The following is a 57671-nucleotide window of genomic DNA, read 5'->3' as shown; positions in this document are numbered from 1 at the left end:
ATACCGGGTAAGGTCATATTTCAGCAAAACTGCGCCAGCGCCAATCAAGAGAACATCCTTGATAATGAAGCTGTCAATTTTCCCCAGTTGTGGCAGCAGACTCAGAGTCGTTACTCCTGTAGTGATAACAATGAGATCGCCAGATATGCCAACACCAGGTCGGGCGAAGCCAATGATCAACGCAAGAAATGTAATGGTTTCCATAACGCCAAGGAAATAACTTCCCCCGTGGACACCAAAAATCAAATACAGAATATTGAGCCATGTTGATGAAATCAGAGGCTCCAGGGCCATAACTTCAAAATCAAACCATTTATAAGTACCAAACAGCATAAATACACCGATAACGCTCAGGCGAAGAATGACGATATCGTAATCTGAGCGAATAAATCGATTAATGAAATTCTTCATTCATATTCTCCGGGAAGATAATAATGAGATGCCAGCCAGATTTTATCTCAGATGAGAAATATCAGTTCAAAAAAAGCATTCCGATCAATGCCGTTACTTTTAAATGGCAGGTGCATTCCATTTTTTAAGCCGATTTTTTTCTTGATATTGTAAATATGCGAATATACTGTTTTCTTACTTCGACCTCTCACCCTGGCGATTTGCTCTACACTAAAGTGTTTATAGTATAAAAGGAAAGCGATAATTCTTTCATTATGTGTTAATGATTTACCTTGATCATTCAAACAAGATCCATGTTTCATATTGCAAGGCTCTGACTTGCAGGCAAGGTAAAAATCATATCCGTAGAAAAGTATGCTCATGAGTCCGGCGAACTCATTATCACAGATAATAAAATACGTTTCTCTTTCGCTGTTAAAATGTTCAACGCCAAGTGCCTCACACGAATTGAATAATACTTCAGCGCCTTGCTGAAAATAAAAATCATGCGTCGCGACGATAATTTTCATTATTGCTCCCTGAGCAGGGAGTAAAATACCCCCCTGCTGTAAGCTTTAATCAGAACTCCAGACTAATACCCGTGTTCCATGAAACGGAATCTCCACCGGCCGCAACTGCCATTTTACCTGCAACATTGTCTGTAAAGCGGTAGCCGATCCCAACGGCTACTGCCTGCTTATCTGAATATCCTCCCAATGCCGCAGTAGCATTAAATTTACCCACGCTATAAGGCTGGAATAAACCTGCAAGCGCCGCATTCTGAGCTGCACTTTCACGAATTTCTTTGCGGTTGTTAGATATCTGTTTTTGCAGACCATTCATTCTGTCTGTCGCCATTTTTTGCCAGGATTCATGAAGATCTAAACGGCGACTATTCTTACTGGCCGCAGACTGGTTAGCATTGATTTTTCCAGATAAATATTTGCTGGTCTGAGAAAGCTCGCCACGAACAGCTTCCGTATTGTTGTCTATACGCGCGTAAGCATCCCTTTTGACACTGCCGATTTCGCCGCGCAAGGAATCACCCTGCTGCTTAAGCTCGTCACGCACGGCTTTTGCATTACTGTCGGCCCGTGCGTAGGCATCCCTTTTGGCGCTGCCGATTTCACCACGCAGGGAATCACCCTGCTGCTTAAGCTCACCACGCACAACTTTCGCATTATTGTCAGCCTGTGCAATTGCATCAGCTTTGGCCTGGCCGATTTCGCCGCGCAGAACATCCTTTTGTTCATCCAGTTCTTTATTAACCTTCCCAACGCTTACGGTCACGTCCTGTTTCACCGTATTTATTGCGTCCCGCTGTGAAGCCAGCGAGCGATTTTGAGCATTAATTTGTTCATTAATATAATTTTTCGTCGTATTTGCAGCATCATTTACACGCCCATTTACATATCTAACCACCTCGTTTCGATAATTCTCCCCTTTTTGAGAAAGAGATCGGGCTAATTCGATCAGTTCATTATTTAGTTCTCCCCTGGTAATTGTTTTGTTGGGATTGTTCTGATCTTCTGCCCAACTGATATTGCTTAGAGCCCCGAACAAAACCACACCTAACATAGAGGCCATAACATTCTTATGCATGTAAACACCCTTAAATTAAAATTAGGAACAATTTTTATCTATTGCAAAAATAAACAGATTCAACCAGAGAACAACAATCTGGAATTCGCCATCTTTTGCGTAGGAAGTTTTCAATCAACCAGACTTGCCTGATTCCAACTTTTAGATTAATTGCTATCATCTCTCGACTGAAGCCAGAAAGTATTAGTGCAAGAACACTTTTAGACAGCTTCGATAACCTCCCGGAAGAAAGTCGCGCATGTGTTATTTCATTAAGTAAAGGTACTGTATCCGTAAGATATGCTGTATCCTGAACAGATTCTTTCCTTAGTAAAATAGGAGGAAGAAAATAAATTACACGCTGTATTGTTTTATCGTGGTGTTTTACACCGCTTCTCCCTTCAATAGTGAAGTAGTTAAAAAACTCAGCAATGGTCTCATCCACAGGCAAAAAATAGCCATGCTTAAATATCAATGCTGCGCACGGGTAACACTCCCGAACATGCAGCCAGAAACTCAAAAATAAAGACGGCCGCCCATATATTACGACAGTAGCTGAAGGATACCTGTGAAGCTGCTCCAGTAGACTACATGTAGAGCAGGCATTTTCAGTTATTGAAATTGGTTTATTCAATAAGGTTATCTTGCTTACTGTTCCAGGCTTATTCATCGACAGATTCATCGCGTACATTTTTATTCCATTAAAAAGTCGCTACGATACTGCGCGCAGTCATAATAACACCTCCAACTTAACTTCGCCGGATAAGACAGGATTTAACATGCTGTGTTGTTAATAGTATGTATTAAGTTACGGCAATATCACCCCTCCACTCTTGTTTGTATTAAACGTGTTAATAAAAATCACGAGGATTCAAGTTAAAATAACAAAACTAATTTCTTGGTTAAATTATGCTTATTTGGAATCCTTTGACAATCCCTTGATAAACGGGATAACAGGAGCATATCAACGCCTGTTTAAATAAGTGCAAAAAATAAAAGGGAAATTACCGCTGGTCACACCAGACAGGACAATTGGTGAAATTTACAGAAATGTGATAAGCATCACAGCAAATGAAAAAATGCATTAAATTCATCATGGAATGGAGCGATGAGCGGAGCAATTATCAATTTTTGTCAATCAATTGAAGCGATAGGTGATTTCGTATGAAAGTGAGGGTTTGCAGGTTATGTCTGTCGGTTGTTCGACGTTACGAACGTCTGTCAGCCTGATTCGCTACAGAAAGGATACGTCAGTCTGTGGAAGAGTAACTGACCCACTGATAAGGCGTGGGTTCAGAATGACCGAAAGGGAAATATGTGTTAAAGAAAGTTGTTTAATTTTAGTATGATAGGTGCCTTAAGAAGAGATGTTCTAAAATTATTCATTATGTCATGGTCACGCCTATCAATTATTTTTTAAATTTTGTAAGATAATTTTAATTGATTCAATGTTATTCCACCATCGCTGGAGAAAGTCTTATGAAACTCGCTGTTTACAGTACAAAGCAGTACGACAAGAAGTACCTGCAACATGTTAACGAGTCCTTTGGTTTTGAACTTGAATTTTTTGACTTTCTGCTGACTGAAAAAACGGCAAAAACCGCCAACGGTTGCGAGGCGGTATGCATCTTCGTTAACGACGACGGCAGCCGCCCGGTTCTGGAAGAGCTGAAAAAGCACGGCGTAAAATACATTGCGCTGCGTTGCGCTGGCTTCAATAACGTCGATCTGGACGCCGCAAAAGAGCTGGGTCTGCAAGTCGTGCGCGTCCCGGCCTATTCTCCTGAAGCCGTCGCCGAACATGCGATTGGTATGATGATGACGCTGAACCGTCGCATTCATCGCGCTTATCAACGTACCCGTGATGCAAACTTTTCACTGGAAGGTCTGACCGGTTTTACCATGCACGGTAAAACGGCTGGCGTGATCGGGACGGGCAAGATCGGCGTCGCCGCGCTGCGTATTCTGAAAGGTTTTGGTATGCGACTGCTGGCGTTTGATCCTTACCCAAGCGCCGCCGCGCTGGAGCTTGGCGTGGAGTATGTCGATCTGCCGACGCTGTTTGCGGAATCTGATGTCATTTCTCTGCATTGCCCGCTGACAGCTGAAAACTACCATTTGCTTAATCATGCCGCGTTCGATCAGATGAAAAATGGGGTGATGGTGATCAACACCAGTCGTGGGGCGTTGATTGATTCGCAGGCGGCAATTGAAGCGTTGAAAAACCAGAAGATTGGTTCACTGGGGATGGACGTCTATGAAAACGAACGCGATCTGTTCTTTGAGGACAAGTCCAACGATGTGATTCAGGATGACGTATTCCGTCGTCTGTCTGCCTGCCATAACGTGCTATTCACCGGGCACCAGGCTTTCCTGACTGCGGAAGCGTTGACCAGCATCTCGGAAACCACTCTGCAAAATCTGGAACAGCTCTCAAAAGGTGAAACCTGCCCGAACGCCCTGTTCTGACCCTTCTGCTCCCCTGCGTTCAGGGGAGCACTTTCAGATAATCCCCGATGATATACCAGGCTATATCATTACAATTATGAATGATTTCCCGTCAGTAAATGTAGAGAGTTTTAATGAAGAAGATCGTCGCACTGGTTGCACTCAGCATGCTTATGGCAGGCTGCGTCAGCAATGGAAAAGTCTCCGTTAACCGTGATCAGCTACAGCATCACCGTTTTGTTCTGGAGAGTGTAAACGGAAAACCAGTCGCTGCGGGTAAGAACGCCCCGGAGTTAAGCTTCGGTGAAAAAATGACGGTTTCTGGCCGCATGTGCAACCGCTTCAGCGGCCAGGGCAAGCTGTCTGATGGCGAGCTGAAAGTCAAAGACATGGCGATGACGCGTATGATGTGCGCCGACCCGCAGTTAAATGAACTGGATCACACCATTAGCGCGATGCTCAAACAAGGCGCGCAGGTCGACTTAACGGCTAACCAGTTGACGCTGGCGACCGCAGAACAAACGCTGATGTTCCGACTGGCTGATTTAGTGCATTAATAGCTGCCGCAGCTTCCAGCGGCGAGCGACTGTTCACTACAGCGTTTGCCGTTGGGTAATGCGCACATGCCAATCGCCGATCCGTCAAGCTGACGGGCAACAGAGAGCGACCCGCCAATCATGGCGCAGTTAGCTTCCCCGGAACTGGACATTGCCGCCTTTAACCCCGGCGCAACATGCGCTGCCGTCGCCTGCTGAACAGGCTCATTACTACAGGCCGACAATAATAACGCGGCACACCCCACTAAAAACGCTGCGCGCATCTCTCTCCCCTCTGAACGTTAGCCAAAACGACACCGCCATAAATAATAGGCAGGCTGCCCTGCGTCGTCGAGAGGCAAACTGCCCATTTATGCGGTTCATGGACATTTTTTAGCAATTTTTTTGCCCTCTCTTTGATCAAATCATTCATTCCCTCTATTCCAGGGACACAAAAGCGAAAATGGTAGAGATCGGGGTTTGCTAAAATAGAGAGATAACTATCAGGGCCCGCCGATGTTTCGCGAGTCCCTCTTTTTGTGCAATGTAAGGGTGTCATATGATCACTATTGACGGTAATGGCGCGGTTGCTTCGGTCGCATTCCGTACCAGCGAAGTTATCGCCATCTACCCAATTACGCCCAGTTCGACAATGGCTGAGCAGGCGGATGCCTGGGCCGGAAACGGGCTTAAGAACGTCTGGGGCGATACCCCTCGCGTCGTAGAAATGCAGTCGGAAGGCGGCGCCATCGCCACCGTTCACGGGGCATTACAGACCGGCGCGCTCTCGACCTCATTTACCTCATCTCAGGGCCTGCTGCTGATGATCCCAACGTTGTACAAACTGGCGGGACAGCTCACGCCGTTTGTACTCCACGTCGCCGCACGCACCATTGCTACTCATGCCTTGTCTATTTTTGGCGATCACTCTGATGTGATGGCGGTTCGCCAGACCGGCTGCGCCATGCTGAGCGCCGGTAGCGTTCAGGAAGCGCAGGATTTCGCGCTCATTTCGCAGATTGCCACGCTGAAAAGCCGCGTACCATTTATTCATTTCTTTGATGGTTTCCGCACCTCGCATGAAATCAATAAAATTGTGCCGCTGGCGGATGACACCATTCTGAAACTGATGCCGCAGGCTGAAATTGACGCGCACCGCTCCCGCGCGCTCAATCCTGAACATCCGGTGATTCGCGGCACGTCTGCCAACCCGGATACCTACTTCCAGTCCCGTGAAGCCACGAACCCGTGGTACAACGCGGTTTATGACCACGTTGAACAGGCAATGAATGATTTCGCCGGAGCCACCGGTCGCCAGTACAAGCCGTTTGAATACTATGGCCACCCGCAGGCGGAACGCGTCATTATTCTGATGGGTTCCGCAATCGGCACCTGTGAGGAAGTGGTGGACGAGCTGCTGGCGCGCGGCGAAAAAGTGGGCGTACTGAAAGTCCGTCTGTTCCGTCCGTTCTCAGCAAAACATTTATTACAGGCGCTGCCGGAAACCGTACGTACCGTCGCCGTACTGGATCGCACCAAAGAGCCTGGCGCACAGGCCGAACCGCTGTATCTGGATGTGATGACCGCGCTGGCGGAGGCATTCAACAGCGGCGAGAGAGAAACCTTACCACGGGTGATCGGCGGGCGCTATGGTCTCTCCTCAAAAGAGTTTGGCCCCGATTGCGTGCTGGCTGTTTTCAACGAACTGGCGAGCGCCAGACCCAAATCCCGCTTCACGGTTGGCATCTATGATGATGTCACTAATCTGTCTCTGCCCCTGCCGGAAAACACCCTGCCCGGTACAGCGAAACTGGAAGCGCTATTTTACGGTCTGGGCAGCGACGGCAGCGTTTCTGCAACCAAAAACAACATCAAGATTATTGGTAACTCCACGCCGTGGTATGCACAGGGTTACTTCGTCTATGACTCGAAGAAAGCTGGCGGCCTGACGGTCTCTCACCTGCGCGTCAGCGAGCAGCCGATTCGTTCCGCTTATCTGGTGGCGCAGGCTGATTTTGTCGGCTGCCACCAGTTGCAGTTTATTGATAAGTATCAGATGGCAGAACGTCTGAAACCAAGCGGTATTTTCCTGCTCAATACGCCGTACAACGCAGATGAAGTCTGGGCACGTCTGCCGCAGGAAGTTCAGGCGGTGCTGAACCAGAAAAAAGCGCGGTTCTTTGTAATTAACGCGGCTAAAATCGCCCGCGAATGCGGGCTGGCGGCACGTATTAATACCGTGATGCAGATGGCCTTCTTCCACCTGACGCAGATTCTGCCTGGCGATAGCGCGCTGGCGGAATTACAGGGAGCGATAGCGAAAAGCTACAGCAGTAAAGGCCAGGAGCTGGTTGAGCGTAACTGGCAGGCGCTGGCGCTGGCTCGCGAATCGGTAACAGAAGTTCCGTTGCAGGCGGTGGATCCGCACAGCGCAAATCGTCCTCCGGTGGTGTCTGACGCAGCGCCCGATTTCGTTAAAACGGTTACAGCCGCCATGCTCGCCGGGCTTGGTGACGCCCTGCCCGTTTCAGCGTTGCCGCCAGACGGCACCTGGCCGATGGGGACGACCCGTTGGGAAAAACGCAACATCGCCGAAGAGATCCCTATCTGGAAAGAAGAGCTGTGTACCCAGTGTAACCACTGTGTCGCCGCCTGCCCGCATTCGGCGATCCGCGCTAAAGTGGTTTCGCCGGAAGCAATGGAGAACGCCCCGGCCAGTCTGCACTCGCTGGATGTGAAATCACGCGATATGCGTGGTCAGAAATACGTGTTGCAGGTGGCGCCGGAAGACTGCACGGGTTGTAACCTGTGTGTTGAAGTTTGCCCGGCGAAAGACCGCCAGAACCCTGAAATCAAGGCCATCAATATGATGTCCCGCCTTGAACATGTCGAAGAAGAAAAAGTGAATTATGACTTCTTCCTCAATCTGCCGGAAATCGACAAGAGCAAGCTGGAGCGTATTGATATTCGCACCTCTCAGCTGATCACGCCGCTGTTCGAATACTCCGGCGCCTGCTCCGGTTGTGGTGAAACGCCGTATATCAAGCTGCTGACTCAGCTGTATGGCGACCGCATGTTAATTGCCAACGCGACCGGCTGTTCTTCTATTTATGGCGGTAACCTGCCTTCAACGCCTTACACCACCGATGCCAACGGTCGCGGCCCCGCATGGGCGAACTCGCTGTTTGAAGATAACGCCGAATTCGGTCTGGGCTTCCGCCTGACGGTTGATCAACATCGCGTGCGCGTCATGCGTCTGCTGGAACAGTTCGCCGATCGCATCCCAACGGATTTAAACGACGCATTGCACGCCGACGCGACGCCGGAAGTTCGTCGTGAACAGGTCGCCGCATTACGCCAGCATCTGAAAGATGTCGACGGCGCGCATGAACTGTTAACCGATGCCGATGCGCTGATTGAGAAATCAATCTGGCTGATTGGCGGTGACGGCTGGGCCTACGATATTGGCTTTGGCGGTCTGGATCATGTGCTGAGCCTGACCGAGAACGTCAATATTCTGGTTCTGGACACGCAGTGTTATTCCAATACCGGCGGGCAGGCGTCGAAGGCGACGCCGCTTGGCGCGGTCACGAAGTTTGGCGAACACGGCAAGCGCAAAGCGCGTAAGGATCTGGGTGTGAGCATGATGATGTACGGTCATGTGTATGTCGCGCAGATCTCGCTGGGCGCGCAGTTAAACCAGACGGTGAAAGCAATCCAGGAAGCGGAAGCGTATCCGGGGCCATCGCTGATCATTGCCTACAGCCCATGTGAAGAACACGGCTACGACCTGGCGCTGAGCCACGATCAGATGCGTCAGTTAACGGCTACCGGCTTCTGGCCGCTGTACCGCTTTGACCCGCGTCGCGCCGATGAGGGTAAACTGCCGCTGGCGCTGGATTCCCGTCCACCGTCAGACGCGCTGGCAGAGACGCTGCTCAACGAGCAACGCTTCCGCCGCCTGAATGCACAGCAGCCAGACGTTGCTGAACAGCTCTGGAAGGATGCAACGGCGGATCTGCAAAAACGCTATGACTTCCTTGCTCAACTGGCAGGCAAAGCGGAAAAGAGCGGTGCTGAATAATACGGCTGTTTGAGTATTCGTCAGGACGAAAAAAAGCCCGAACCTTGGTTCGGGCTTGTCAATTCATTCGCTGGAAGATCAGTACTTATCGCAATGGCCCAACGAAAAAAGCAAAATGTGACAATAAAGGCATATAACCCGCGCAGAATATCGCAACAAAATTAAATTGTATAATTTTTATTTTATATGTTTCATTAAAAAACATTCATGTCAATTATCATCATTTCTGTAGAATTATTTAATTAAGATTTTACTTAAGACGTAACAATTCATATTTATCTCTTTACGGAACTTCTCCTTTAGCATGATTTCACTTCCCTTATGGGGAGTCACAGGTAAATAAAAAAACTAAAGGGTTATTTCAATGAAAAGAAAAGTACTGGCTCTCGTAATCCCTGCCCTGTTAGCCGCAGGCGCGGCCCACGCCGCTGAAGTTTATAATAAAGACGGCAATAAATTAGATCTCTATGGCAAAGTAGACGGTCTGCATTATTTCTCTGATGACGCAAATTCTGACGGCGATCAAACATACATGCGTATGGGTTTCAAAGGTGAAACTCAGGTTAACGATATGATCACGGGTTACGGCCAGTGGGAATATCAGGTTCAGGCTAACGGTACCGAAGGTGATAAAGGTGACTCCTGGACTCGTCTGGCATTCGCAGGTATTAAAGTCGGTGACTATGGTTCATTCGACTACGGCCGTAACTACGGCGTACTGTACGACGTGGAAGGCTGGACCGATATGCTGCCAGAATTCGGCGGCGACTCTTATACCAAAGCAGACAACTTCATGACCGGTCGTGCTAACGGCGTAGCAACCTACCGTAATACCGACTTCTTCGGTCTGGTGGATGGTCTGAGCTTTGCGCTGCAATATCAGGGTGCGAATGAAAACCAGGTTACCAACGAGCAGGAAGGTACGGGCAACGGCGGCGACCGCGATGTGAAAAACTCCAACGGTGACGGCTTCGGTATCTCCTCAACTTACGATCTGGGTATGGGCGTCAGCTTCGGTGCGGCATATACCACTTCCGACCGAACGAATCAGCAAGCAAATCACTCTACTGCTGGCGGTGATAAAGCAGATGCGTGGACTGCTGGCCTGAAATATGACGCTAACAACATCTATCTGGCGACCATGTATTCTGAAACACGTAACATGACGCCATATGGTGGAAAAGATAGCTGGAGTGATAGCACCATTGCCAACAAAACCCAGAACTTTGAAGTTACAGCGCAGTACCAGTTCGACTTCGGTCTGCGTCCTGCCGTATCTTTCCTGATGTCTAAAGGTAAGGATCTGGCCGGCGGTGAAGATAAAGACCTGGTTAAATATGCTGACGTAGGCGCGACCTACTACTTCAACAAAAACTTCTCCACTTATGTTGATTACAAAATCAACCTGCTGGATGAAGATGACAGCTTCTACACTCGCAACGATATGTCTACTGACGACGTCGTTGCTCTGGGTATGGTTTACCAGTTCTAAGTCCGTCAGCCCGCTGGCAACGGCGGGCTTTTCTCATAACAACAGTGTTTTATCTATACTAAAACAATATATTTGTTGCGCTAAAACTCTCCATTGATAGATGATATATTGCATAAAGATCTGCTGTAGAGGACGCCGGCAATGAACCATCATCCCGTTAAATCATCCCGTATTGCATCCGTCGGCTATGACGAAACCTCCAGCACGCTGGAAATTCGTTTTCATCGAACCGGTACTCTGCAATATCTCGGCGTCCCGTCGCGTATTTTTCGTGATTTTCTTGTCGTGGTTTCTAAAGGCCGCTTTTATGACGGCGTGATCAAAGGGAAATTTCCAGAGCAGAAACCAAACTCACGCTAAAATGTGACTCCTGTCATTGTACATAAAGTGCCATTAAGGGTTAAACTTTAATCGGATACTTAAACAGGAGGTTTTATGAGCAGAACGATTCTTGTGCCCATCGATATTTCAGATTCAGAATTAACTCAACGCGTTATCACCCATGTTGAAGCCGAGGCAAAAATAGATGACGCAGAGGTCCATTTCCTGACCGTTATTCCGTCACTGCCCTATTACGCCTCTTTAGGCCTGGCCTACTCAGCAGAGTTACCGGCTATGGACGATCTGAAAGCCGAAGCAAAATCTCAACTGGAAGAGATTATCAAGAAGTTCAGTATTCCTGCCGACAGAGTACAGATTCATATCGCGGAAGGTTCTCCGAAAGATAAAATTCTGGAAATGGCTAAAAAATTACCGGCAGACATGGTGATTATTGCTTCTCACCGCCCGGACATCACCACGTATCTGCTGGGCTCCAACGCCGCAGCGGTCGTACGCCATGCCGAATGTTCCGTCCTGGTGGTTCGCTAAACGCATCAGCCCGCACGCCGTTGCGGGCTTTCATATCCACTTTTCAACCCTGCACGCGCTTACCTGCAACCTGAGGTATAACGGGTATAAATGTGCTGACATTCTTCTCGCCAATCCGTACCATACACGCCACAGTTTTTATATCAGATTTCTTTTGCCGGTCTTTCCGGCGTGATGCATACTTTTCTGATGCCACACAATGAATTGAGCCTCTATTAAATGTCGCAAAATCAAGATATTAGCAAGAAAGAACAGTACAACCTGAACAAATTACAAAAGCGTCTGCGTCGTAACGTGGGCGAAGCGATTGCTGACTTCAATATGATCGAAGAAGGCGATCGCATCATGGTGTGCCTTTCCGGTGGGAAAGACAGCTATACCATGCTGGAAATTCTGCGTAATTTGCAGCAAAGCGCACCCGTCAACTTTTCACTGGTCGCCGTTAACCTTGACCAGAAGCAACCGGGTTTTCCCGAACACATTCTGCCGGAATATCTTGAGAACCTGGGCGTAGAGTATAAGATCGTTGAAGAAAACACCTATGGGATCGTTAAAGAGAAAATTCCTGAAGGCAAAACGACCTGCTCTCTGTGCTCCCGACTGCGCCGCGGTATTCTCTACCGCACCGCAACAGAACTGGGTGCAACCAAAATTGCGTTAGGCCACCACCGCGACGATATCCTGCAAACGTTATTCCTGAACATGTTCTACGGCGGGAAAATGAAAGGGATGCCGCCGAAGCTGATGAGCGATGACGGCAAACACATCGTTATCCGCCCGCTGGCCTACTGCCGCGAGAAAGATATTGAGCGTTTTTCAGAAGCCAAAGCGTTCCCTATTATTCCGTGCAACCTGTGCGGGTCGCAGCCAAACCTGCAACGCCAGGTCATCGCCGACATGCTGCGCGACTGGGATAAGCGTTATCCAGGGCGTATTGAAACCATGTTCAGCGCGATGCAGAACGTGGTGCCTTCTCATCTGAGCGATATTAATCTTTTTGATTTCAAAGGCATTAATCATGATTCCGATGTAGTGGACGGTGGTGATTTAGCCTTTGACCGCGAAGAGATCCCTCTGCAACCCGCAGGCTGGCAGCCAGAGGAAGACGATAATCAGCTGGATGAACTGCGTCTGAACGTCGTGGAAGTGAAGTAATTTCTGACTCAGCCGGATGGCGACGTAAACATCTTATCCGGCCTACGATGCGCATAAGCACCTGTAGGCCGGAACGGGCATTTATTTCAATAAACGAACCCGACAGTTCTTCCCTTTTATCTTTCCGTTCTGCAATTGCTTCCAGGCTTTCTGCGCCACAGGCTGGCGAACCGCCACATAAACGTGGGCCGGATGTACGGTAATTTTGCCAATATCAGCGCCATCCAGACCAATATCTCCCGTTAACGCTCCCAGCACGTCGCCCGGGCGCATTTTTGCCTTTTTACCGCCATCAATACACAGCGTCGCCATTTCAGCTTCCAGCGGTGCAACCGGAACGTTGCCCGGCGGCGTCAGCCAGTTCAGTTTAAGCTGCAACATTTCAGACAGGATATTGGCGCGCTGCGCCTCTTCCGGCGCGCAAAAACTGATCGCCAGACCGCTGTTGCCTGCACGGGCGGTACGACCAATACGGTGTACGTGAACCTCCGGGTCCCACGCCAGCTCGAAGTTTACGACCAGCTCCAGCGACTTGATATCCAGCCCACGCGCGGCGACGTCCGTCGCTACCAGTACGCGTGCGCTACCGTTAGCAAAACGAACCAGCGTCTGGTCACGATCGCGCTGCTCAAGGTCTCCATGCAGCGATAATGCGCTCTGCCCGACAGAATTGAGCGCATCACAAACTGACTGACAATCTTTTTTGGTATTACAGAAAACAACGCATGACGCAGGCTGATGCTGGCTCAGCAGCTTCTGCAGCAGCGGGATTTTCCCCTGCGAAGATGTTTCAAAAAACTGCTGCTCGATAGATGGCAGCGCATCCACCGAATCAATTTCAATCGTCAGTGGATTTTGCTGAACCCGACCGCTGATCGCCGCGATGGCCTCAGGCCAAGTGGCGGAAAACAGCAGAGTCTGACGGCGTGACGGCGCAAAGCGAATCACCTCGTCAATAGCGTCGCTAAAGCCCATATCCAGCATCCTGTCGGCTTCATCCATCACCAGCGTTTGCAGGGCATCCAGAGAAACGGTGCCTTTTTGCAGATGGTCAAGCAGGCGACCCGGCGTCGCGACAATAATATGCGGCGCATGCTGGAGAGAGTCTCGCTGCGCGCCGAAAGGTTGCCCGCCGCACAACGTCAGGATTTTGGTATTAGGCAGAAAACGCGCCAGACGACGCAATTCCCCTGCCACCTGATCGGCCAGTTCGCGCGTAGGACAAAGCACCAGCGACTGGGTCTGGAACAGACTGGCATCAATATGCTGTAAAAGCCCGAGACCAAATGCAGCCGTTTTTCCGCTGCCGGTTTTTGCCTGCACGCGCACATCTTTTCCGGCCAGGATCGCCGGTAACGCAGCGGCCTGGACAGGCGTCATCTCAAGATAACCCAATTCGTTAAGATTCTCGAGTTGGGCGGCAGGCAGGACATTCAGAGTAGAAAAAGCGGTCACAATTTAATCTCGCGGTAAAAGACACACAGTCAGCAGGCGCGTATCCTCGCAGATCTCTGCTCTTGATGCGACAATTTAATCGGTTCTTCATCCGGCGGCGGATCTGGCATAGGTTGTGGGCGCGGGATAGGATCGGGAATCGGCACCGGATCGGTTGGTACGGAATCCGACTGGCGCGTTTGCATTTGCAACAACGTGAACAGGCTGGTCATATTACCCTCCGGTCATACAGATTGACTCTTTTAGGGTAGACGCTGATATCCCGCAGGCAAAAAAAAGCCGACTAATCTAAGTCGGCGTCGTACGAATCAATTGTGCTATGCAGTAATTCAAAAAAGGAAGTAAGACAATATGGAGCGCAACGCCCATCGCTTGACGTTGCATTCACCTGCGAGAGAGATATTGCCCCGAATGGGTAGATTGTTTATTGACTTCGCTCAAATTATGCGGCGTTTTTCTGCTCAAAGGACGATGAAAAGCGTTGTTGTTACAACCATTTACTACGATGCAACCATAAGGTAACACCACCAATCAGGACAACTAACAGAATACAGAACATAGAAAATCCAAAATGCCATGCGCCACCCGGAATTCCCCCGAGATTCACGCCGAACAATCCGGTTAAAAATGTACTGGGCAGAAAGACCATCGCCATCAGCGACATCGTATAGGTTCTGCGCGCTAAGGACTCCTGCATGACTTGCGCGATTTCATCGGCCATCACGCCCGTGCGCGCAATACACGCGTCGATCTCATCCAGCCCCCTTCCCAGACGATCCGCGATATCCTGCATTCGACGCCGCTGATCATCATTCATCCAGGCCAGACGCTCGCTTGCCAGTCGCGCATAAACATCACGCTGAGGCGCCATGTATCGACGCATCACAATCAGTTGCTTACGCAGTAACGCCAGGAAACCACGCGGCGGGATCTGCTGATCGAGCAGATTGTCTTCCAGGTCGATAATTTTATCGTGTAATTGCTCGATAAATTCGCTGGCGTGATCCGTCAGGGCGTCACACACGTCGACCAGCCAGCCGCCGCAATCGGACGGGCCAGTCCCTTCCTGCAAGTCGCTAACCACCTCATCAAGCGCCAGAACTTTTCGCTGTCGCGTTGAGACGATAAAACGTTCATCCATATATACACGCATCGCCACTAGCTGATCAGGGCGTTCATCGGTACTGCCGTTGATGCAGCGTAAGGTGATCAGCGTGCCTTCCCCCATCCGACTGACGCGTGGGCGCGAACTCTCGCCAGCCAGCGCATCGCGTACAGAATTCGGTAACAAAGGCGTCGACGCCAGCCACTGCGCGCTGTCAGGGTGGGTGTAATTGAGATGCAACCAGCAGGGATGCTGGCTGTCGATAATATCGTCATTTTCAAGCGGTTTAATGCCGCCGCGACCATCCAGTAGCCAGGCAAAAACGGCATCCGGCACATTGACTTCCGATCCCTTGATGGCTTCCACAACGCCTCCACATTCATTCAACGCTTTTTCGTTAGTCTAGCCTTCGGCGTATGTTAAGCAATACCTCATTATCCCATTGCGCTGAAATGATTCAGAAAAGTACGGTATGGCAGGAAAGGCGCCGGCATCACCGGCGCAAATGTGTTGTGCGAGACAATATGGAGTGTTCGACGGATGATAATTTACTTAATCGAAATTTATGAATTTTAGTCTGTAGATCGATAACCTTGCGTTGCATCATCGGCTTTAATATGTCGTACGGGAAAGGGTTAACCTCTTTCAGAATGATTAGCCTGAGTAATGTTTATATAAGTCGCCATCAACCTTTCTTCCTTTTTACTCGTTCACACTTATATCGACCATTGAAAAAAAACTTATCATTCGTGGATTTGTCCTGGTTCCCTGCTAGATTTATCTGCACGTCTATTGTTGTCTCCCGATTTGTGAAAAAACGCTCCATATCACTGTAAGCTGTTAATAAAAAAGCCATTCACCAATAAACCGGCAACACAGCATGTGAAGATAACGGGATTATCGATGATTGCTCACGAACTCAATGCTCTGGATTTATTAAGTTTTCCTGTCTGGATTGTTTTACCACACACAGAAGAGTTAGTTTTCGCTAATACCGCCGCACGCGAACTGACACAGGAACAGACTTTCAGCCGTCTCAGAAAGGGGATATTTTCAACTTATGCGCAAAATGAACTGCGCATGTACGTTGCTGATTTACACCACCATCACGATATTGTTGAAATTCTGACGGTCTGTCGTGATGGTAAAGAAATCGCCTTAACCTGCCGCCTCTCGGTTAAAACCCTGTCGACGCAGGGGGACGTTATTATTTTTGAAGGCATAGAGACACCCACGGCACAAGGTCTCAAGGCCAGCCGTTCGGCAAACTATCAGCGTAAAAAACAAGGGTTTTACGCCCGTTTTTTCCTGACGAACTCCGCGCCGATGCTGTTGATAGACCCTTCGCGGGACGGTTTGATCGTCGATGCCAATCTGGCCGCACTCAATTTCTATGGCTACAGCCATGAAGCGATGTGCCAGAAACATACATGGGAAATCAACGTATTAGGCCGCCAGATCTTACCTGTTATGCATGAGATTGCCCGTCTGCCCGGCGGTCATAAGCCCTTAAACTTCGTCCATAAACTCTCTGACGGCACCACCCGGCACGTACAAACCTATGCGGGTCCCCTTGAGATATACGGCGATAAACTCATGTTATGCATCATTCATGACATTACCGAGCAAAAACGGCTGGAGCAGGAGCTGGAACGCGCTGCCCTGCATGATGCGCTGACTGGCTTACTGAACCGCAGGCAATTTTATCTTCTTACTGAGCAAAACCATACGCCCCATCTGTCGATGACAATGGATTACAGCCTGCTGCTAATCGATACCGATCGCTTCAAAAGCATTAACGATTTGTACGGTCATTTGAAAGGCGATGAAGTGCTGTGCGCTCTGGCGCGAACGCTGGAAGCCCGCGCACGTAAAGGCGACCTGGTCTTTCGCTGGGGCGGTGAAGAATTTGTCTTGCTGCTGCCGCGAACCTCGCTGGAAGTTGCACTTAATCTTGCAGAATCAATACGCGCCGCCGTGGCGAAAGTCTGTATTCCTGGCCTGCCCCGTTTTACCGTCAGCATCGGCGTCGCACGGCACGAATCGAATGAAAGTATTGATGAATTATTTAAGCGGGTGGACGATGCCCTGTACAAAGCCAAAAACGACGGCAGAAATCGGGTGCTGGCGGCGTAATAAACGTCACAGGCTGCCCGTAAGTAGCCTGTGAACACCCTTAACGGCTGCGTTTCGCGTGACGCTCCCAGTTTTCCTGCTTTGCCTGCGCCGTTTTACGCAACGCAACATAACACGCTCCGCTGCCGCCATGATGAGGCAGTGCCGTACAGTAAGCCTGAACGTCGTCAAATTCCGTCAGCCAACGCGCCACATAACTGCGCACAATATTGGCATGCGCGTTATCTTCCCGCCCTTTGCCATGAATGATCAGCACGTTGCGTAAACCATCCTGACGCGCCTGGCAGATGAAGCTAAACAGCATCTTGCGACATTCCTCAACCGGCTGACGAAGCAAATTGAGACTCGCCTGCTGGCTGTATTTTCCCGAACGCAGTTTGTCGAGCACGCCCTGCTGCAACCCTTCCCGGCGAAATTCCAGCGGTTCGCCCAAAGGAAGAATATCCAGAAACCCGGTAGTGAGAAAATTGTCGAGCTGGAGCGTATCGATACGCTGCGGCGCCCGTGAATTGCGCGTGGGCTGCCAGTGTACATCAGCGCAACGTTTCAACGGTTGGACATCCTCCATGGCGTCAAGAAACAGCGTTTTGTCGTCAAGGTTCATGATTCCTCCTCCAGCGCGTTAAGACAGGCACTATCATAACCGCGCGCTATTATACCGACAACGGTTTACAGTTATTTCCAATAAACGACACTGGCTCAATTATCTGGCTATGCGCATCTCACTATTTCATCCCCGGTAAAGCCACGTTTTATCCTGCGTTAACCGACAATTTCAGCGGGGCTTTTGTAAAATCAATTATGCCCTGAAAGTGGAATATCTCTTTTATAGCCGTTATAACTTTATTACCCGCTGAGGGAAAACCAGGCCGGGAAAAGGTTAAGGAAGCACTGCTGTGTAGATTTTAGGGGCTGGCGGATGTCGACAGTCCCTGTTTTTTATTCTCCTGCCGTGCTTCATTTTTTCAGCATCTTTATTTGTTCGCTTTTTCAACAAACAGTGACGCTAAACGTATTATGCCCGCTTATCTTTTTAGGGGTATGGTTGCGGATATTGGTCGCATGGTATCTTGTTGAACTGCTGATAAGTCCGGGAATTATCCCGCCTGCAATGAGAGATAACGGATGCTGAGATTACTTGAAGACAATATCGCGACCCCGCTGGGGCCGTTATGGGTGATTTGCGATGAGCAATTCCGCCTGCGCGCCGTCGAATGGGAGCAACACAGCGACCGTATGGAACAGCTACTGGACATACATTATCGTTCAGAGGGATACGAGCGCATCGCCGCCAAAAATCCGGGTGGCCTGAGCGATAAGCTCACCGCGTATTTTGAGGGAAATCTCAGCATCATTGATACGCTGGAGACCGCCACTGGGGGAACGCCTTTTCAGCGGGAAGTGTGGCAGGCGCTGCGCACTATCCCCTGCGGTCAGGTTATGCATTATGGTCAACTTGCCGAAAAATTAGGCCGTCCGGGAGCCGCGCGCGCCGTAGGCGCCGCTAACGGATCTAACCCGGTCAGTATCGTTGTGCCCTGCCATCGCGTGATCGGACGCAACGGGACAATGACGGGATATGCTGGCGGCGTACAGAGAAAAGAGTGGTTATTACGCCATGAAGGGTATCTGCTGTTGTAGAAACCAGGCATTTTGTGCCTTACCCGTCACACTTTGATGTAAAGTAACCACTTATAAAGCATGGATTTTCAAAGGGATATAAATATTTCTCCTGCTTATGCCTGAATTATCCTCTATTGGGAGTAGCTCAGGCTTACGTGCTCACCAAAAAGATGTTAAAATTGACAAATATCAATTACGGCTTGAGCAGACCTATGATCCCGGAAAAGCGAATTATACGGCGCATTCAGTCTGGCGGTTGTGCTATCCATTGCCAGGATTGCAGTATCAGCCAGCTTTGCATCCCGTTCACACTTAACGAACATGAGCTTGATCAGCTTGATAATATCATCGAGCGTAAAAAGCCTATTCAGAAAGGGCAAACGCTGTTTAAAGCAGGTGATGAACTGAAATCGCTCTATGCTATCCGCTCCGGTACGATTAAAAGCTACACCATTACCGAGCAGGGCGACGAGCAAATCACTGGTTTTCATTTAGCGGGCGACCTGGTCGGCTTTGACGCGATTGGCAGCGGGCACCACCCGAGCTTTGCCCAGGCGCTGGAAACCTCAATGGTATGTGAAATCCCGTTTGAGACTCTGGACGATCTCTCCGGTAAGATGCCTAACCTGCGTCAACAGATGATGCGTCTGATGAGCGGCGAGATCAAAGGCGATCAGGATATGATCCTGTTGCTGTCGAAGAAAAATGCGGAAGAACGTCTGGCAGCCTTTATCTACAATCTGTCCCGTCGTTTTGCCCAGCGCGGTTTCTCTCCGCGTGAATTCCGCCTGACGATGACCCGTGGCGATATCGGTAACTACCTTGGCTTAACGGTCGAAACGATCAGCCGTCTGCTGGGTCGTTTCCAGAAAAGCGGTATGCTGGCGGTGAAAGGTAAATACATCACCATCGAAAACAGCGATGCGCTCGCAGTGCTTGCTGGTCATACTCGCAACGTTGCTTAATCTTTCCGCAAGTAAGTCAGTTATCCTTCTGTTAAATCATTAAATTTTCCTGATTTATTGGTTTGACAGAAGGAATCACACCACGTCAATAAGCTAAAGAAATCTCAAATACGTAGCCATCACTCCAGTTGGACACCACTGGCATGGTTTACGCCCTGCCAGGCCGTTTTCGGATTAACCACATTGATTCATCATGCCGGAAAAGTACAATCCGCAGCGGCTGGCAACCGTTCTATATTCGCACTATCGAACGATCGCCAGCTGGCCGCAGTTGCGTTCTTGCATACGACGCAACTGCGGCAACCCTAACACCTTGTCATTTACAATGATTATTGATTTAACTCCCCCCGAAAACAGCGGTTTGGTGGGTATAGAAAAAGTGTGACCTTGATCAAAAACAAAAAAAGATTATGACAAAGGTGTATTTATATTACGTTCGCTTCTGGACTGCGGCCCGGATTGTTAAGCGGATTTTTTGATACCCAGATATTAAGAGGAGAAAGAACCATGATCACTTATGATCGTAACCATAATCCTATTACTAATGGCAGTCGGGTTATGATTAATGGGACGGGCAGAACGGGTAAAATCGTTGCCATACATTCTAACGGGTTAACTCCAGCCCAGTTACGCCGCAACAAAACCGTCGAAGTGGAAGGCTGTGAAGGCCAGTTCGAACCCGTTGAACTGATCCGTCTTGGTTCCCACTAACGATAAGAATGCCGCTATGGCGGCATTCATGAATCAAACAGATTTAATTACAGACTCTACTAAGCCGCTATTTACCCCAGGTATGCCCCGGAAGTCTGATTTTACTGATAGAAATTGTTTACATTCAATACACTGCCCTATAGAACAGCAAATTTTCCTGATTTATTGATCTGGCAGAAGGTTCCCCCCTGTTTCATTCAACATATATGGGTTACTCTTTTAATTACAAACTGCGGTGACAGTTGTAAGGAGACCCTGTATGGCTATGTATCAAAATATGCTGGTGGTCATCGACCCAAACCAGGACGATCAACCCGCATTACGACGCGCTGTTTATTTGCATCAACGGATTGGTGGCAAAATTAAAGCCTTTTTGCCGATCTATGATTTTTCTTATGAAATGACTACCCTGCTCTCGCCTGATGAGCGTACCGCGATGCGTCAGGGCGTCATCAGCCAGCGAACAGCCTGGATACGCGAACAAGCGAAATACTACATCGAAGCAGGTGTTCCCGTTGAGATAAAAGTGGTCTGGCACAACCGTCCCTTTGAAGCCATTATCCAGGAAGTGATCAGCGACGATCACGATCTGGTGCTCAAAATGGCGCACCAGCATGACCGCCTGGAAGCGGTAATCTTTACGCCGACTGACTGGCATTTGTTGCGTAAATGCCCAAGCCCGGTATGGATGGTCAAGGACCAACCGTGGCCTGAAGGCGGTAAAGCGCTGGTGGCCGTGAACCTGGCGAGCGAAGAACCTTATCACAATGCGTTGAATGAAAAGCTGGTCAAAGAAACGCTGCAACTCGCAGAACAGGTGAACCACACCGAAGTCCATCTGGTTGGCGCCTACCCCGTGACGCCCATCAATATCGCAATCGAACTGCCTGAATTTGATCCGAGCGTTTACAACGACGCGATTCGCGGTCAGCATTTGCTGGCGATGAAGGCGCTACGGCAGAAATTCAGCATTGATGAGAAAGTGACGCATGTTGAAAAAGGGTTGCCTGAAGAGGTTATCCCGGATTTAGCCGAGCACCTACAGGCGGGTATCGTTGTACTGGGTACGGTTGGTCGTACCGGGATATCTGCGGCCTTCCTGGGCAATACGGCGGAACAGGTTATCGACCATTTGCGCTGCGATCTGCTTGTCATTAAACCCGATCAGTATCAGACACCGGTCGAACTGGACGACGAAGAAGACGATTAAGCCTATTTTCGTGCCGGGTAGCGCTTATGCCTACCCGGCGAAGCCGCTCACTCACGTTACTGTTTGTCCTCACCACCGAGGAAATAGATCCCCAGCGGAATGGCCAGCAGAATAGTGAAAACCAGACTGTAGACGCAAATCATTGATGACTGGATGAAATACATCGAGGTTGTCCACTCGGACAACGGAATATCATACTGTTCGATCACGCCGCCGATAGTCGCCCGCGTAACCACTGATGCCGCAATAATAAACACCGCCAGCAGGCCCAACAGAAATTTCTTCCCCTTTGCTGTCTTCAGCTTTGTCATGATCATGGTATCGTCCTTTTGCAGATGAAAGCCCTGTTACTTGCGCGTAACAATACCATGACAATCCCCCGTTGTCTGCCACACAAGTCGTGACATAATATTCACATCGCGCGTCCCTGTCTGAAAATGCGCTACGTCTTATTCTTTTTGATCAATGACCAGCGCATTCGAAGCGGATAAAATATCTGCACCTCAGAATCTTTTAGCGTTATATCAACCATACGGGGTAGTGACAGACCAAAATGATTGCAGAATTTTTTTTCAAAAACGCGTTTAATCTGGCAATAATTTTTGGCAGTGGCGCCGCCTTACTTCTGATGAGTATTGTGTTTCGTCGTGGCGAGAAAAGAAGAAAAGGATTTATATTTCATGCCGTGCAGTTCTTCGTTTATGCCCTTATCATCGGCACGCTGGGCAGTATCGCCAATAATGTTATTGAAAACTACGATCTGAAATTCATCTCTCCAAATGCCGTCGATTTTATCTGCACATCTCTGATTGCGCTGATTCTGACAATAAAACTGTTTTTACTCATCAACCGCTTTGAAAAATCACAGATCGGTAAAGGCAGAGACGTCACCAGTGCGAAGATCCTGTCTCGCATTATTAAGATCACCATTATTATCGCCATCGTTTTACTCTATGGCGAACACTTTGGCATGAGTCTGTCCGGGTTGCTGACTTTTGGCGGCATTGGCGGCATCGCTGTTGGGATGGCGGGTAAGGACATTCTGAGCAACTTTTTCTCGGGGATTATGCTCTATTTTGATCGCCCCTTTAGCATTGGCGACTGGGTTCGTTCCCCGGACAGAAATATTGAAGGCACTGTGACTGAAATCGGCTGGCGAATGACCAAAATTAACACCTTCGACCACCGCCCTTTATATGTGCCGAATTCGATTTTCTCCGCCATTAGCGTGGAGAATCCCGGCAGGATGACCAACCGACGCATTAAAACGGTGATCGGGTTACGTTATCAGGATGCCAGTAAAACAGGCGTTATTGTTGATGCGGTCAGAACGATGCTGCAAAACCACCCTGATATCGATCAGCACCAGACACTGCTGGTCTATTTCAATGAATTTGGCGAATCATCGCTGAATATCATGGTCTATTGCTTTAGCAAAACCACCGAATGGGAAGCCTGGCTTGCGGTTCAGCAGGATGTTTACCTGAAGATTATCGACATTGTTCAGGCGAACGGCGCAGATTTTGCGTTTCCAAGCCAGACGCTTTATCTGGATAACGCCGCGTCACCGCAATCCGCAAATTAAAAAAGACGCGGAATACCGCGTCTTTTCGCTCACTGCCGCATATTATTTGTCGTGCTTCACAATATACATTGTCCGGCTATACGCCACGTCTTCCGGGTTATTAATGGGATAACCTTTCAGCCACGGTTTGATCAAACGTCCGTTGGTGTACTGGTAAATCGGCGCAATCGGCGCCTGTTCCATCAGGATTTTCTCTGCCGCGTTATAGTCCGCATTGCGCGCCTTCGCCGTATTTTCTACTGTCGCCTGCGTCATGATTTTATCGTAGGCCGGGTTATTGAAGCGCGAGATATTGCCCGTATGGGTCGAGGTTAACAATGACAGGAAAGTAGACGGCTCATTGTAGTCCCCCACCCAGGAGGCGCGGATAACATCAAAATTACCGGTGTTGCGGCTGTCGATATAGGTTTTCCATTCCTGGTTTTGCAGCTTCACCTCTACGCCCAGATTCTTTTTCCACATCGAGGCGACCGCAATCGCGATTTTCTGATGATTTTCAGATGTGTTATATAACAGCGTCAACTTGAGCGGTTTCTGCGGGCCATAGCCAGCCGCAAGCAATAACGTTTTCGCCTGAGCATTGAGTTCTTCCTGGCTCATTTGTTCAAATGGCGAAGGATCGGGAGTAAAGCCTGCCGTCACGTCCGGGGTGAAGCGCCAGGCCGGTTTCTCCCCGGTTCCTAATACTTTTTCCGCCATGATGCGGCGATCAATCGTCATGCTCAGCGCCAGACGAACGCGGGAATCCGCCGTCGGGCCTTTTTGGGTGTTAAACGCATAATAATAGGTGCCCAACTGCGGCGGTGTGTAAACCTGCCCCGGTATATCCTTCAGCAACTTCTGATACAGATTTTTCGGGAAAGATTCGGTGATATCAATATCACCAGCCAGATAACGTTTAGTCGCTGACGACTCCTGATTAATTGGCAGGAAAGTCACTTTTTGCAGCACCGTCTTCGCATTGTCCCAGTAGTGGGTATTGGGCACCACCACCAGTTTTTCGTTGACCACGCGATCATTCAACACATAGGCGCCATTGCCGATCAGGTTTCCGGGCTTCGTCCAGTCTTTACCGCTTTCTACATTGGCTTTCTGTACCGGGTAAAAAGCAAAGTTGGCAGTCAGGTTAACAAACCACGGCAGCGGTTTATCCAGCTGTATTTTTAGCGTGCGGGCGTCCACGGCGCTAACCCCAAGCGTATCCGGCGACGCTTTACCATCAATAATCGCCTGGGCGTTATTAATGCCAGCAAGGGCGGCAAACCAGGCAAACGGTGACAGGGTTTTCGGATCAACCAGACGTTGCCAGCTGTAGACAAAATCCTGCGCGGTCACCGGAGTGCCGTCCGACCACTTTGCGTTATTGCGCAGGGTAAACGTCCAGATCCGGTTATCATTGGTCTTCCAGCGCGTAGCGACGCCAGGAATGATTTCCCCTTTCTCGTTCTGATTCACCAGACCTTCAAACAAATCGCGAATGACCTGAATCTCCGGCAGCCCAACTGCTTTTGCCGGATCTAACGACGCCGGTTCATCTTTAATATGGCGGACCAGTTCTTGCTTCTCTGCCAGTACCGTTCCGCCGGGAACATCCGCAGCGTGTGTCAGGGAGACGCTGCTAATCAACAGCGCACAACAGGTAACTGAAACAGAGTGCTTCATAAGATGCCCTTAAATGATGAAGTTAGATGACTGCGTAATTATTTGTTTCGCATGAAGGAAATGCAAACGTCTTCCTACAGAAAGTTGATATTAACCCGATATACGCATCCGCTTCCAGGAAGCCAGATAGAGGATATTGCATAGCGCGCGCAACGCGTGAAAACGATTTGATTATCTGGACAATTTGCACAACACTGCGAGTAATAACAACAGCATTCAGAGACACTTATGACCGTTACCCGTCCTCGTGCCGAGCGCGGCGCATTTCCGCCAGGAACCGAACATTATGGGCGTTCATTGCTGGGAGCGCCGTTGATCTGGTTTCCGGCTCCGGCTGCCGATCGCGAAAGCGGCCTGATTCTGGCCGGAACGCACGGCGATGAGAACGCGTCGGTGGTTACGCTCTCGTGTGCGCTGCGTACGCTGAATCCTTCACTCCGCCGTCATCATGTGGTGCTGGCGGTGAACCCGGACGGTTGCCAGCTTGGTCTGCGCGCCAATGCCAATGGCGTCGATTTGAACCGTAATTTTCCGGCGGCGAACTGGAAAGCGGGTGAGACGGTTTATCGCTGGAACAGCAGCGCCGAGGAGCGCGATGTGGTGCTGCTTACCGGCGAACATCCGGGGTCTGAACCCGAAACCCAGGCGCTGTGTCAACTGATACACCGGGTGCATCCTGCCTGGGTGGTCTCCTTTCACGATCCTCTAGCCTGTATTGAAGATCCCAGACATAGCGAGTTAGGCGAATGGCTGGCCCGGGCATTCGAACTGCCGCTGGTCTCCAGCGTAGGTTACGAAACGCCCGGTTCGTTTGGAAGCTGGTGCGCCGACCTCAATCTGCACTGTATTACCGCAGAGTTCCCGCCGATCTCATCCGATGAGGCCAGCGAAAAGTATCTGATGGCGATGTCTACTCTGCTGCGCTGGCACCCTAAAGATGAAGTTGCCCGGTCGTAAACCGTAAAGCGGGCTCGACATCCACCGCCAGCCAGGTGGGGCCATCGAGGTCAGCAAAACGCACCTGTGGGGCCAGCGGCAACGCTGCGCTGATGGCCCTGGAGGTACACAGCATACATCCCAGCATCAGCCCAAAACCCTGTTCTCTGGCTTCGGCGGCCAGCGCCAGCGCTTCCGTCAGACCACCGGTTTTATCCAGTTTGATATTGACCATATCGTAGCGCCCCTGTAACGCTTTCAGGCTACTGCGGGTATGGCAACTTTCATCCGCGCAAATAGGGAGCGGATGAACAAAATTTTCCAGCGCGGCGTCATCCTGCGCAGGTAACGGTTGTTCCAGCATCGCGACGCCTAAATCCGCCAGCAGCTGGCATCGCGCCGCCAGCCCCTCTGTACGCCAGGACTCGTTTGCATCCACAATTAGCGTCGCATCAGGCACGACTGAGCGAATCGCGACCATTCGTTCGCTGATCAGGCGATCGTCCAGCTTAATTTTGAGCAGTTTCGCCCCTTTTTCCCACAGTGCCGCCGCGCTGGCCGCCATCTGTTCAGGCGTACCGATCACGACAGTCTGTGCTGTTGTCAGCGTAGCGGGCAATTCAACGGCCACAAACTCCGCCAGCGTTTGCTGCTGCTGGCGAGCGCTCAGATCCCACAGCGCGCAATCGACCGCATTTCTGGCCGCGCCGGCAGGCAGCAATTTTTGTAGTGCTTCGCGGGTCAGCCCCTGTTCCAGTTGCGGCGCGATACTCATGATCTGCGCCAGCACCGAGGCATCGCTTTCGCCATAACGTGGATAAGGCGTACATTCCCCTACGCCTTTTACGCCCTCTTCCTCCAGCTCCACGACCACAACATGCGCTTCGGTACGACTTCCCCGGGCAATCACAAAGGGCGTGTGCAGCGGCCAGGCCTCCTCATACACCTTAACAGATCTCATTGGTTCTCCTTTTCTCGCCGTTTTTCACGTTGCAGATGCGTGGCGGTGGATTAAACACAAATAGCGTTTGCCGTGTTAACTGCTGATGGCATAAACTAGCCACGACGTTAACTATATGTAAACAGGAAGATAACCATGTCACAAACCGTTCATTTCCAGGGCAATCCAGTCGCCGTCGCCAACACCATTCCTCAAGCTGGTAGCAAAGCACAGGCTTTTACCCTCGTGGCAAAAGATCTGTCTGACGTCACACTGGCTCAGTTTGCAGGCAAGCGCAAGGTGCTGAATATTTTCCCAAGTATTGATACCGGCGTTTGTGCGGCATCGGTACGTAAGTTTAACCAACTGGCGACAGAAATCGACAACACCGTCGTACTGTGCGTTTCTGCGGATCTGCCGTTCGCCCAGTCTCGTTTCTGCGGCGCGGAAGGTCTGAGCAACGTCATTACCCTTTCCACTCTGCGTAATCCTGACTTCCTGAAAGACTACGGCGTTGAAATCACTGAAGGCCCGCTGAAAGGTCTGGCGGCGCGTGCCGTGGTGGTCATTGATGAAAACGACAACGTCATTTTCAGCCAGTTGGTGAACGAAATCACCAACGAACCTGACTATGCTGCTGCGCTGGACGTGCTGAAAGCGTAATGATTCATTCTTGTCCAGCTCAATATTAGCTGGACAAGTTACCGTTATCATTATCTCCTTAAACTGTAGGATCTGCGGTACTGAAGCGGTGTTTTTCCCATCAATCGTCTGAAGCTGGTTATGAACCAGGCATATTCTGCAAATCCCGATTCTAAACCCACCTCTCTGACCGTAAGAGAAGTATGCACCAGCAATTCGCATGCATGGCGAATCCTTCGCATAACCACATATTCCTGAATGGTTCCTCCGGTCTCCTTGCGAAAACGCCTGGAAGCATGCCCTTCCGAACAACCAGATACCGTAGCCAATATCTCCAGTGAACAATTCTCCTTAAAATGATCCTCAATCCAGCGGATAATTGATGCAGAGAATGTATTTATCCCCGAAAGCGAAGCCTGTTGCTGATCATGTTCAGGCAAAAGACCGATAAGTTGCAGAAGTAAAAAAGCACTATCATTAATTGTTAGTACATTTTTTGAACTCAGCTGTTCAAAACGAAAGAATAGCGCTTCAATAAAGTTTTGTATTTCTGAAACATCAAAGATCCTCACCTCTTCACCATAACTGCTAAGTTGGCGAAATTGTATCTGCTGACGCGGAAAATCACGAAAAAATGGCAGCAACATTGCGCTACTGAAATGTAAGGTTGTACGATGATATTGATTGTGTAAATCATGCTCCACATAAATTTTATGAACGCGGCCTGGCGGAAAAACAAATAACCGACCAGGCTTAACGGTGTACTGCTTATGTTCCACAACGGCGATCCCTACACCTTGCGTTACAAACAGAATTTCCGCACATTCATGGAAGTGATAATAATCGGCAGATATAGTTTTCATCCTGTTAAAAGCGATCGCCGACTCACCAATTTCAAGCACTTCCAATAGTGTCGCTAATTTTCCAGAACCGCACTGACTATTCATATAATTCCTGTTTTAAAAATTAAACTTTAGCCATTTCGGTGAAAATTTATCGCATTATTTAAATAAAATCCTTCATTTTTCGCAATTTCTTGCTTTTATTTATAAATTAAAGGTAACCCCCACACGAATACGCGAGTCAGGTTTACCCTTCTCGCCTTTATAGTTACTTTGCTCATCAAGATAATCATATTCGAAATAAGGGCTAAAATATTCATTCCACCGATACTTTATAGTGAATGCATTTTCTGTCGCCCAACGTTTCCCGTTATTATATTCCAGATCTGGATCTTGATGCATATATGCCGTTCCCTGCCACATAAAATTCCAGTCCTGGTTTATTTTATAACCGAGAAACAAATCTATACGGTGCTCATTGTCGTGAATAGTATCACCAGTATTATCGACGACATCATAATTATGATGATCAAGACGATAGCGGATACCACTTGAAAAGCGTTCAGATATTTTGTAATTCAGTCGAATATAAGGACGTAACTGCGTACCACTATTACTCCAATGAATAACACCACCAGGTACCAGAGCGAAACGGTCATTAATATGCCAGGTATAGTTAGTCTCCATCTCATTATAAGAGGAAGTCATATCATCTAATGAAGGTGAACCATTATTGCTATCGGTTTCCATACTGGCCCACCAACCACTGCTCCAGCTATTGCTGACTTTAAATCGGGACTCATAACTGTGGTTTTCTATATTATACCCACCACGCACATCAAACTGAACTGCATGTACAAAAGGCGTAAAAGAGAAAAAAATAACCGCACCTGTGAACAGGCATTTTTTTGACATAGACATAAAAAGCACTCCGGCTAATAATCTAATATAGATAATTATCATCCACGATATTATTGTGGTGTTAAATTTTAGCAATAACATATTTGCCAACTGACAGTCACATCTTTAGCACCAGAAACATCTCTCCTTCCTGTAATCTGTTGTCCTAATGCGCCATAAGGACTACACAATGCTGTTCTTTCCACACAATAGTCTTCAAATCCATTTAATTCGAGAGATTGAATACCATTACTTTCATAATCTATATGTAAACTATCCGCCGAATGTATCATACGCATTTTTTCTGGAAAGACGGCACATTGTAGTTCGAGATACATCTCGCTATGTTTTAAAAAAGAAAATGTATCCACTCTGGTCAAAGTCGAGGGTTCAATAAAATAACGGGTACGACACTGACAAGAGTAATCCTTTTTCGGTTCTGATAGCAGAACCCCATTTTCCATTACTACGTTAAGTGCGGAATAATTAATTTCAATTTCCCAACCATTCTTCGTCTTCTGGTAACCACAGTCACCAAACCACACTAATGGTCGCAGTATACAGCCACGAGAGTCCACTAATCCAGGCACCCAAAGCGGCGCATGTCCCTGAGCTACGCCAGTAATCAGTCCGGCAGAAAAGGGAACCGGGAAATAGGGAGATGTGGCGAAATAATGTTTATCACCGTTAATTAATGGTAAAACAAATAACCGCTTGCCGTCATACCAATGGAATAGACCTCTAGTATATTTGTCATTGCAAAATGGCGTAAATTTAAGCGTTTGCTCTGGTAACACGAAAGGCGTTGCATCAAAGGAGACATCAGCCCAGGCTCGCTGCACACAAAGATGCTGACAAGACAAACTGATATTTTCACCAACCAGTCTATGCTCAGCCCGATACGCGTCTGTTTGTCTCCCATAAAACCATAGATTCACACTCTGTTCATTTGAGTCATACCAAAAGTTTAAAAAACGTTCGCTACAGGCAAGCGTAAATCTGCTAGCCGCCGCGCATTCTTGTCGATCCAACAAACCAAGTCGCATACTGATAGTCAGAATTTCATTAAATGCACTATCACCATACGCGCCAATTGATCTTCCCCACAGGAACCCGACACCCTCATCATTCAACATTGCCAGTATCAGTGTCGACACTTGTCGCAATGCGTCTTTGAGCCAGTCGCATATCTCTAACCCGGTATCAATATGTCGTTGGCAAATTTCCGCAATCAGCAATATGCTATAACGGTCAAAGCGCCCTTTTCCCTCAGTTTCATCCACACATCCATGTTGCGAATAGGTACGATAATGTTCGACAAGTTGCTGGAGGATTTTTTGTGATGCAAATTGCGTCTCCCAACCAAGTAAAAAGCGCAATCGGGCGATGCTAAATGCGACACCATAATAATTAGTTGGAAAAGGTGGGTTTAATTTCCACGATTCCTCATCCACCAGTTCTTGCCAGCGAAGTTTTTCAGTAAGCCTTTGCAATTGCTGATCGCTAAAAATAGTATTCAGCAACCCCAAACAGTGCAGTTTCCACAGCGCCTGCAAGAAGTAATATTTCCCCCAGTTTTCACTGGGTGCTTTAACCAGCTCATGCCATACTCCAGACCACTGGTCAGCGCGTGCCGGGAAACGCTCAATCAGAAAACTCAGGGCCAAAGCAAACTTACCGCTAGCGTAGGGATCATCATCCAGCGTCAGTACAACACCAAAACTTTGCTCTTTGTTAATCGTTCTGTTCACGACACTATCCAGCACGTCGTATAATTTATCAATGATATTTTCTCTAAGCATATTACGCTCAAGCATGCGCATTCTCCGCAATGACTGGTTCTGTTCGTTTGTTATTTTGAAGAAGAAATGCGGATATAATAGTGAAAAACAATACTGTACATCCCATCATAAAATATGTATGTGAAAAACCTAATCGCTCATACAAGTAACCACTCAACGGCGACAAGATAACTGTTCCGATATAGTTAACGCTTTGATAGCCTAATAAATACATTGAACCATTTACTTTTTTATCAAAGTTAATTTCCAGATATTTGAAAATTGAAACCAACAGGAATGACATTTCTATCCCCCACGACAATTTGATAATTCCAATTGTTATTGCACTTGTAACCAAACCAGAACCAATAAATCTAGCGGCCACAACAAAGCCTGTAATCAGCAAGCCGGTTTTTGGCCCCAGACGGTTGACAATGCCAGGTGCAATCATCATGAACAGAAACTCTACTCCCAGACTGGCAGCACCAAGATAACCAAACATTTGATGCCCGATTTCTTTACTGGCATAAAATGTGATAAAGAAACGTGGATATTGTTGTTCTGCGACAAAAATAATCCACACAACACCACAAACATATAAAACAAACGTCCAGAAATTGCGTGTGCTAAATAATGCTATAATATCGTATATTGTCGCTTTATCTTTAGCAATGATGCGATTTTTTACCTCTTCATTGACTTCGATCTTCATCGTAAAAACAATAATAAGAATTATCAGCGCACCTGCGGAACTTAACCCGAAATTGATCATTGGGTTAATATTAAAAATATAGCCTGTACTTGCAGCAGAGAATACAGAACCAATCGCGCCCCACATGCGGATTTGACCAAACTCAAGATCAAACAAACGGCCAAAGCGATCAAGGTATGATTCTGCGGCTGCACACCCTGCGTAGTATCCCATACTTAAAAATATACCGCCCAACGCAATACCAGCATACAACGCAGACTGCAATAGTGGTTTGTATATATAAAAGAAAAAGGGGAAAACGGTTATCGAGATAAGCGAGATAAAGAATAACAGATCTTTCCTTAACCCTAGCCGATCGATAAGAAACCCATATACAGGTTTGATTAGTACCGCACAAAAGCCGTTTGCGGCAAAAACAATACCAATCGCAACACCATCAAGGCCTATCTTTTCTGATAGCCAAAAAGAATAAGTATCAAGTGTCGCTTTCCATGAGAAGAAGTAGACCAGGATAAAGAGACTGAGCGTAATATAAATTTTACGCCTGTTCTTTTCAGCACTATCATTTTTATTCATACACCCTCCTGTTTTGAGAGGGTTACATTATTCGCAAGATATGTAGCAAAATTGAATTAAGATCACAAAAAAACATCGCACATGAAATGGTGTTTTAAAAAATAGGAAAAAAGCGTAAAAACTTAAGAATTATGATGCAAATTTATTTATTCTGATATAAAAAAACACCCAACAGCAATAACTGTCGGGTGTTCTTCTATTCATTAATTACTCTTCGCTTTTCTTCTGATTCAAACCGTATTCACGTAACTTATTGGCAATCGCGGTATGTGAGACGCCCAGGCGTTTCGCCAGTTTGCGCGTGCTCGGATAATTGCGATAAAGCTGCGTCAGCACGGAGCGTTCAAAACGGCTGGTGATCTCATCCAGCGAGCCTTCCATCGCATCTTCACCAACGGCAACGGTCGTGGCGTCGTAATCCGGCAGCAAGATATCCTGCGGACGTAATTCGTACCCTTCAAGCTGCGTCAGCGCCCGGTAGATGGCGTTTTTAAGCTGGCGCACGTTGCCCGGCCAGCCATAACGGGTTAATACGGTGCTGAGATCGGCAGAGAGTTTTGGACGCGGCACGCCCTGCTCATCGGCAAAACGCGCCACGAAAAGTTCAGTGAGCGGCATGATATCCTGCGGGCAATCACGCAGCGGCGGCAGATTGAGCGTCAGCACATTCAGACGGTAGTAGAGATCCTCGCGGAACAACCCTTTTTGCACCAGCTCCACCAGATTCTTCTGCGTGGCGCAGATCACCCGGACATCAACGTGAACCTCATGATCCTCGCCAACGCGACGGAAAGTGCCGTCGTTAAGAAAACGCAGCAATTTGGTCTGCATGCGTGGCGACATCTCACCAATCTCATCCAGCAGCACCGAACCCCCGTTAGCCTGTTCAAAGAAGCCTTTTTTACCTTCCGGCGCATGACCAAACAGTTCGCTTTCAACCGCATCTTCAGGAATGGAGGCGCAGTTCAATGCCAGATACGGTTTTGCCGCACGCGGGCTTGCCAGGTGACAGGCATGGGCGAAGAGATCTTTACCGGTTCCGGTATCGCCGGTAATCAGCAGTGGCGCGCTCAGCGTAGCCAGCTTACGAGCCTGCTCTACGACATGCTTCATTTTCGCGCTGACGGCGATAATCTGGCTAAACGCGCTCAAATCCTGGGTCGTCAAATTCTGCAACTGACGCCCCATTCGGATGGTGGAACGTAACATAACGACAGCGCCCGTGAGCATGTACTCGTCATTTTCCCCTTGCAAATGAACCGGGGTAATCTCCATCAGGAAGTTCTGCCCATTAATCACCACATGCTCGTTGTGAGAGACCTGCGGGTTGCTCTCCAGCCAACGCTGGAAGTTGAAGCCGTTGATCAACTGCGCGGCAGTGTGATTGCGCATACGCTCCTGATTTTGTGCAAAAAGCTGACAGCTCGCGGGGTTCGCCATCTCTATTTTACTTTTCATATCCAGAGAGAGGACGGGTTCCGGCAACGCTTCGAGCAGTGCGCTCAGCGCCAGATGCTCGCGTTCAGACGGCATCCACGGCACCGTACGGACATCGGTTACGCCGGAAATGCGGCGGATCTCCGCCATCAGGCTGCTGAAGTTGGTGAACTCCAGTTCAGCAAAATTAAGGTAAATTCGCCCGATGGGGTCAATCTCAATACCGCGTAAATCAATGCTACGAAGCACCAGCAAATCGAGTAACTCGCGGGTCAGACCAAGACGGTCTTCACAAAAGACTTCCAGACGCATGGGAACTTTCACCTAAAACAATGAGCTATTAGATAGATGATAAGCCAGTATTCGATTAGCAGGAAGGATTCTGTCAACAATTATTGACAGCATGACGGAAAATTGGGCGCCGGGCCGTAAAGTTATACGGTCAGCGCCCTTCCAGCGATCAATTTTCGCGCGGGGTTTTGCTTTTCTGCAAGGTCTCTTTGACCTGAACGATAAGCTGGCGACGAAAATCCCCCAGACGCGGCTTATCATCGTCGATCCACGGTAAGGGACGACACAGCTCCATCGCTTTAATGCCCAGACGAGCGGTTAACAGCCCGGCGCCAATACCCTGCGCCGCACGGGCAGACAAACGCGCCGCCAGATCCTGCGACATCCAGTCCATCCCGACTTCACGCACCAGCTCGCTGGCGCCCGCAAACGCAATATTGAGCAACACCAGACGAAACAGGCGCAGACGGCTGTAATACCCCAGTTCAATGCCATACAGCGTCGCAATGCGATTGATCAGCCGCAAATTTCGCCAGGCGATAAATGCCATATCCACCAACGCCAGCGGGCTGACGGCGATCATTAACGTGGATTCGGCGGCCGAACGGCTGATTTCACGTCGCGCCTGGGCATCCAGCACCGGTTGCACCAGTTGAGCGTATAAGCTGACCACTTCCCGATCATTTTGCGTTTCGTGAATCGAAGCATACCAGCGCTGCAACGCCGGGTGAGATTGATCGATACCGGCCTGCTGCGCCAGCTTTTCGCAAAACGCACGGCCCTTTCCCGTACCGTGGCTGTGCAACAGGTCGCGCGCTTCATCCCGTTCATGCGCCCGCTGGCGTAATCGCCATAACCGACGCCATTCTGTCGCGACCGAGCCAACGCCTGCGCCAATGATCAACGCCCCGGCGGCACAACCGCCCAGCGCCACCCAGTCCTGGGTTTGCCATGCGTTCATGGTCCATTGCACGCCCTGGCCCACAACGCTGACGCCAAACAACGCCAGTCCCCCCATCACCATCTTGCGCCACAAACTGCGTTTCGGGCGCAGCGCGGCATCAATGACCGCTTCCGCTTGTCCCTCGTCTTCCAGAGGTTCATCCACCTGCGCGGGGGCAAAGGTCTGCGCCTGCGTCTCGCTGAAGGTCTGTTGCGTTTTAAGCGTCTGGTTTTGCTCCACCTCCAGTGGACCTGCGAAATCGATACGCGGTTTTAACGGTTCGCTCATCGCAATTTGTCTCCTATTAAAAATTCCAGCGCGGTATCCAGACGAATGTGCGGCAATGGTTTGTCCACATCCATCACCTGCGGGCGAAACGCTTCAAACTGAAAACCCTGACTGTCCCAGAACGCTTGTCCCGGCAGGCGTGCGGGCACTTCGCCGGGGTACACCGTTAACGGCGTACCGTCGCTTAAGCGGTTACCGCGTAAAGCCGGGATCTTTTCACCATTCACGTCGATCAATCCACTGGTCGTCGCCTGTACGGACGCCAGTCCCAGACAATCCATGCTGATGCCTTCAAACGCCGCGTTTTGCCAGGCATCCTGAATCAGTTGCTGGAGCAAAGAGACCATATTGGCATGTTGATCGACAGTCACATGGTCTGCCTTGGTCGCCGCAAACAGCAGTTTATCAATCACCGGGGAAAAGAGTCGGCGAAATAGCGTTCGCTGACCATAGTGGAAACTCTGCATCAATTGCGTCAGCGCCAGACGCATATCGTTGAACGCCTGCGGCCCGCTGTTCAACGGTTGCAGGCAATCCACCAGTACAATCTGGCGATCAAACCGCAGGAAATGGTTTTTATAGAACCCTTTCACCACTTTTTCACAGTAGTAATTAAAGCGTTCACGCAACATTCCGGCGTTGGTGTGTTTATCCGCCTGCGCCAGTATCGATTCGCCATGCGCATCCACATCCGGCCACGGGAAAAACTGCAACGCAGGCGCGCCCGCCATATCACCCGGCAGCACAAAGCGACCAGGCTGAATAAAGTGCAGCCCTTGCTGTTTACATTGGTGCAGATACGCCGTCCAGGCCGCGGCGATCTCCGCCAGGCGATTTTCATCAGCAGACGCCAGCGGGTCCAGCCCCTGGCATAGCTGACGCCATTTGGCCGACCATTCGCCCCGCTGCCCTTGCAGTAAGCCGGTCATTTGCCGGGACCAGCTCAGGTAATCCTGCGCCAGCATCGGCAAGTCGAGCAGCCATTCGCCGGGATAATCGACAATCTCCAGGTATAACGTTGAGGTGTCTTTAAAATGGCGCAGTAAAGAATCATTGGATTTATAGCGTAACGCGAGACAGATTTCGCTCACGCCGCGCGTTGGCGTCGGCCAGGCAGGTGGCTGGCCATAAAGCTGGGCCAGCCCTTCATCGTAGGTAAAACGCGGAATGCCAAAATCACGTTGTGGAACACGTTTCACGCCCAGCAAACGCTCCTCACGCACCGCGCTTAGCAGCGGCAGTCGCGATCCGGCATGGATGTTGAGCAGTTGGTTAACCATCGCAGTGATAAACGCGGTTTTTCCACTGCGGCTAAGTCCGGTAACGGCCAGACGTAAATGCCTGTCTACACCGCGATTAACCAGCGAGTTAAGTTCGTTTTTGAGTCGCTTCATCGCCATCCTGTTGTGCCTGAAGAGTCCATAAAAAGTATAACGAGCAGGAAATAAAGATAGGGGCTGATTATTAATTATCAACTCTCTGAGGTATTTATGGCGACGCCGTTTACGCCGCCACAAGCAGAAAAGTACACCTGTTATCGTTCTTACTGATGATCAGGATTTCATCATCCTGTACACATGGCCTTAAGAAAATATTTCCCGCATCTTCTTATCGCCCATAACGCCGGGATAATTTAGCCGCTGCCCGGCTCAGTAAAGGCTCAAGCGCCAACGCCAGCAACATCTTCAGCGGGCGCCGGGCCACGGATTTCACCGCCCACCCCGCTACGCCTGCGGGACCGTAGCGTAACGCGGTCAGGAGAACCAGCTTCCCTGCAAGTTTAAAGCCCGGCTTCACCTTTTGCCCGGCGCGTTGCCAGCGAGTATTCATCTCTGTCCTCTTACAATTGACGGAAGCGGCTGCGTAACGTGAAGGTATCAGAGGTCACATAGCGCTCCATTTCGCGTAAACGTTTTTCGCCTGCGGCCAGTTCACGATCCACCGCATCTAACAGTTCACCGCTGGAAGGCTGTTGCTCGCCCGTTGCCATGCTGTCCGGCATCGGGTCCAGTACAAAAGAGAGAATGATGTAAGCCACCAGGGTGAAAAATGCCAGACCAAAGAAGATCGACAACACCACCAGGATACGCACCAGTTTCACCGGTACATCAAGGTACTGCGCGATACCGGCACACACCCCTCGCACCATCCCCTGCTGCGGCATACGCCATAATTTCTTGTTCAGGTTAATTCCTCCCATTAGCGATCCCTCCAGTTCGGATGTTCGGCGTCAAGAATGGCTTCCAGCGCCTGAATACGCTCGCGCATGCGTTGCGCTTCGTCGGTTAGCTGCATTAAACGTTGCTGTTCGCTTTGCGACAGTTCACCCCGACCGGAACGGTTGCTGTAATGCAGCCATAACCAAATCGGTAACACGAACAGCACGAAAATGGTTAACGGTATGGCCAGAAATAACGCGCTCATGAGTGCTCCTTACAGGTGATGAGCGGCGGCGCGTTCGGGCGCCGCCAGGTATTATTATTGGTTATCTTGCTTCATTTTGGCTTTCAATTGCGCCAGTTGTTCGCTGATTTCATCATCTGCTTTCAGATCGGCAAACTGCTGATCCAGGGTTCTCTGCTTGCCAAAGTTTTGGCTTTCCGCTTCCGCCTCCATCTGATCGATACGGCGTTCAAACGATTCAAAACGCGCCATAGCCTCATCCAGTTTGCCGCTGTCCAGTTGACGACGAACATCACGGGAAGAGCTTGCCGCCTGGTGGCGCAACGTCAATGCCTGCTGACGGGCACGGGTTTCACTGAGTTTATTTTCCAGCTCGCCAATCTCTTTCTTCATCCGCACCAGCGTGTCGTCAACCAGTGCCGCTTCCTGATCGAGGGTGGCGATCAAATCCGTCAGTTTTTGTTTCTCAATCAGCGCGGCGCGCGCCAGATCCTCTTTATCTTTACGCAGGGCCAGCTCGGCTTTCTCCTGCCACTCCGCCTGTTGCGCGGCGGCCTGCTCAATGCGACGGGATAACTGTTTCTTTTCTGCCAGCGCGCGCGCGGAATTAGAACGGACTTCCACCAGCGTATCTTCCATTTCCTGAATCATCAGGCGCACCAGCTTTTGCGGATCTTCCGCTTTTTCCAGCAGCGCATTAATGTTGGCGTTCACGATGTCGGCAAAACGAGAAAAAATACCCATAATTCAATCCTCACACGGTATGTTCTGATATCGGGCTATGCCCTGCTACAGAGTTAATACAATCTGCGTGCCAACTTTTTAATATATTGATTATTAAAACAATGTACGATTTTACCTCACGAGAGAAATAGGCTAAAGTGGTGAATAACACTAACAAGTGGTGAATCTCATCATGGCAGAATACAAAGATAACCTTCTCGGCGAAGCCAACAGCTTTCTTGAAGTGCTGGAGCAGGTTTCCCATCTGGCGCCGCTGGATAAACCCGTGCTTATCATTGGCGAACGCGGAACAGGGAAAGAGCTGATCGCCAACCGACTGCATTTTCTCTCAACGCGCTGGCAAGGGCCGTTCATTTCCCTTAACTGCGCCGCGCTCAATGAAAACCTGCTCGACTCCGAGTTATTTGGTCATGAGGCAGGCGCATTTACCGGCGCGCAAAAACGTCATCCCGGGCGCTTTGAACGCGCCGATGGCGGTACGCTCTTTTTGGATGAGCTGGCGACCGCTCCCATGCTGGTTCAGGAAAAACTGCTGCGGGTGATCGAATACGGCGAGCTGGAGCGCGTCGGCGGCAGCCAGCCGTTGCAGGTTAATGTGCGTCTGGTCTGCGCGACAAATGCCGATTTGCCGCAAATGGTGAGCGAAGGGACATTTCGCGCCGATCTGCTGGACCGGCTCGCTTTCGACGTCGTGCAGCTTCCCCCTTTACGCCAGCGTCAAAGCGACATCATGTTAATGGCCGAACACTTTGCCATTCAGATGTGCCGTGAGATTCATCTGCCCCTCTTCCCGGGTTTTACCGCGCGGGCGAGAGAAACCCTGCTTCAGTACCGCTGGCCGGGAAATATTCGTGAGCTGAAAAACGTGGTTGAGCGTTCGGTTTATCGGCATGGCAGCAGCGATTATCCGTTAGATGAAATTATCATCGACCCGTTTAAACGTGACATTCCCGAACCGACGCCGCCGGAAACACCCGTTTCTGCGCCATCATTGCCGCTGGATTTACGCGAATTTCAGCAACAGCAGGAGAAAGACTTTCTGCAAATCAGCCTGCAACAGGCGAAATTTAATCAAAAACGGGCAGCAGAATTGCTGGGTCTGACCTACCACCAGTTGCGCGCATTGCTCAAAAAACATCAGATTTAGCGCTCATGCCCGGGACAGTTGTTCTCATTCTGTGGGGGTAATATGTTAAGTGAATTAATTAGGTTTTCTTTATAATTAATTTCGATATTGGTTAATAACATAATAAAAATAATTACAAAGGTGATTGAATTTCCAGCGTAATGTTATACCCAACGATTTTGCATACAAGGGAAATGCTATGAATTGGGATAAACACGCAGCCGTAGAATACGCACGCAGACATGCGGGAAGTTCAAGCCAAAAAAAATGTGCACATTTCGTATCAAATGCAATTCGTGCTGGAGGAGCAAACCTGCACAACACTCATCACGCGAAAGATATGGCATCAAATTTATACGCTGCTGGTTTTCGCCCGGTGTCCGGCGCACCCAGGGAGGGTGATGTCGCAGTGATTCAACCAATCCCAGGGCATCCGTCAGGGCACGCGTGTATTTATGATGGGCGTGGGACCTGGTATTCAGATTACAAGCAGCACAGCATGTACCCTGGATCTACATGGAGTAAAGCAGAGCCAGCTTATCAACTTTACAGGCGTGACTGATATGAAACATTCCATTCTGGCTGGCTTGTTAATCAGCTCTTCTGCTTTTGCGGCGTTGTCTCCCGGCGGACCCGAAGCTACAGCTTTAACATTTAATCGCTGGTACATATCCCAGCTAATACAGGAGAAAAATCCACTGGCTGATTATGAGGGACTCCAGCCCTACGTTACAGCAAACACCATTGCTGCGTTAAAGGCCTCAAATACAGCAGACCCAGACTCCGAAGATGTACCCGATTCTGATATGTTCATCAAAGCCCAGGATTTTGACGATGACTGGCAGCAAATAGAGATCGTCTCATCAGACTTAGATCCCGTATGTACACAGGTCTATGTCTCTTTCGGCGCTGAACAGAAACACACCGTAATAGACTGCATGGTGAAAGAAAACGGTACCTGGAAAGTACAATCTGTCGCAGGCCAGAAAATATTGCGAAACGTAAGCCTGAAGTAATCATGTATCAAAGCCCGTAACTTAACTGAACGGGCATTTCCTTTGGTGTTTATTCAACCAGTATGACGATTCCTTCATCGCAATTGTGTACATTTACGCCAGTTGTCCGCAGTCATTTTTACCTGGCAGGCCGAAGTGCGATACACTTTGCAGATCGAATCTAAAAACCTTAAAAATTATGCGCCTGGTTTTATCGTCTCTGATCGTGATGGCTGGACTCCTGAGTGGTCAGGCTGCGGCTGCGCCTGAACCGACTACGCACGCTGATATTCGCGACAGCGGCTTTGTCTATTGCGTCAGTGGGCAGGTCAACACCTTCAATCCACAAAAAGCGAGCAGCGGCCTGATCGTTGATACGCTTGCCGCCCAGCTGTATGACAGACTGCTGGATGTGGACCCTTATACTTATCGTCTGGTGCCGGAACTGGCAGAAAGCTGGGAAGTGCTGGACAACGGCGCGACCTACCGTTTCCACCTGCGTCGCAACGTCTCTTTCCAGAAGACCGCCTGGTTCACCCCTACCCGCAAGCTGAACGCGGATGACGTGGTGTTTACCTTCGAGCGCATTTTTGATCGCAAACATCCCTGGCATAACGTTAACGGCGGCAGCTTTCCCTATTTCGACAGTTTGCAGTTTGCCGATAACGTCCAGAGCGTGCGTAAGCTGGACAACAATATCGTCGAATTTCGCCTGACCCAACCAGACGCCTCCTTCTTATGGCATCTGGCGACGCACTATGCGTCGGTCATGTCAGCGGAATATGCGGCGCAGCTGACAAAGCAGGATCACCCGGAACTGATTGACCGCCAGCCGGTCGGCACCGGCCCGTTCCAGCTCTCGGAATATCGCGCCGGACAATATATTCGTCTGCAACGTCATGAGGGATTCTGGCGTGGTAAACCGCTGATGCCGCAGGTGGTGGTTGACTTAGGCTCCGGCGGCACAGGCCGTTTATCGAAATTGCTCACCGGCGAATGCGATGTGCTGGCCTGGCCCGCCGCCAGTCAGCTCACGATTCTGCGCGACGATCCGCGCCTGCGTTTGACGCTGCGCCCCGGTATGAACATCGCCTACCTGGCCTTTAATACCGATAAGCCGCCGCTGAATAATCCCGCCGTACGCCATGCGCTGGCGTTGTCGATCAACAACCAGCGGCTTATGCAGTCGATCTACTACGGTACAGCGGAAACCGCCGCCTCTATTTTGCCGCGCGCCTCGTGGGCCTATGACAACGAGGCTAAAATTACAGAATACAATCCGGCTAAATCCCGCGAGCAGTTGAAAGCGCTGGGGCTGGAAAACTTAACGCTACAGCTGTGGGTGCCGACCAGTTCCCAGGCCTGGAACCCCAGCCCACTGAAAACCGCCGAGCTGATCCAGGCGGATATGGCGCAGGTCGGCGTAAAAGTGGTGATTGTTCCGGTAGAAGGTCGTTTCCAGGAGGCACGGTTGATGGACATGAACCATGATCTGACGTTGTCCGGTTGGGCAACCGACAGTAACGATCCAGACAGTTTCTTCAGGCCGTTGCTGAGCTGCGCCGCCATTAACTCACAAACCAACTTTGCACACTGGTGCCATCCTGAGTTTGACGGCATTCTGCGAAAAGCGCTCTCGTCCCAGCAGCTTGCGGCGCGTATTGACGCGTATGATGAAGCGCAAAATATTCTGGCAAAAGAGCTGCCGATACTGCCGCTCGCCTCCTCGCTGCGTTTACAGGCTTATCGCTATGATATTAAAGGGCTGGTTTTAAGTCCCTTTGGTAACGCCTCGTTTGCCGGTGTTTCGCGGGAAAAAGAAGATGAGGTGAAAAAACCATGATTATTTTCACCCTGCGTCGGTTTCTGCTGCTGTTGGTCACGCTGTTCTTTCTGACCTTTATCGGCTTTAGCCTGAGCTATTTCACGCCCCATGCGCCATTACAGGGCGCATCGTTGTGGAACGCCTGGGTTTTCTGGTTTAACAGCCTGATCCACTGGGATTTTGGCGTTTCCAGCATTAACGGCCAGCTGATCTCTGAACAGCTCAAAGAGGTTTTTCCCGCCACGATGGAGCTGTGTATTCTCGCCTTCGGCTTTGCCCTGATGGTCGGAATCCCGGTGGGGATGCTGGCAGGCGTAACGCGGAATAAATGGCCAGACCGTTTCATCAGCGCCCTCGCCTTAGTGGGATTTTCGATTCCGGTCTTCTGGCTGGCGCTGCTGTTGACGCTGTTTTTCTCGCTCACGCTCGGCTGGCTGCCGGTATCAGGTCGTTTTGATCTGCTTTACGAAGTGAAGCCGGTCACCGGTTTCGCCATTATTGATGCCTGGCTTTCCGACTCGCCCTGGCGCGATGAGATGGTGATGAGCGCAGTGCGCCACATGGTATTGCCGGTGCTGACGCTGGCCGTCGCCCCCACCACGGAAGTGATTCGTCTGATGCGCATCAGCACTATTGAAGTGTATGACCAGAATTACGTGAAGGCAGCGGCGACGCGCGGTCTGTCACGGCTGACGATTCTGCGTCGGCATGTGCTGCACAACGCGCTGCCGCCGGTGATCCCGCGTCTCGGCTTGCAGTTTTCCACCATGCTGACGCTGGCGATGATCACCGAGATGGTCTTTAGCTGGCCGGGGCTGGGACGCTGGTTGATCAACGCTATCCGCCAGCAGGACTACGCCGCTATTTCCGCAGGCGTAATGGTGGTTGGTTCGCTGGTGATTATCGTCAACGTGATCTCTGATATTTTGGGTGCTATGGCTAACCCTCTGAAACATAAGGAATGGTATGCCTTACGATAGTGTGTACAGCGAAAAGCGCCCACCGGGAACGCTGCGCACTGCCTGGCGCAAATTTTATGGCGACGCTTCTGCGATGGTCGGTCTTTACGGCTGCGCAGGTCTGGTGGTGCTGTGTATTTTTGGCAGCTGGTTTGCTCCCTACGGCATCGATCAGCAGTTCCTCGGCTACCAGTTGCTGCCGCCGTCCTGGTCGCGCTATGGCGAAGTCTCGTTTTTTCTGGGGACGGACGATCTGGGGCGTGACGTTTTAAGTCGCCTGCTGAGCGGCGCGGCGCCCACCGTCGGCGGCGCGTTTATCGTCACGCTGGCGGCAACGCTGTGCGGCCTGATTCTGGGCGTTGTCGCCGGGGCTACGCACGGCTTACGCTCCGCCGTACTCAACCATATTCTGGACACCCTGCTCTCTATTCCGTCGTTGCTGTTGGCGATTATCGTTGTTGCCTTTGCCGGGCCGCATCTGAGTCACGCAATGTTTGCCGTCTGGCTCGCACTGCTGCCGCGTATGGTGCGCTCGGTCTACAGCATGGTGCATGACGAGCTGGAAAAAGAGTATGTGATCGCCGCGCGCCTTGATGGCGCCACCACGCTCAATATTCTCTGGTTTGCCATTCTGCCCAATATTACCGCCGGTCTGATTACCGAAATCACCCGCGCGTTATCGATGGCGATCCTCGATATCGCCGCGCTCGGTTTTCTCGACCTCGGCGCGCAACTCCCTTCTCCTGAATGGGGCGCCATGCTTGGCGACGCGCTGGAGCTGATATATGTCGCGCCGTGGACGGTAATGTTACCAGGCGCGGCAATTATGATCAGCGTTCTGCTGGTGAACCTGCTTGGCGACGGCATCCGGCGCGCGATTATCGCGGGGGTGGAATAATGCCGTTACTGGATATCCGTAACCTGACCATTGAATTTAAAACCGGCGAAGACTGGGTTAAAGCCGTAGATCGGGTCAGTATGACGTTAAATGAAGGGGAAATTCGTGGACTGGTCGGCGAATCCGGCTCCGGGAAAAGCCTGATTGCGAAAGCCATTTGCGGTGTGGCGAAAGACAACTGGCGCGTCACCGCCGACCGTATGCGCTTTGACGATATCGACCTGCTGCGTCTTTCCGCACGCGAGCGCCGCAAACTGGTCGGCCATAACGTGTCGATGATCTTTCAGGAACCGCAGTCGTGCCTTGATCCTTCGGAGCGCATTGGCCGTCAACTGATGCAGAATATTCCCGCCTGGACCTATAAAGGTCGCTGGTGGCAGCGTATTGGCTGGCGAAAACGCCGTGCCATTGAACTGTTGCACCGGGTCGGCATTAAAGATCACAAAGACGCGATGCGCAGTTTTCCGTATGAGCTGACGGATGGCGAATGTCAGAAAGTCATGATCGCCATTGCGCTCGCCAATCAACCGCGCTTGCTGATTGCCGACGAACCGACCAACGCGATGGAACCCACCACCCAGGCGCAGATTTTCCGCCTGCTGACGCGCCTGAACCAGAACAGCAATACCACTATTTTGCTGATCAGCCATGACCTGCAAATGCTCAGCCAGTGGGCAGACAAAATCAACGTTCTGTATTGCGGGCAGACGGTTGAAACTGCGCCCAGTAAGGATCTGGTGGCTACGCCTCACCACCCTTACACTCAGGCGCTCATCCGCGCGATACCGGATTTTGGCAGCGCCATGCCGCATAAAAGCCGCCTGAATACTATGCCAGGGGCAATTCCGCTGCTGGAACAATTACCGATAGGTTGTCGTCTGGGGCCGCGTTGCCCGTATGCTCAACGAGAATGCATTGAAACCCCGCGTCTGACCGGGGCGAAGAATCATCTCTACGCCTGTCATTTTCCGCTGAATATGGAGAAAGAGTGACATGGTGGAAACCCTGCTCGAAGTGCGTAACCTGAGTAAAACCTTCCGCTACCGTACAGGATGGTTCCGGCGTCAGACCGTCGAGGCGGTAAAGCCGCTCAGCTTCACCTTACGCGAACGCCAGACGCTCGCCATTATTGGCGAGAATGGCTCCGGCAAATCCACGCTGGCGAAAATGCTGGCAGGAATGATCGCGCCGACCAGCGGTGAACTGCTGATTGACGATCATCCGCTGAAATACGGCGACTACTCGTTTCGCAGCCAGCGCATCCGCATGATTTTTCAGGACCCGTCAACGTCACTCAATCCGCGACAGCGCATCTCGCAGATTCTGGATTTCCCGCTGCGGTTGAACACCGATCTGGAACCGGAGCAGCGACGTAAGCAGATTATTGAAACCATGCGGATGGTCGGCCTTCTCCCTGACCACGTCAGCTATTATCCGCACATGCTGGCGCCAGGGCAGAAACAGCGTCTGGGATTAGCCCGCGCCCTGATTTTACGCCCGAAGGTGATCATCGCCGACGAAGCGCTGGCTTCGCTCGATATGTCGATGCGCTCGCAGCTCATCAACCTGATGCTGGAACTCCAGGAAAAACAGGGGATTTCGTATATCTACGTCACTCAGCATCTGGGGATGATGAAACACATCAGCGATCAGGTGCTGGTCATGCACCAGGGCGAAGTGGTCGAACGCGGCAGCACTGCTGATGTTCTCGCCTCTCCGTTACATGAACTCACCCGCCGTTTGATCGCCGGACACTTCGGCGAAGCCCTCACCGCCGACGCCTGGCGAAAAGATCGCTAGCCTGAAGGAGAGTTATGATGTTGTTGTCTGAATCAATTAGCGGCCATTTGGTCATCCACCACGCGCCCCGAATGCAGGAGCGCCCATGAGAAAATATTCCTGGCTGATCCTGTGTCTGGCGCTGGCTGTACTACTGGCGTCCGCTTTCGCATTCACTCGCGCTGACAACCAGACTGAACCGGCATTCGGCTACACCCTGGACTTCAAAAAACCGTTGTCCGGGATCGACAATTTATCCTCCCTGAGCTACGTGCCCGAAGAAGATGTTTTTGTCGCCACCCTCAACAGACCCGCCACCATCCTCAAACTGTCTAAAAATGGAGAAATACTCGCCAGAAAAAGCATCGCAGATCGGATTAAAGATGCTGAATCAATCGAATACGCGGGTAACGGGACATACTTACTGGTCGATGAAGCAGACTCCGCGATGTATGTTTACCAGCTCAGCCAGGATCTGGACATCAGGTCAGTGAGAAAAATAGAAACAGACCTGTTTGAGAACGCGCGCAATCGGGGAATCGAAGGCATTGCCTGGATGGCCGGACGAAATGAACTCTATTTCGCCAAAGAACGTAAACCGGTCATGCTGTACCGAACCCAAAGCGACGGCGGCCTTACTCATTTTTCTGAGATCGTCCCACTGGATGATCTGATTAAAAATCTGGACGTAGACGATATCTCCGCCCTTCACATCCACGGTGAACATCTGCTGATCTTATCTGATGAGTCACGCAGCCTGACAGAGATAGACCTGAACGGCAATGTGCTGCGCCGGATGTCATTAACGCAGGGCGAAAATGGTCTTGAGGAAGATATCCCGCAACCTGAAGGCGTGTCGATGGATAAGGCTGGCAACATTTATATTATGAGTGAGCCGAACCTGTTTTATCGATTCGAAAAGGTCTCGACTGGCAGGTAAACCGTAAGTTCAGACTCTTCTTTCCCGTTGAAGCGCGGTTTTGACGGGAGAGAAGAAACGGCGATACGCGGGCTTTTGTGAAGTCAGAAAACACTGGGGAAACGTTTGAAATGGTGCCGACTACCGGAATCGAACTGGTGACCTACTGATTACAAGTCAGTTGCTCTACCTACTGAGCTAAGTCGGCCTGGGCCGCCATCGAGGCCTCGAACCCCGTTCCCTACAACACCCACAACAAATGTCGTTCGCTCTTCCAGATGAGCTAATGGCGGTTTGACGGTTCTTGTGAGTTATCACGCACTTACGCGTCATAACGAACCGGCTGCGAATAATACATAAGTAGAATTAGTCATGCAACCATTATGATTCGTCCAAATGTATTTATCCCTTATATTCGCAGCGCGTCGCCCGCTCGTGCTGGTTGGATGAGGCGAACCTGATAGCGGGTGATATACTGGACGGATGCAGGAAAATATCGAAAGTGAACAGGCTCGTCCTGCGCCGCCCCGGAGCTAAGTCACGGGAAATGACGGAAAAATATCGTGACACAAAGGGCTGTGAGTGGGATATAATTTCGAGCTAATTTCGAATAACTTTGAAATGTTGCTTTTAATTTATTGATATTAAAAGCAAAAAATAAGTAATGACTATAAGGATTAAAGCTATGGGTTTTCTTTCCGGTAAGCGCATTCTGGTAACGGGTGTTGCCAGCAAATTGTCCATCGCCTACGGTATCGCTCAGGCGATGCGCCGCGAAGGAGCTGAACTGGCGTTCACCTACCAGAACGACAAACTGAAAGGCCGCGTGGAAGAGTTTGCCGCTCAACTGGATTCCAGCATCGTGTTGCAGTGTGATGTGGCTGAAGATGCCAGCATCGACGCTATGTTTGCCGAGCTGGGTAAAGTCTGGCCGAAATTCGACGGTTTCGTTCACTCTATCGGCTTCGCGCCTGGCGATCAGCTGGATGGCGACTATGTGAATGCCGTTACCCGTGAAGGCTTTAAAATCGCGCACGACATCAGCTCTTACAGCTTTGTGGCGATGGCAAAAGCTTGCCGTACCATGCTGAATCCGGGTTCCGCCCTGCTGACCCTGTCTTATCTGGGTGCTGAGCGCGCAATCCCGAACTACAACGTCATGGGTCTGGCAAAAGCGTCTCTGGAAGCAAACGTGCGTTACATGGCTAACGCGATGGGCCCGGAAGGCGTTCGTGTTAACGCAATCTCCGCAGGTCCGATCCGTACTCTGGCCGCGTCCGGCATCAAAGATTTCCGTAAAATGCTGTCGCATTGCGAAGCGGTTACGCCGATTCGCCGCACCGTTACCATTGAAGATGTGGGCAACTCTGCCGCCTTCCTGTGCTCCGATCTGTCTGCCGGTATCTCCGGTGAAGTCGTTCACGTCGACGGCGGTTTCAGCATCGCAGCCATGAACGAACTGGAACTGAAATAATCGTTTCACTTCCCGCAATGGGCGGCGCAGCGTCGCCCATTATTCCCTTCTCTGATGACGCCTTTCACCCCCTTCCATTCTTCGCGCGCTGTCGCATCGCGGTATATATCATTCTGATATTTATTATCACCTAACAATCTTTTATCCCCTCTCTTGCTTACGCCAGGATAATGCAGCGAAAACGATCCGGCGTGATTCGACGACGACGTGTCCGGGTCGCCACTTTTAGACCAAGGAACGCCCATGGAACAACGCCGAATTGAAGGCAAAAGCCACTGGTATCATGAAACTCAGTCCAGCACTTATCCGCAAGAGGTTCTCCCGCTGGTGCCGGAAGCCGCGAACGTCGAAGACAGTTTTCTGCTGGATTTAGCGATCGCCGAAGACGTGCTTTTACCCTTTCAGTCCTGGTTGCACCCTGCCCGTCAACTTGCTCAACGCCTCTTTCCCGAGCGCGTCACACAGAATCGTCTCCACACGTTCAGCGCCTATGAACGGATGAGTACCGCATTGACCGTTGCCCAGGTCTATGGCGTACAGCGGCTCTGTAACCATTACGCCGCGCGACTGACCCCGCTTCCCGGCCCGGACTCTTCCCGGGAGAGTAACCACCGACTGGCGCAAATCACGCAATACGCGCGTCAACTGGCCAGTTCCCCTGCGGTCATTAATGCCCGCGACCGCCAGCATCTTGACGATGTGGGTCTGACGACCTGCGACATCATTCTGATAAACCAGATTATTGGTTTTGTGGGTTTTCAGGCGCGCGTCGTGGCGATATTTCAGGCTTATCATGGACACCCCGTTCGCTGGGTGCCGGGTCTGGATATACAGCAATTCGCCGATGCGCAGCTTTTCCAGGAAAAGGACGCGCAATGGCACCCGGCTCAGGAAGGCGTGGAAATACGTTACGCCAGCGCCGAACAGCTGGAGTGCCTGTCTCACCATCAGCCGGTTGCAGAACTGCTGACGCTCGCGCCAGTCCTGGTTCACGAACCCGCCCTGCTTTCTTTGTTTGGCACACTGCTCACCAGCGCCCTGCGTACGGATGCGCCACCGGCGTCGCTCTCGCTCGCCACGCTGCTCACGTCGCGCATCAATGGCAGCGTCGCCTGTTTTAATGAACAGTCGCGCCACGCGAGCGAATGGGCAGAGACCATTTCGGTGTTCCGCCGGGGTGAACGGGAGATACAGCACTGGGAAAGCCAACATCCGGTTGAGCGTCCTGTCACGCAAGCGATACAATGGCTGACCAGGGCGCCCGATCGTTTTAGCGCTGCGCAATTCACGCCGTTACTCGAACAGGGGGCGTCACTGGAACAGGCCGTCAACTTGCTGGGCTGGTGCGGATTGTGCGGTTGGTTGAACCGTTTAAAAATCGCGTTGGGCGAAACACATTAACCGCGCCTTTACTGAAAGAGCGCTTGCTGCGCCAGGCAGAATCGCGTAAAACTGTCAGCCGCTCTTTTGGCCACGAAAATAGACAATTATGTTTCAGGACAACCCGCTGCTAGCGCAGCTTAAACAGCAACTACATTCCCAGACGCCGCGTGCTGAAGGGGTGGTAAAAGCCACGGAAAAAGGCTTTGGCTTCCTGGAAGTCGATGCACAAAAAAGTTATTTCATCCCGCCGCCGCAGATGAAAAAAGTCATGCACGGCGACCGCATTGTCGCGGTGATCCATACGGAAAAAGAACGCGAGTCCGCCGAGCCAGAAGAACTGATCGAGCCGTTCCTGACCCGCTTCGTGGGCAAAATCCAGGGTAAAAACGATCGTCTGTCCATCGTACCGGATCATCCGTTGCTGAAAGACGCTATCCCATGCCGTGCCGCCCGTGGCGTGGAACACGAATTTAAAGAGGGTGACTGGGCCGTTGCTGAAATGCGCCGTCATCCGCTGAAAGGCGACCGCTCTTTCTACGCCGAGTTAACCCAGTTTATCACCTTCGCCGACGACCACTTCGTACCGTGGTGGGTCACGCTGGCTCGCCATAATCTCGAAAAAGAAGCGCCGAACGGCGCGGCGACAGAAATGCTTGATGAAGGTCTGGTACGCCAGGATCTGACCGAGCTGGATTTTGTCACTATCGACAGCGCCAGCACCGAAGACATGGATGACGCCCTTTATGCGCAAGAGTTGGGCGAAGGTAAGCTGCAACTGACGGTTGCGATTGCTGACCCGACCGCGTGGATTGCGGAAGGCAGCAAGCTGGATAACATCGCAAAAATCCGGGCGTTTACCAACTATCTGCCGGGCTTCAACATCCCGATGTTGCCGCGCGAACTGTCTGACGACCTCTGTTCCCTGCGCGCGCAGGAAGTTCGTCCGGCACTGGCCTGCCGCATGACCATTGCCGCCGACGGCACTATTGAAGATGACATCACCTTCTTTGCGGCCACGATCAAGTCGAAAGCCAAACTGGCCTACGACAATGTCTCCGACTGGCTGGAAAATACCGGCAGCTGGCAGCCTGAAAGTGACGCTATCGCCCAACAGATCCGCCTGCTCCAGCGCATTTGCCTGAGCCGTGGCGAATGGCGTCACAACCATGCGCTGGTGTTCAAAGATCGCCCGGACTATCGCTTTATTCTTGGAGAGAAAGGCGAAGTGCTGGATATCGTCGCGGAACCTCGCCGCATTGCGAACCGCATTGTGGAAGAGTCCATGATCGCGGCGAACATTTGCGCCGCCCGCGTGCTGCGCGACAAACTGGGCTTTGGTATTTACAACGTTCATATGGGCTTTGACCCGGCCAACGCCGACGCGCTGGCAGCGTTGTTGAAAACGCATGGCCTGCACGTTGACACAGGAGACGTATTAACACTGGAAGGCTTCTGCAAACTGCGCCGCGAGCTGGATGCCCAACCGTCCGGTTTCCTGGACAGCCGTATTCGTCGCTTCCAGTCATTCGCAGAGATCAGCACCGAACCGGGCCCTCACTTCGGACTGGGTCTGGAAGCGTATGCGACCTGGACCTCTCCGATTCGTAAATACGGCGACATGATTAACCACCGCCTGCTGAAAGCCGTCATCAAAGGCGAAACCATCGCGCGTCCGCAGGAAGAGACAACGCAGCAGATGGCTGAACGCCGCCGCCTGAACCGTATGGCGGAACGTGACGTCGGAGACTGGTTATATGCGCGTTTCCTGAATGATAAAGCTGGTACAGAAACACGCTTTGCGGCGGAAATCGTTGATATCAGCCGCGGCGGGATGCGCGTTCGCCTGGTCGATAATGGCGCAATGGCCTTTATCCCGGCGCCGTTCCTGCATGCCGTACGTGACGAGCTGGTTTGCAGCCAGGAAAGCGGCACCGTGCAGATCAAAGGTGAAACGGTATACAAAGTGACGAATGTGATCGATGTAACGATCGCGGAAGTTCGCATGGAAACCCGTAGCATTATCGCCCGGCCTGTCGCCTGACGTTTTTGATGTAGCGGCCTTTCTTTAACCGGAAAGGCCGTTTTTTTTCTGCCCGCTCCACCCACCTCACGCTACACTTCACTCATCCGTTCAGAATTATTTTTATCCGCTCGCTATGCTTTTTTCTGAATCTGGATTACATATAAATACATAAGTAAAACAATATGTTCAGCCATAATTACCTCGTACGAATCATGGCTAACCTTTCTCCTGAGGCTGTATGCGCTTTAAACGGGATGGTAAGCATCATGAAAGACGTTCTGGAGCCTGTTTCATTGTTTAGCGATTTGGGAACCCATAGCCCTTACTGGCGTTTATCGGATGACTGCGACACCCTGCGTTTATCCGCGACTGAGGCTGCCGACGCTGACCAGACCGTTGCATTATCTTCCGAGCAGGCTGACCGCATCCGGGAGATGACCGTCATCACGTCAAGCCTGTTACTCACCCTTCCCGGTGAACATAATGCCGTTCCCGTGCAACTTGTCGGGCGAAAAATCAACAAGCGCGAATGGGCAGGAAACGTATCGGTCTGGCATGATGCGCCCTCAGATACGCAGGAGGCCGTTCTGGGACTCTCCTTTGCCGAGCAGGTGGTATCAGAGGCCAACTCAGCGATCGTAATCCTTGACAGCCGCGGGAATATCCAGCGTTTTAACCGTCTTTGCGAAGAATACACCGGGTTAAAAGAGCATGACGTCATTGGGCAAAGCGTCTTCAAATTATTTATGAGCCGGCGCGAAGCCGCGGCCTCCAGGCGCAACATCAGCGGTTTTTTCCGCAACGGCAACTCTTATGAGATCGAACGCTGGGTAAAGACCCGCAAAGGCCAGCGCCTGTTTCTGTTTCGGAATAAATTTGTCCATAGCGGCAGCGGTAAGAACGAAATCTTTTTAATCTGTTCAGGCACCGACATTACCGAGGAGCGGCGTACGCAGGAGCGTTTACGCGTACTGGCGAATACGGACACAATCACCGGGCTGCCTAACCGGAATGCCATTCATGAGCTGATTAACGATGCCATTGAAAACGCGGGCGACAATCAGGTTGGTATCGTCTATCTGGACCTGGACAACTTCAAAAGGGTGAACGACGCCTACGGGCATATGTTTGGAGACCAGCTGTTACAGGCCGTCTCGCTGGCGATCCTGAGTTGCCTTGAGGAGAATCAACTGCTGGCCCGCCTCGGCGGCGATGAGTTTATCGTTCTCGCCACGCAGACTTCGCAAGGGTCGCTGGAGGCCATGGCATCGCGAATTCTCACACGCTTACGTCAACCCTTTCGCATTGGCCTTATCGAGGTGTATACCGGCTGTTCTATCGGTATCGCCCTTGCGCCACAGCACGGGCATGACAGTGAAAGCGTGATTCGTAATGCGGATACCGCAATGTACACCGCGAAAGAAGGCGGACGTGGACAGTTTTGCGTGTTCTCTCCCGAGATGAACCAGCGCGTCTTTGAGTATCTTTGGCTGGACACCAATCTGCGCAAAGCGCTGGAAAACGATCAGCTCCTGATCCACTACCAGCCGAAGATGACCTGGCGCGGCGAAGTCCGCAGCCTCGAAGCGCTGGTGCGCTGGCAATCACCGGAACGCGGGTTAATTCCCCCGCTGGAGTTTATCTCCTACGCCGAAGAGTCTGGGCTGATTGTCCCGCTGGGGCGATGGGTGATGATGGATGTTGTACGGCAGGTCGCCAAATGGCGCAGCAAAGGCATCAACCTGCGCGTCGCGGTGAATGTATCCGCCCGCCAGCTCGCGGATCAAACTATTTTTACCGACCTGAAGCAGGTGCTTCATGAACTGAACTTCGAATATTGCCCGATTGATGTCGAACTGACAGAAAGCTGTTTGATTGAAAACGAAGAGCTGGCGCTGACCGTCATCCAGCAATTCAGCCAGCTTGGCGCGCAGATACATCTGGACGATTTTGGCACCGGCTACTCGTCGCTTTCTCAGCTTGCCCGCTTCCCCATTGATGCGGTCAAGCTGGATCAGACGTTTGTCAGAGACATTCATAAGCGGTCGGTTTCGCAATCGTTAGTACGCGCGATCGTCGCCGTAGCGCAGGCGTTAAATCTACAGGTGATTGCGGAAGGCGTCGAAAGCGCAAAAGAAGATGCGTTTTTAACCAAGAATGGCGTCAACGAGCGCCAGGGGTTCCTGTTTGCCAAACCCATGCCCGCCGCCGCTTTTGAACGCTGGTACAAACGTTATCTGAATAAAAAGATGCGCTGAGGTGGGCAAAAAACAGGCGTTCGGGACAGGGTAAGAGACCTCTGGTAACAAACTTATCTGCATGTAATAACAGAATATATAATATTACCCAATGGTTTTGGCGAATCCTGTTTTTCCCCTTCTCTTTTGGCATTATTTTTTGCATCATGAAATTCATACATTTTTGACGTAAGGATGATAACCATGTCTGATATCGACGCCCAACGTGTTGCCGAACGCATTGATACCGTGCTGGATATCCTTGTTGCTGGCGATTACCACTCTGCCATCCACAACCTTGAAATTCTTAAAGCGGAGTTGTTAAGTCAGGTGAAAGAAGATACCGACGCCTCCTCGACGAAACCCCGGGCTCCGTGGGAGATCTAAGTGACGCGAGCTTTTCGTGGCACCTGACTCAGGAAACGCAGCATCCCTTATACTCCCCGGTACTGATACCGTTATAAAAATTAAAATTATGAATTCCCGACAACAATCAATTTTGCAAATGGTCATTGATAAAGGCCAGATGAGCGTGGCTGAGCTGGCAAAAATCACCGGCGTCTCTGAAGTCACGATCCGACAGGATCTTAACACCCTGGAAAAACAGAGCTATCTGCGCCGTGCGCATGGTTTTGCCGTCTCGCTGGACAGCGATGACGTCGAAACGCGCATGATGACCAATTACACGCTCAAACGCGAACTGGCTGAATTTGCCGCGTCACTGGTCAGCCCCGGCGAATCGGTGTTTATTGAAAACGGCAGCAGCAATGCCCTGCTGGCCAGAACGTTAGCGGAACAAAAGGATGTCACCATTATTACGGTGAGTAGCTATATCGCTCACTTGCTCAAAGAGACGCCGTGCGAAGTGATCCTCCTTGGCGGAATCTACCAGAAAAAAAGTGAAAGTATGGTCGGGCCATTGACCCGCCAGTTTATCCAGCAGGTTCACTTCAGTAAGGCCTTCATCGGTATCGATGGCTGGCAGCCGGATACCGGTTTTACCGGACGGGACATGATGCGATCGGATGTGGTTAACGCCGTACTGGAAAAAGGCTCTGAAGCCATTGTTCTGACGGACAGCTCTAAATTCGGCGCAGTACATCCTTATACGCTGGGGCCGTTAACACGTTTTAGCCGCGTTATCACCGATTCCAGAATAAGTGCGGACCATCAAATGCAACTGGAACGCACCGGGCTGACGGTGAACATCATCGAACCTCGTGCCTGAGCGCATTGCAGATGATTTGCCAGATGGCAAATCATCTCTCCCCTCTGAGATTTTTCCGACAATCTAATTAAGACTATTTACCTGTTATTAACAGGGTAAAGTCGTAAAATTTATATTAGCGATATAACAGGAAGTGACTATCACCTGCGTGATTTTAAGCTGTTACCCCTGCGCAACAAGGTTTTGCGGACAGTCTCTTTAATGGCTTTAATGAACATCATTTTAGCTATAATTAAAGAGAACTTACTTCCGTGAATCAATTATTCAGGAGAAAGTATTATGTTTATGACGAGCAAAAAAATGACCGCCGCTGTTCTGGCAATTACCCTGGCGATGTCTCTGAGCGCTTGCTCTAATTGGTCTAAACGTGACCGTAACACTGCGATCGGTGCAGGGGCTGGGGCGTTGGGCGGTGCTATTTTAACTGACGGTAGCACGCTGGGTACGCTAGGCGGGGCTGCGGTAGGTGGTGTTATCGGCCATCAGGTAGGTAAATAATCTACGGTCGACCGGCTCGAAATAATAATACGGTAATTCTTTACAGGTCTTTACTCTAAATATACACAGTGAAATTTAAAGCCACGATAAATAACTATCGTGGCTTTTTTCATTAGCCGCCAGCCAGTTTAACTTTCATTCCTTTGGCTTCCAGTAATGATTTAATCAGATCGCGCTTATCGCCCTGAATTTCAATTATTCCCTCTTTAACCGCCCCACCGCAGCCGCATTTTTTCTTCAGCTCTGCGGCCAGTTTGGTCAGTTCAGCATCATCCATATCAATGCCGGTAACAAGGCACACACCCTTACCTTTCCGCCCGCTGGTCTGGCGCTGAATACGGACGATACCATCACCCTTTGGGCGTTCAACCGCCGCTTTCGGTTCGTCAATCCGGCCCGTTTCCGTGGAATAGACCAGACGGCTGTCAGAATTGTTCATCAGGCTCCCCGTTTCAGTGATGCATTAATGGCCTTCAGGGTTTGCGCAGGGTCAGCAGACTGCGTAACCGGTCGTCCTATAACCATATAGTCCACGCCCGCCGCCAGCGCCTGTTCCGGCGTCATGATACGGCGCTGATCGCCAGCGTCAGATCCCTGAGGGCGGATACCCGGCGTTACCAGCTTAAACTCTGTGCCAAATTCCTGCTTAAAGCGCACCGCTTCCTGCGCCGAGCAGACCACGCCATCCAGCCCGCAATTTTGCGTCAGGCGTGCCAGACGTTCCGCATGATCAGCCGGTGACAACGTCACGCCAAGATCCGCCAGATCGCTGGCTTCCATGCTGGTCAGTACCGTCACAGCAATCAGCAATGGCGCATCCTTACCCAGCGGCAGTAAGGCTTCGCGCGCTGCGGTCATCATTCGCGCCCCACCCGACGCATGGACGTTAACCATCCATACGCCCAGATCTGCCGCCGCCGCAACGGCATGCGCCGTGGTATTTGGAATATCATGAAATTTCAGGTCAAGAAAGATATCGAAGCCGCGCTGCTGCAAATCACGAACCAACTGCGGGCCGAACAGCGTGAACATCTCTTTGCCGACTTTCAGGCGGCAATCACGCGGATCGATTCTGTCGACGAAAGCCAGCGCGTTATCACGATTATTGTAATCCAGAGCAACAACGACAGGAGAATCGGTAACAGCGCGGGAAGAAGATGAAGCAGTAAACGTCATGACCAGACCTTCTTGATGATGGGCACCGGGTGCGGCGCGAAATGGGTAAACGGCGTGCATTCTACCTGTGCAAGGGCAAAATGAACAGGCGCGATTATACCCCTGCGAGGCGATATTGCCCGGATGCCAGTGTGAGGGACAGGTAAAAACTAACAGGATGTTGTAACTAAAACACAGGTTTTTTTTAAACTACTGCCCGTCAAGGCCGCGAATAGGTTTAATCGTCGACCACGCCCGGCAGGAAGGACAATGCCAGTACATGGTATAGGCGGTAAACCCGCACTTCTGGCAGCGATAACGCGGCTTGCTGCGTACCTGCTCACCGACCATATCACGCAGCACCATCAGGCTCTCTTTCGCGCGCCCTTCTTCTGCCTCATTGAGGTGATAATCCATCAGCTTATGAAACACCCGCATGGTCGGATGGCGCTGTAACTGGCGAGTGATATAGACCTGCGCAGTGTCGTGCCCTTCCCGCGCTTCCAGAATATCGGCAAGCATCAACTCAGCGGCGGCGCCGGTGTTTTCTTCCACGGCCCGACGTAAGAACTCCGCCCATTCATCATTTTTACCAAGCTGCTGATAGCACGTCTGCAACATCTCCAGCGTTTCACTGACCAGTTCTTTATCCTGGGAGATAACCCGCTGTAAGCTCTCCACCGCTTTGGCGTATTCCCCCTTTGCCATAAACACACGGCCCATCATGAT

Annotated in this window: 55 protein-coding genes and 1 tRNA gene (2 of these 56 only partly in view); 30 read left to right on the top strand and 26 right to left on the bottom strand. The window is 50.6% G+C overall.

Features of this window, described 5'->3' with window-relative positions; genetic code table 11:
- The 3 genes in view from CKO_RS06135 to CKO_RS22000 are tightly spaced (at most 49 nt apart) and all read right to left on the bottom strand, a layout consistent with a single transcriptional unit that may run on beyond the window.
- Positions 1-411, bottom strand: the 5' portion of a protein-coding gene (locus CKO_RS06135) for a DUF417 family protein (protein ID WP_012132309.1). 33 nt of this gene lie to the left of the window's left edge; the window shows 411 of its 444 coding nt (coding positions 1-411); its start codon is at positions 409-411; its stop codon lies beyond the left edge, outside the window.
- A 47-nt stretch (positions 412-458) separates the two neighbouring features.
- Positions 459-920 (bottom strand): helix-turn-helix transcriptional regulator, encoded by a 462-nt coding sequence (locus CKO_RS06130; RefSeq protein ID WP_012132308.1) that lies wholly within the window; start codon positions 918-920, stop codon positions 459-461.
- A 49-nt stretch (positions 921-969) separates the two neighbouring features.
- The gene (locus tag CKO_RS22000) at positions 970-1992 is read right to left on the bottom strand and encodes a YadA-like family protein (protein WP_012132307.1); all 1023 of its coding nucleotides are present in this window, start codon (positions 1990-1992) and stop codon (positions 970-972) included.
- Positions 1993-3450: 1458 nt separating this feature from the next.
- On the opposite strand from CKO_RS22000, the gene ldhA reads away from it, so the two are divergent.
- On the top strand, positions 3451-4440 hold the full coding sequence (gene ldhA / locus CKO_RS06120) for a D-lactate dehydrogenase (protein WP_012132304.1): 990 nt from the start codon (positions 3451-3453) through the stop codon (positions 4438-4440).
- Between the two features lie 113 nt (positions 4441-4553).
- Positions 4554-4976, top strand: coding sequence for a heat shock protein HslJ (gene hslJ, locus CKO_RS06115; protein ID WP_012132303.1), 423 nt, complete (start codon positions 4554-4556; stop codon positions 4974-4976).
- Here the strand turns inward: hslJ and CKO_RS06110 are convergent.
- Positions 4973-5239, bottom strand: coding sequence for a putative hemolysin (locus CKO_RS06110; RefSeq protein WP_012132302.1), 267 nt, complete (start codon positions 5237-5239; stop codon positions 4973-4975). The genes hslJ and CKO_RS06110 overlap by 4 nt on opposite strands.
- Positions 5240-5514: 275 nt before the next feature.
- Between CKO_RS06110 and nifJ the strand changes: the two genes are divergently transcribed.
- From nifJ to ttcA, 5 genes are all read left to right on the top strand, one after another.
- Complete coding sequence (nifJ, locus tag CKO_RS06100) at positions 5515-9039, top strand: pyruvate:ferredoxin (flavodoxin) oxidoreductase (protein WP_012132300.1); 3525 nt, start codon at positions 5515-5517, stop codon at positions 9037-9039.
- Between the two features lie 364 nt (positions 9040-9403).
- Positions 9404-10531, top strand: coding sequence for a porin OmpC (ompC, locus tag CKO_RS06095; protein ID WP_012132299.1), 1128 nt, complete (start codon positions 9404-9406; stop codon positions 10529-10531).
- A 141-nt stretch (positions 10532-10672) separates the two neighbouring features.
- Positions 10673-10891 (top strand): KTSC domain-containing protein, encoded by a 219-nt coding sequence (locus CKO_RS06090; protein ID WP_012132297.1) that lies wholly within the window; start codon positions 10673-10675, stop codon positions 10889-10891.
- 75 nt (positions 10892-10966) lie between these two features.
- Complete coding sequence (gene uspF, locus CKO_RS06085; RefSeq protein WP_012132296.1) at positions 10967-11401, top strand: universal stress protein UspF; 435 nt, start codon at positions 10967-10969, stop codon at positions 11399-11401.
- Between the two features lie 219 nt (positions 11402-11620).
- Positions 11621-12556, top strand: coding sequence for a tRNA 2-thiocytidine(32) synthetase TtcA (ttcA, locus tag CKO_RS06080; protein ID WP_012132294.1), 936 nt, complete (start codon positions 11621-11623; stop codon positions 12554-12556).
- A gap of 81 nt (positions 12557-12637) precedes the next feature.
- On the opposite strand, the gene dbpA is transcribed toward ttcA, so the two are convergent.
- From dbpA to zntB, 3 genes are all read right to left on the bottom strand, one after another.
- Positions 12638-14011: an ATP-dependent RNA helicase DbpA gene (dbpA, locus tag CKO_RS06075; RefSeq protein ID WP_012132293.1), complete on the bottom strand. Its 1374-nt coding sequence runs from the start codon at positions 14009-14011 to the stop codon at positions 12638-12640.
- A 29-nt stretch (positions 14012-14040) separates the two neighbouring features.
- Positions 14041-14196 carry a proline-rich small protein YnaL gene (gene ynaL, locus CKO_RS23790; protein WP_269780417.1) on the bottom strand — a complete coding sequence of 52 codons (156 nt, stop codon included), beginning with the start codon at positions 14194-14196 and terminating at the stop codon, positions 14041-14043.
- Between the two features lie 302 nt (positions 14197-14498).
- Positions 14499-15482, bottom strand: a complete 984-nt coding sequence (gene zntB, locus CKO_RS06065) for a zinc transporter ZntB (protein ID WP_012132292.1) — start codon at positions 15480-15482, stop codon at positions 14499-14501.
- 537 nt (positions 15483-16019) lie between these two features.
- Here zntB and CKO_RS06060 point away from each other — a divergent pair.
- Entirely contained in the window at positions 16020-17252 is a 1233-nt protein-coding gene (locus CKO_RS06060; protein WP_012132290.1) for a sensor domain-containing diguanylate cyclase, read from the top strand.
- Between the two features lie 40 nt (positions 17253-17292).
- On the opposite strand, the gene smrA is transcribed toward CKO_RS06060, so the two are convergent.
- Positions 17293-17856, bottom strand: coding sequence for a DNA endonuclease SmrA (gene smrA / locus CKO_RS06055; protein ID WP_012132289.1), 564 nt, complete (start codon positions 17854-17856; stop codon positions 17293-17295).
- A gap of 521 nt (positions 17857-18377) precedes the next feature.
- Here smrA and ogt point away from each other — a divergent pair.
- The 4 genes from ogt (at position 18378) to uspE (ending at position 21761) form a co-directional block, all read left to right on the top strand.
- On the top strand, positions 18378-18893 hold the full coding sequence (ogt, locus tag CKO_RS06050) for a methylated-DNA--[protein]-cysteine S-methyltransferase (RefSeq protein ID WP_012132287.1): 516 nt from the start codon (positions 18378-18380) through the stop codon (positions 18891-18893).
- Positions 18894-19087: 194 nt separating this feature from the next.
- Entirely contained in the window at positions 19088-19840 is a 753-nt protein-coding gene (gene fnr, locus CKO_RS06045) for a fumarate/nitrate reduction transcriptional regulator Fnr (RefSeq protein WP_003020397.1), read from the top strand.
- Between the two features lie 507 nt (positions 19841-20347).
- A complete protein-coding gene (gene ydfZ, locus CKO_RS06040; RefSeq protein WP_024130312.1) occupies positions 20348-20551 on the top strand; it encodes a putative selenium delivery protein YdfZ in 204 nt (67 codons plus the stop codon).
- A gap of 259 nt (positions 20552-20810) precedes the next feature.
- Positions 20811-21761, top strand: a complete 951-nt coding sequence (gene uspE, locus CKO_RS06035; protein ID WP_012132283.1) for a universal stress protein UspE — start codon at positions 20811-20813, stop codon at positions 21759-21761.
- A 56-nt stretch (positions 21762-21817) separates the two neighbouring features.
- Here uspE and CKO_RS06030 read toward each other — a convergent pair whose 3' ends face one another.
- Entirely contained in the window at positions 21818-22078 is a 261-nt protein-coding gene (locus CKO_RS06030; protein WP_012132282.1) for a DUF2534 family protein, read from the bottom strand.
- 236 nt (positions 22079-22314) lie between these two features.
- Here CKO_RS06030 and CKO_RS06025 point away from each other — a divergent pair, with 236 nt between their 5' ends.
- Positions 22315-23346, top strand: coding sequence for a mechanosensitive ion channel family protein (locus CKO_RS06025; protein ID WP_012132281.1), 1032 nt, complete (start codon positions 22315-22317; stop codon positions 23344-23346).
- A gap of 42 nt (positions 23347-23388) precedes the next feature.
- Here the strand turns inward: CKO_RS06025 and CKO_RS06020 are convergent, their stop codons facing one another.
- Positions 23389-25008 (bottom strand): peptide ABC transporter substrate-binding protein, encoded by a 1620-nt coding sequence (locus tag CKO_RS06020; RefSeq protein WP_012132280.1) that lies wholly within the window; start codon positions 25006-25008, stop codon positions 23389-23391.
- 228 nt (positions 25009-25236) lie between these two features.
- Here CKO_RS06020 and mpaA point away from each other — a divergent pair, with 228 nt between their 5' ends.
- Positions 25237-25965 (top strand): murein tripeptide amidase MpaA, encoded by a 729-nt coding sequence (gene mpaA, locus CKO_RS06015; RefSeq protein ID WP_012132279.1) that lies wholly within the window; start codon positions 25237-25239, stop codon positions 25963-25965.
- Here mpaA and ycjG read toward each other — a convergent pair.
- Entirely contained in the window at positions 25940-26905 is a 966-nt protein-coding gene (ycjG, locus tag CKO_RS06010; RefSeq protein WP_012132278.1) for an L-Ala-D/L-Glu epimerase, read from the bottom strand. The genes mpaA and ycjG overlap by 26 nt on opposite strands.
- Positions 26906-27040: 135 nt before the next feature.
- Here ycjG and tpx point away from each other — a divergent pair, with 135 nt between their 5' ends.
- Positions 27041-27547 (top strand): thiol peroxidase, encoded by a 507-nt coding sequence (gene tpx / locus CKO_RS06005; RefSeq protein ID WP_012132276.1) that lies wholly within the window; start codon positions 27041-27043, stop codon positions 27545-27547.
- A gap of 50 nt (positions 27548-27597) precedes the next feature.
- Here tpx and CKO_RS06000 read toward each other — a convergent pair whose 3' ends face one another.
- From CKO_RS06000 to pspA, 11 genes are all read right to left on the bottom strand, one after another.
- On the bottom strand, positions 27598-28473 hold the full coding sequence (locus CKO_RS06000; RefSeq protein WP_012132275.1) for an AraC family transcriptional regulator: 876 nt from the start codon (positions 28471-28473) through the stop codon (positions 27598-27600).
- 99 nt (positions 28474-28572) lie between these two features.
- Complete coding sequence (locus tag CKO_RS05995; protein WP_232626236.1) at positions 28573-29289, bottom strand: oligogalacturonate-specific porin KdgM family protein; 717 nt, start codon at positions 29287-29289, stop codon at positions 28573-28575.
- Between the two features lie 68 nt (positions 29290-29357).
- Entirely contained in the window at positions 29358-31085 is a 1728-nt protein-coding gene (locus CKO_RS05990; RefSeq protein ID WP_024130310.1) for a hypothetical protein, read from the bottom strand.
- Positions 31078-32337 carry an oligosaccharide MFS transporter gene (locus CKO_RS05985; RefSeq protein ID WP_012132272.1) on the bottom strand — a complete coding sequence of 420 codons (1260 nt, stop codon included), beginning with the start codon at positions 32335-32337 and terminating at the stop codon, positions 31078-31080. The genes CKO_RS05990 and CKO_RS05985 overlap by 8 nt, the downstream gene beginning before the upstream one ends.
- 207 nt (positions 32338-32544) lie before the next feature.
- Positions 32545-34086 carry a transcriptional regulator TyrR gene (gene tyrR / locus CKO_RS05980; protein WP_012132271.1) on the bottom strand — a complete coding sequence of 514 codons (1542 nt, stop codon included), beginning with the start codon at positions 34084-34086 and terminating at the stop codon, positions 32545-32547.
- 148 nt (positions 34087-34234) lie between these two features.
- Positions 34235-35296 carry a YcjF family protein gene (locus CKO_RS05975; RefSeq protein WP_012132270.1) on the bottom strand — a complete coding sequence of 354 codons (1062 nt, stop codon included), beginning with the start codon at positions 35294-35296 and terminating at the stop codon, positions 34235-34237.
- Positions 35293-36690 (bottom strand): YcjX family GTP-binding protein, encoded by a 1398-nt coding sequence (locus tag CKO_RS05970; protein ID WP_024130309.1) that lies wholly within the window; start codon positions 36688-36690, stop codon positions 35293-35295. The genes CKO_RS05975 and CKO_RS05970 overlap by 4 nt, the downstream gene beginning before the upstream one ends.
- Positions 36691-36904: 214 nt before the next feature.
- A complete protein-coding gene (gene pspD / locus CKO_RS05965) occupies positions 36905-37126 on the bottom strand; it encodes a phage shock protein PspD (protein WP_012132268.1) in 222 nt (73 codons plus the stop codon).
- Between the two features lie 10 nt (positions 37127-37136).
- Complete coding sequence (gene pspC, locus CKO_RS05960; protein ID WP_012132267.1) at positions 37137-37496, bottom strand: envelope stress response membrane protein PspC; 360 nt, start codon at positions 37494-37496, stop codon at positions 37137-37139.
- Positions 37496-37720, bottom strand: a complete 225-nt coding sequence (pspB, locus tag CKO_RS05955; RefSeq protein ID WP_012132266.1) for an envelope stress response membrane protein PspB — start codon at positions 37718-37720, stop codon at positions 37496-37498. The genes pspC and pspB overlap by 1 nt, the downstream gene beginning before the upstream one ends.
- A gap of 54 nt (positions 37721-37774) precedes the next feature.
- Positions 37775-38443 carry a phage shock protein PspA gene (pspA, locus tag CKO_RS05950; RefSeq protein ID WP_012132265.1) on the bottom strand — a complete coding sequence of 223 codons (669 nt, stop codon included), beginning with the start codon at positions 38441-38443 and terminating at the stop codon, positions 37775-37777.
- A 172-nt stretch (positions 38444-38615) separates the two neighbouring features.
- Here pspA and pspF point away from each other — a divergent pair, with 172 nt between their 5' ends.
- From pspF to CKO_RS05910, 8 genes are all read left to right on the top strand, one after another.
- Positions 38616-39590, top strand: coding sequence for a phage shock protein operon transcriptional activator (pspF, locus tag CKO_RS05945; RefSeq protein ID WP_012132264.1), 975 nt, complete (start codon positions 38616-38618; stop codon positions 39588-39590).
- 542 nt (positions 39591-40132) lie between these two features.
- On the top strand, positions 40133-40585 hold the full coding sequence (locus tag CKO_RS05940; RefSeq protein WP_024130307.1) for a DUF3828 domain-containing protein: 453 nt from the start codon (positions 40133-40135) through the stop codon (positions 40583-40585).
- A gap of 178 nt (positions 40586-40763) precedes the next feature.
- A complete protein-coding gene (gene sapA, locus CKO_RS05935) occupies positions 40764-42407 on the top strand; it encodes an ABC transporter substrate-binding protein SapA (RefSeq protein ID WP_012132260.1) in 1644 nt (547 codons plus the stop codon).
- Positions 42404-43369 carry a peptide ABC transporter permease SapB gene (gene sapB / locus CKO_RS05930; protein WP_012132259.1) on the top strand — a complete coding sequence of 322 codons (966 nt, stop codon included), beginning with the start codon at positions 42404-42406 and terminating at the stop codon, positions 43367-43369. The genes sapA and sapB overlap by 4 nt, the downstream gene beginning before the upstream one ends.
- The gene (sapC, locus tag CKO_RS05925; protein ID WP_012132258.1) at positions 43356-44246 is read left to right on the top strand and encodes a peptide ABC transporter permease SapC; all 891 of its coding nucleotides are present in this window, start codon (positions 43356-43358) and stop codon (positions 44244-44246) included. Before sapB ends, sapC begins: the two co-directional genes overlap by 14 nt.
- Positions 44246-45238, top strand: a complete 993-nt coding sequence (sapD, locus tag CKO_RS05920; RefSeq protein ID WP_012132257.1) for a peptide ABC transporter ATP-binding protein SapD — start codon at positions 44246-44248, stop codon at positions 45236-45238. Before sapC ends, sapD begins: the two co-directional genes overlap by 1 nt.
- A 1-nt stretch (position 45239) precedes the next feature.
- Positions 45240-46046: a peptide ABC transporter ATP-binding protein SapF gene (gene sapF / locus CKO_RS05915; RefSeq protein ID WP_012132256.1), complete on the top strand. Its 807-nt coding sequence runs from the start codon at positions 45240-45242 to the stop codon at positions 46044-46046.
- 85 nt (positions 46047-46131) lie between these two features.
- Entirely contained in the window at positions 46132-46965 is an 834-nt protein-coding gene (locus CKO_RS05910) for an SdiA-regulated domain-containing protein (RefSeq protein ID WP_012132255.1), read from the top strand.
- 111 nt (positions 46966-47076) lie between these two features.
- On the opposite strand, the gene CKO_RS05905 is transcribed toward CKO_RS05910, so the two are convergent.
- A tRNA-Thr gene (locus tag CKO_RS05905) sits at positions 47077-47152 on the bottom strand.
- 477 nt (positions 47153-47629) lie between these two features.
- On the opposite strand from CKO_RS05905, the gene fabI reads away from it, so the two are divergent.
- The 7 genes from fabI (at position 47630) to osmB (ending at position 55787) form a co-directional block, all read left to right on the top strand.
- Positions 47630-48418 carry an enoyl-ACP reductase FabI gene (gene fabI, locus CKO_RS05895; protein ID WP_024130306.1) on the top strand — a complete coding sequence of 263 codons (789 nt, stop codon included), beginning with the start codon at positions 47630-47632 and terminating at the stop codon, positions 48416-48418.
- A gap of 243 nt (positions 48419-48661) precedes the next feature.
- Complete coding sequence (locus CKO_RS05890; RefSeq protein ID WP_012132252.1) at positions 48662-49819, top strand: carboxymuconolactone decarboxylase family protein; 1158 nt, start codon at positions 48662-48664, stop codon at positions 49817-49819.
- Between the two features lie 88 nt (positions 49820-49907).
- Complete coding sequence (locus CKO_RS05885) at positions 49908-51842, top strand: exoribonuclease II (RefSeq protein ID WP_012132251.1); 1935 nt, start codon at positions 49908-49910, stop codon at positions 51840-51842.
- A 248-nt stretch (positions 51843-52090) separates the two neighbouring features.
- Positions 52091-54082, top strand: coding sequence for a cyclic di-GMP phosphodiesterase (gene pdeR, locus CKO_RS05880; RefSeq protein WP_047463555.1), 1992 nt, complete (start codon positions 52091-52093; stop codon positions 54080-54082).
- A 183-nt stretch (positions 54083-54265) separates the two neighbouring features.
- Positions 54266-54448, top strand: a complete 183-nt coding sequence (locus tag CKO_RS05875; protein WP_024130304.1) for a YciZ family protein — start codon at positions 54266-54268, stop codon at positions 54446-54448.
- Between the two features lie 88 nt (positions 54449-54536).
- Positions 54537-55289: a DNA-binding transcriptional regulator YciT gene (yciT, locus tag CKO_RS05870; RefSeq protein WP_024130303.1), complete on the top strand. Its 753-nt coding sequence runs from the start codon at positions 54537-54539 to the stop codon at positions 55287-55289.
- A 279-nt stretch (positions 55290-55568) separates the two neighbouring features.
- Entirely contained in the window at positions 55569-55787 is a 219-nt protein-coding gene (gene osmB / locus CKO_RS05865) for an osmotically-inducible lipoprotein OsmB (protein WP_012132246.1), read from the top strand.
- A gap of 112 nt (positions 55788-55899) precedes the next feature.
- On the opposite strand, the gene yciH is transcribed toward osmB, so the two are convergent.
- The 3 genes from yciH to lapB all read right to left on the bottom strand — a co-directional run.
- On the bottom strand, positions 55900-56226 hold the full coding sequence (gene yciH / locus CKO_RS05860) for a stress response translation initiation inhibitor YciH (protein WP_012132245.1): 327 nt from the start codon (positions 56224-56226) through the stop codon (positions 55900-55902).
- A complete protein-coding gene (gene pyrF / locus CKO_RS05855) occupies positions 56226-56963 on the bottom strand; it encodes an orotidine-5'-phosphate decarboxylase (RefSeq protein ID WP_047463553.1) in 738 nt (245 codons plus the stop codon). The genes yciH and pyrF overlap by 1 nt, the downstream gene beginning before the upstream one ends.
- A gap of 189 nt (positions 56964-57152) precedes the next feature.
- Positions 57153-57671: the 3' portion of a lipopolysaccharide assembly protein LapB gene (lapB, locus tag CKO_RS05850; protein ID WP_012132243.1), read on the bottom strand. 651 nt of this gene lie beyond the right edge of the window; the window shows 519 of its 1170 coding nt (coding positions 652-1170); the start codon falls outside the window, past its right edge — the gene reads right to left on this strand; it ends in the stop codon at positions 57153-57155.

Origin of the sequence: Citrobacter koseri ATCC BAA-895 (assembly GCF_000018045.1) — a bacterium.
GTDB classification, from domain to species: domain Bacteria; phylum Pseudomonadota; class Gammaproteobacteria; order Enterobacterales; family Enterobacteriaceae; genus Citrobacter_B; species Citrobacter_B koseri.
This window is presented reverse-complemented; position numbering and strand designations above follow the sequence as displayed.

Bases quoted from the DNA above. Each gene is read 5' to 3' on its own strand.
- uspE (WP_012132283.1), top strand. From the start codon at position 20,811: ATGGCTATGTATCAAAATATGCTGGTGGTCATCGACCCAAACCAGGAC.
- ogt (WP_012132287.1), top strand. From the start codon at position 18,378: ATGCTGAGATTACTTGAAGACAATATCGCGACCCCGCTGGGGCCGTTA.
- nifJ (WP_012132300.1), top strand. From the start codon at position 5,515: ATGATCACTATTGACGGTAATGGCGCGGTTGCTTCGGTCGCATTCCGT.
- pspC (WP_012132267.1), bottom strand. From the start codon at position 37,496: ATGGGAGGAATTAACCTGAACAAGAAATTATGGCGTATGCCGCAGCAG.
- CKO_RS22000 (WP_012132307.1), bottom strand. From the start codon at position 1,992: ATGCATAAGAATGTTATGGCCTCTATGTTAGGTGTGGTTTTGTTCGGG.
- CKO_RS06090 (WP_012132297.1), top strand. From the start codon at position 10,673: ATGAACCATCATCCCGTTAAATCATCCCGTATTGCATCCGTCGGCTAT.
- sapB (WP_012132259.1), top strand. From the start codon at position 42,404: ATGATTATTTTCACCCTGCGTCGGTTTCTGCTGCTGTTGGTCACGCTG.
- osmB (WP_012132246.1), top strand. From the start codon at position 55,569: ATGTTTATGACGAGCAAAAAAATGACCGCCGCTGTTCTGGCAATTACC.
- sapD (WP_012132257.1), top strand. From the start codon at position 44,246: ATGCCGTTACTGGATATCCGTAACCTGACCATTGAATTTAAAACCGGC.
- pyrF (WP_047463553.1), bottom strand. From the start codon at position 56,963: ATGACGTTTACTGCTTCATCTTCTTCCCGCGCTGTTACCGATTCTCCT.
- CKO_RS05975 (WP_012132270.1), bottom strand. From the start codon at position 35,296: ATGAGCGAACCGTTAAAACCGCGTATCGATTTCGCAGGTCCACTGGAG.
- CKO_RS05885 (WP_012132251.1), top strand. From the start codon at position 49,908: ATGTTTCAGGACAACCCGCTGCTAGCGCAGCTTAAACAGCAACTACAT.
- smrA (WP_012132289.1), bottom strand. From the start codon at position 17,856: ATGAACCTTGACGACAAAACGCTGTTTCTTGACGCCATGGAGGATGTC.
- pspA (WP_012132265.1), bottom strand. From the start codon at position 38,443: ATGGGTATTTTTTCTCGTTTTGCCGACATCGTGAACGCCAACATTAAT.
- pspD (WP_012132268.1), bottom strand. From the start codon at position 37,126: ATGAATACTCGCTGGCAACGCGCCGGGCAAAAGGTGAAGCCGGGCTTT.
- CKO_RS06020 (WP_012132280.1), bottom strand. From the start codon at position 25,008: ATGAAGCACTCTGTTTCAGTTACCTGTTGTGCGCTGTTGATTAGCAGC.
- ldhA (WP_012132304.1), top strand. From the start codon at position 3,451: ATGAAACTCGCTGTTTACAGTACAAAGCAGTACGACAAGAAGTACCTG.
- ttcA (WP_012132294.1), top strand. From the start codon at position 11,621: ATGTCGCAAAATCAAGATATTAGCAAGAAAGAACAGTACAACCTGAAC.
- fnr (WP_003020397.1), top strand. From the start codon at position 19,088: ATGATCCCGGAAAAGCGAATTATACGGCGCATTCAGTCTGGCGGTTGT.
- CKO_RS05990 (WP_024130310.1), bottom strand. From the start codon at position 31,085: ATGCTTGAGCGTAATATGCTTAGAGAAAATATCATTGATAAATTATAC.
- ompC (WP_012132299.1), top strand. From the start codon at position 9,404: ATGAAAAGAAAAGTACTGGCTCTCGTAATCCCTGCCCTGTTAGCCGCA.
- sapC (WP_012132258.1), top strand. From the start codon at position 43,356: ATGCCTTACGATAGTGTGTACAGCGAAAAGCGCCCACCGGGAACGCTG.
- CKO_RS05940 (WP_024130307.1), top strand. From the start codon at position 40,133: ATGAAACATTCCATTCTGGCTGGCTTGTTAATCAGCTCTTCTGCTTTT.
- CKO_RS05890 (WP_012132252.1), top strand. From the start codon at position 48,662: ATGGAACAACGCCGAATTGAAGGCAAAAGCCACTGGTATCATGAAACT.
- CKO_RS05985 (WP_012132272.1), bottom strand. From the start codon at position 32,337: ATGAATAAAAATGATAGTGCTGAAAAGAACAGGCGTAAAATTTATATT.
- CKO_RS05970 (WP_024130309.1), bottom strand. From the start codon at position 36,690: ATGAAGCGACTCAAAAACGAACTTAACTCGCTGGTTAATCGCGGTGTA.
- CKO_RS06130 (WP_012132308.1), bottom strand. From the start codon at position 920: ATGAAAATTATCGTCGCGACGCATGATTTTTATTTTCAGCAAGGCGCT.
- CKO_RS06000 (WP_012132275.1), bottom strand. From the start codon at position 28,473: ATGAATAGTCAGTGCGGTTCTGGAAAATTAGCGACACTATTGGAAGTG.
- uspF (WP_012132296.1), top strand. From the start codon at position 10,967: ATGAGCAGAACGATTCTTGTGCCCATCGATATTTCAGATTCAGAATTA.
- pspB (WP_012132266.1), bottom strand. From the start codon at position 37,720: ATGAGCGCGTTATTTCTGGCCATACCGTTAACCATTTTCGTGCTGTTC.
- CKO_RS06110 (WP_012132302.1), bottom strand. From the start codon at position 5,239: ATGCGCGCAGCGTTTTTAGTGGGGTGTGCCGCGTTATTATTGTCGGCC.
- fabI (WP_024130306.1), top strand. From the start codon at position 47,630: ATGGGTTTTCTTTCCGGTAAGCGCATTCTGGTAACGGGTGTTGCCAGC.
- tpx (WP_012132276.1), top strand. From the start codon at position 27,041: ATGTCACAAACCGTTCATTTCCAGGGCAATCCAGTCGCCGTCGCCAAC.
- sapA (WP_012132260.1), top strand. From the start codon at position 40,764: ATGCGCCTGGTTTTATCGTCTCTGATCGTGATGGCTGGACTCCTGAGT.
- pdeR (WP_047463555.1), top strand. From the start codon at position 52,091: ATGAAAGACGTTCTGGAGCCTGTTTCATTGTTTAGCGATTTGGGAACC.
- yciT (WP_024130303.1), top strand. From the start codon at position 54,537: ATGAATTCCCGACAACAATCAATTTTGCAAATGGTCATTGATAAAGGC.
- CKO_RS05995 (WP_232626236.1), bottom strand. From the start codon at position 29,289: ATGTCTATGTCAAAAAAATGCCTGTTCACAGGTGCGGTTATTTTTTTC.
- ydfZ (WP_024130312.1), top strand. From the start codon at position 20,348: ATGATCACTTATGATCGTAACCATAATCCTATTACTAATGGCAGTCGG.
- CKO_RS05875 (WP_024130304.1), top strand. From the start codon at position 54,266: ATGTCTGATATCGACGCCCAACGTGTTGCCGAACGCATTGATACCGTG.
- tyrR (WP_012132271.1), bottom strand. From the start codon at position 34,086: ATGCGTCTGGAAGTCTTTTGTGAAGACCGTCTTGGTCTGACCCGCGAG.
- CKO_RS06060 (WP_012132290.1), top strand. From the start codon at position 16,020: ATGATTGCTCACGAACTCAATGCTCTGGATTTATTAAGTTTTCCTGTC.
- CKO_RS06025 (WP_012132281.1), top strand. From the start codon at position 22,315: ATGATTGCAGAATTTTTTTTCAAAAACGCGTTTAATCTGGCAATAATT.
- pspF (WP_012132264.1), top strand. From the start codon at position 38,616: ATGGCAGAATACAAAGATAACCTTCTCGGCGAAGCCAACAGCTTTCTT.
- sapF (WP_012132256.1), top strand. From the start codon at position 45,240: ATGGTGGAAACCCTGCTCGAAGTGCGTAACCTGAGTAAAACCTTCCGC.
- ycjG (WP_012132278.1), bottom strand. From the start codon at position 26,905: ATGAGATCTGTTAAGGTGTATGAGGAGGCCTGGCCGCTGCACACGCCC.
- yciH (WP_012132245.1), bottom strand. From the start codon at position 56,226: ATGAACAATTCTGACAGCCGTCTGGTCTATTCCACGGAAACGGGCCGG.
- CKO_RS06030 (WP_012132282.1), bottom strand. From the start codon at position 22,078: ATGATCATGACAAAGCTGAAGACAGCAAAGGGGAAGAAATTTCTGTTG.
- CKO_RS05910 (WP_012132255.1), top strand. From the start codon at position 46,132: ATGAGAAAATATTCCTGGCTGATCCTGTGTCTGGCGCTGGCTGTACTA.
- mpaA (WP_012132279.1), top strand. From the start codon at position 25,237: ATGACCGTTACCCGTCCTCGTGCCGAGCGCGGCGCATTTCCGCCAGGA.
- hslJ (WP_012132303.1), top strand. From the start codon at position 4,554: ATGAAGAAGATCGTCGCACTGGTTGCACTCAGCATGCTTATGGCAGGC.
- ynaL (WP_269780417.1), bottom strand. From the start codon at position 14,196: ATGCAAACGCGCCAGTCGGATTCCGTACCAACCGATCCGGTGCCGATT.